Source organism: Proteus sp. CA142267, assembly GCF_003336825.1.
Lineage (GTDB): Bacteria > Pseudomonadota > Gammaproteobacteria > Enterobacterales > Enterobacteriaceae > Proteus > Proteus terrae.
Genome location: NZ_QPMG01000007.1, coordinates 115,343 through 173,013, shown reverse-complemented (window position 1 = coordinate 173,013; position 57,671 = coordinate 115,343). Strand labels below are relative to the sequence as shown.

Genomic DNA, 57,671 nt, shown 5'->3' with positions numbered 1-57,671 from the left:
TGAACGCTTTAAATTAAACACAGAACAAGCGGTTGCAGTAGGTGCAATCACAGCGCAAGCAGATCAATTCTCGCCTTTTTTATTATTGGGTATTACAGGTTCAGGCAAAACTGAAGTTTATTTGAGCGTATTAGAAAAAATTCTCGCACAAGGTAAACAAGCGCTGGTACTAGTGCCTGAAATTGGTTTAACACCTCAAACAATTCGTCGTTTTAAAGCTCGCTTTAATGCCCCAGTGGATGTACTTCATTCAGGATTAAATGATACTGAACGCTTAGCTGTTTGGTTACGAGCAAAACGAGGTGATAATGCCATTATTATTGGCACACGTTCGGCACTTCTAACCCCTTTTCAGCATCTTGGCATTATCATTATCGATGAAGAGCATGATGGCTCTTATAAGCAACAAGATGGTTGGCGTTACCATGCCCGTGATCTCGCCGTTTTCCGCGCAAAACAAGAAAATATACCTATCGTAATGGGAACCGCAACTCCATCAATTGAAACCAGTTTTAATGTTGAGCAAAAGAAATATCAACAACTCACGCTGACTCAACGTGCAGGTAATGCAAAACCAGCAACAGAGCATTTAATAGATTTAAAAGGGCAACCACTGACAACGGGATTATCTCCAATCCTTATTAAAGCGATAAAAGAGCACCTTAATGCAGGTAACCAAGTGATGCTCTTTTTAAATCGCCGTGGATTTTCGCCTGCATTGTTATGTCATGAATGTGGTTGGATAGCAGAATGTCCTCGCTGTGATCATTATTATACGATCCATCAAAAACATGGCATGTTACGTTGCCATCAATGTGATAGTCAGCGACGAATTCCTGCACAATGTCCACAATGTGGCTCAACTAATTTAATGCCAGTAGGATTAGGAACAGAACAACTTGAACAAGGGATTGGTGAATTATTTCCTGATACGCCAGTGACACGAATTGATAAAGATACAACAAGTCGCAAAGGCGCTTTAGAGCAACAACTTGAAGATATTTACCAAGGTGGCTCACGTATTCTTATCGGTACGCAGATGTTAGCCAAAGGGCATCACTTTCCCGATGTCACCTTAGTGGCTTTACTTGATGTGGATGGCGCTCTGTTCTCCAGTGATTTTCGTGCAGCCGAACGCTTTGCTCAGCTTTATATACAAGTATCAGGTCGTGCTGGCCGTGCAGGTAAACAAGGCGCGGTATATTTACAAACTCACCAACCCGATCACCCTCTTTTGCTGACACTATTAGAAAAAGGTTATGATGCTTTTACTAAAGAAGCTTTACAGGAGCGACAAGCAACTTTTTTACCACCTTATTCTAGCCATATCATGATCCGCTCTGAAGATCACAATAATCAACGTGCGCCTCAGTTCTTGCGACAACTCAAACAGTTTTTTGAACAACACCCAATGCGAGACGCTAGTTTGTGGGTAATGGGGCCCGTTCCTGCAATTCAAGCTAAACGAGGTGGAAATTATCGTTGGCAATTATTGCTCCAGCATCCTTCACGGGGTTATTTACAAAAATTAATGTCTATCACTTACCCTCAAATTGTCGCCTTGCCTGAGAGTAAAAAAGTGAAATGGAATATTGATGTCGACCCAACAGATTGTTAAGTGTCGTTTTCAACTAAGTTGAATGTATTTTAGCCAGACTTATGTTGAGGGTACAACTTCGCTCGAATACTCGTTGCCATCCAAGACTATTTGTCAATTTTGCGAACTACCTCATAAAAACGATTGGTATCACACTTTTTATGCAAACTAGGTAACAGAATCTATTTAAAAAGCGGGTAGAATAACAATTTAGAATATTTCTTGAATTAAAAACCGTCGATAAAATCCTTTTTTGAATATTGGCGGTTTTTTTGCAATAAAAAAGCAATCGTTTAACTAAACCATCCAAAAGGGAGGTATGGGGTTTGCAACAGAATAATAAAGATAATACGCAAGCAACAATGAAAGATGTTGCCCTTGCAGCCGGCGTGTCCACAGCAACTGTGTCACGTACTTTAATGAATCCGGAAAAAGTATCCTCACAAACCCGTCAGAAAGTTGAACAGGCTGTTCTTGATGTGGGCTATTACCCACATAACCTGTCAAAGAACCTTAAGCGTAACGAGTCAAAAACGATCCTTGTGATCGTACCTAACATCAGCGATCCATTTTTTACTGATGTTGTGTGTGGCATCGAAGAAACCGCTGCACAACATGGTTATCTTGTGTTAATTGGTGATTGTAAACATCAGCAAAAACATGAAAATGCCTTTATTAATCTTATTATTACCAAACAAATTGACGGTATGTTACTTCTTGGCTCACACATCCCTTTTGATGTTTCCAAAGAAGAACAGAAAAATTTACCACCGATGATCATGGCAAATGAATTTGCACCTGAACTCGAATTACCTACCGTCCATATTGATAATCTCACTGCATCTTTTAGAGCAACACACTATTTACAGCAAATGGGGCATAAGCGTATTGCCTGTATTACAGGCCCTGAAGATATGCCTTTATGCCGTTATCGCTTACAAGGCTATATTCAAGCCATGCGTAGAACAGGCGTACCTTTGCGCGAAGATTATATTATTCGTGGTGATTTTACCCATGAAAGCGGTGCAGAAAGTCTGAAAAAGCTGATTTCTTTACCTGAGCCACCGACAGCAGTCTTCTGTCATAGTGATATTATGGCAATTGGCGTTATGTGGCAGGCAAAAAAATTAGGGTTAGAGCTTCCTAAAGATCTCTCTGTGATTGGTTTTGATAATCTTGATATTACACGTTATAGCGAGCCTGCTCTGACAACGATGGAACAACCTCGTTATCAAATTGGTCGTGAATCTATGTTGTTATTACTTGACCAATTACAAGGTAGACCTGTCGCACCCGGATCTCGCTTATTAGATTGCGAGCTAATTATAAGAGATAGTGTCTGTCGGCTTAAAAGCTAGGCAAAACACACTATGTTAAGTAACATATCGTTTGTGATACCTATTCCTTTAATTATCAGCGAATCGAACTGTGGCACAACGAGACTATGTGGGACGAGGGCAGACATCTGCTCGTCGTAAAAAGACAACGAAAAGTAAAAGCAAAAAGGCTGCTAAAGGGCTGCCTTTAACAACGCTTATCGCGGCAATCGCTATTGTGGCGCTGTTTATCGGCGGCCTCTATTTTATTACACATAATAAAAAAGAAGCCGTAGAAACAACGCCGACTGTCACTGGACAACATCCAGCGAATAGCCTACCGCCAAAACCTCAAGAGCGTTGGCAATATATTAAAGAATTGGAAAATCGTCAGGTAGGTACGCCTTTACAACCTGAATATCCTTCATCGGGTAGCCAGATTAATCCGAAAGCAACACTTTCACCTGAGCAGTTGCGTTTTTTACAACAAATTGAAGCGGATAAGCGCCAACCTGCCGTTCAACTGCCAGAAGTGCCTTACAATGGTGAAGTACCTCGCTCACAAGTGGTTGTAACACCACCTGCAATAACAACACCTTCTGTTGCACAACAGCCTGTACAAACTCAACAACCGCAAGCGCCTGCACCTGCGATTGTTACACCGACTAAACCTGCTGTCACTGAAGCAAACTTTTTAGTGCAATGCGGTTCATTTAAAAATACCGAACAAGCTGAATCAGTAAGAGCAACACTGGCTTTTTCTGGTGTTGAAAGCCGAGTAACAAAAGGCAATGATGGTTGGATCCGCGTTTTATCAGGCCCTTACAATAAAGAACAAGCCAACTCTGTGAGTAGACAAGCAGCTGGAGCTGGCGTATCAGGTTGTATTCTTCGCTCTTCTGGGGGTTGAAAAATAAATTTTCTCCCCCACCTATAATTCTAATTCACACAACGGGCCGTGCTTTATCTTAAATAAAGGCACTTCCCGTCTCACTTTTTTATTGATTAAACCAGGGGCTGACTCATGACTACAATCGTAAGTGTTCGCCGTAAGGGCCAAGTTGTAATCGGTGGTGATGGACAGGCGACGATGGGTAATACCGTCATGAAGGGCAATGTTCGCAAAGTACGCCGTCTTTATAACGACAAAGTCATTGCGGGATTTGCTGGCGGCACTGCTGATGCTTTTACTCTTTTTGAACTGTTTGAGCGCAAATTAGAACTTCACCAAGGGCATTTAACAAAAGCTGCGGTAGAACTTGCTAAAGATTGGCGCACAGACAGAATGCTACGCAAATTAGAAGCGTTGCTTGCTGTTGCAGATGAAAATACATCTCTTATCATCACGGGTAATGGTGATGTGGTTCAACCAGAAAACGATTTAATTGCTATCGGTTCTGGTGGCCCTTATGCACAAGCAGCGGCTAGAGCTATGCTAGAAAATACCGAACTCTCTGCACGAGAAATTGCTGAAAAAGCACTTAGCATCGCTGGAGATATCTGTATTTACACTAACCATAATGTCAACTTTGAAGAACTCTCTTCAAAAGAGTAAGGATTAGAGAGCATGTCTGAAATGACTCCTCGCGAGATTGCCAGCGAACTCGATAGATTTATTATTGGTCAAGATAAAGCGAAACGTGCTGTGGCGATTGCCCTACGTAACCGCTGGCGTCGTATGCAGCTTGATGAAGCGCTGCGTCATGAAGTAACACCTAAAAATATTCTGATGATTGGACCTACTGGTGTAGGTAAAACTGAAATTGCACGCCGTTTAGCAAAATTGGCGAACGCACCTTTCATCAAAGTTGAAGCGACTAAATTCACCGAAGTGGGTTATGTGGGTAAAGAAGTTGATTCTATTATCCGTGATTTAACCGACTCTGCGGTTAAAATGGTACGTAGCCAAGCTATCGATAAAAATCGTTTCCGTGCTGAGGAAATGGCTGAAGAGCGTATCCTTGATGTACTTATTCCACCAGCAAAAAATAACTGGGGTGTAGCAGAGCAAGCATCAGAACCCTCAGCTGCACGTCAATCTTTCCGTAAAAAATTACGTGAAGGCCAATTAGACGATAAAGAGATTGAAATTGAGTTATCTGCAACACCAATGGGTGTTGAAATTATGGCTCCTCCAGGAATGGAAGAGATGACTAACCAATTACAATCTATGTTCCAAAATTTAGCAGGTCAAAAACAAAAAGCGCGCAAGATGAAAATCAAGGATGCGTTTAAGCTTATTGTTGAAGAAGAAGCCGCTAAATTAGTTAACCCTGAAGAGCTTAAACAGCAAGCTATTGATGCGGTAGAACAACACGGTATCGTCTTTATTGATGAAGTAGACAAAATCTGTAAACGTGGCGGACAAAGTTCTGGCCCTGACGTTTCTCGTGAAGGTGTACAACGTGACCTCTTACCACTGGTTGAAGGTTGTACAGTTTCAACAAAACACGGTATGGTAAAAACAGACCATATTCTGTTTATTGCATCAGGCGCTTTCCAAGTTTCAAGTCCTTCTGATTTAATTCCTGAATTACAAGGACGTCTGCCAATTCGCGTTGAACTTCAAGCGCTGACAGCAGAAGATTTTGAGCGTATTCTAACTGAACCTAATGCATCATTAACAAAACAGTATGAAGCATTAATGGCTACCGAAGGTGTGTCCATTAGCTTCACTGAAGACGGTATTCGCAAAATTGCTGAATCAGCATGGCGCGTAAACGAAACCACTGAAAATATTGGTGCTCGTCGTTTACATACTGTTTTAGAGCGTTTGATGGAAGAAATTTCCTATGATGCAAGTGAACGTCAAGGTCAATCAGTATTGATTGATGCAGAATATGTGAAACAGCATCTGGATGAGCTTGTAGCAGATGAAGATCTGAGTCGATTTATTTTATAATCAACTTGTGCGATCCTTATCAGCAATATTTACGTGGGAGGCTTGCCTCCCATTCTTATTTTTATAATAACAACGAACATGAGTATCGAATTTCAGCATGAGCTCTCTAAATTCCACTAGCCGGACTCAAGCCTGGCTTGAAAGTTTACGACCCAAAACACTCCCTTTGGGATTAATTGCCATTGTGACGGGTTCAGCATTAGCGTATTGGATGGGTCATTTTGAGCTACCTATTGCACTGCTTGCTATATTGACGGCGGGAACGTTACAAATCCTATCAAACCTTGCCAATGACTATGGTGACGCCGTAAAAGGAACGGATACTGAAGAGCGTTTAGGGCCACTTCGTGGAATGCAAAAAGGCATGATAACAGCAGCCCAAATGAAAAAAGCGCTGATCCTAAATGTTATTATTTCTTGTATTTGTGGTATTGCACTGATTATTGTCGCCTGTAAAAAGCCAGAAGACGCTATTGGCTTCTTAGTGATGGGTTTACTCGCTATTGTTGCCGCAATTACTTATACCGTGGGTAAACGGCCTTATGGATATATGGGACTGGGTGATATTTCTGTTTTAATTTTCTTTGGCTGGTTAAGCGTCATCGGAACTTATTACTTGCAATCCAATACCTTTGATATTGTTACTCTACTTCCAGCCACAGCCTGTGGTTTACTTTCTGTCGCTGTTCTAAATATTAATAATATGCGCGATTTAGAAAGTGATATTCAGGCAGGTAAAAATACATTAGCTGTTCGCTTAGGCCCTGCTGGCTCACGCACTTACCATACGTGTGTTATTTTTCTCTCTATTGCTTGCTTAATTATCTTTACCCTACTTTATATGCACCGCTGGACAGCGTGGTTATTTTTACTCGCTACCCCAATGCTTTTACTGCATATCAAGCGTGTGAATGCCGATCACTCCGGTGAGGCGATGCGTCCTCTACTCGAACACATGGTAAAAGTAGCACTACTAACTAACGTTCTTTTCTCTTTAGGTTTAGTTTTAGAATAATTTCACTCGATTGTTGATTTGACTCACTGAATTTTCAGTGAGTCTTTTGCCAACCGCCCCTGTTAAGGGATATACTGAGATTTCCTGTGGCAACCTGACGTAATCTCCTATGAAATATGATACTTCTGAACTCTGTGATATCTATCAAGAAGATATCAATGTCGTAGAACCGCTTTTCTCAAACTTTGGTGGTCAAAGTGCCTTTAACGGGCAAATTATCACCGTTAAATGTTTTGAAGATAATGGCCTGCTTTATGACTTACTCGAAGAAAATGGCAAAGGCCGTATTCTTTTGGTCGATGGCGGTGGCTCTGTTCGTAAAGCCTTAGTTGATGCTGAACTAGCGCAACTCGCTGTTTCTAATGAATGGGAAGGCATTGTCGTTTACGGTGCAGTACGTCAAGTTGATGCATTATCAGAGCTTGATTTAGGTATTCAAGCGATGGCAGCTATCCCAGCAGGTTGCCCAAGTGAAGGCATTGGTGAAAGTGATATCCGTGTTAACTTCGGGGGCGTTACCTTCTTCTCTGGTGATTATCTTTATGCTGATAACACAGGGATCATCTTATCTGAAGAGCCATTAGGCTTAGATGAAGATTTGATTGAAGAGTAATTGTTACTTTTTATCTGCATTCTTACGATTTCAATACTCAAAAGCCACCTAAAGGTGGCTTTTGTTTTCTTAGGCTTTAAGCAAACAAAGACAATTATTGCACGTCTTCCATTTTGCCTAACAGCGCGCGTAAACGCTCTTGCCAGCTTGATTGCTCTTGTTTCAGCTCTTCATTTTCACGAACAAGAGCTTCGCGCGATCCTTTCGCTTCTTGAACTTCTTGGTTCAGCGCATCATTTTTTTCTTTTAGCTCTTCGATTTCCATCTGTAATAACGTGATGGTATCAATTGCTTGTTGTACTTTTGATTCTAACTTCTCGAAAACTTCAAATGACATACTGTAATCCCCCATATAATCGATACTTCCGATTGTAAGTAGCCTATCAACAACTGTCTAGCATCTTCCGAGGAATTACATTCTTTTTTCAATTTATCAAAAACACTGGTCAGATCACATTACAAATGTCGATCAAGTCACTAATTAAGAGCGTTTTCACTCATTTTCTTGATGAGACACACAAATTTCAATTTCGCTTATTCTCGTTTACGCTCATTAACGATAAATTCACAGTTATCTTTTCAATTCGAAAAGAATACTAACAATAAATAACCCTCTTTCAGGATAGAATATATGAGCCAGACGAAAACCTCTCTTATGGGTCAATGCATTTCTGAATTTATCGGAACTGCGTTGCTAGTCTTCTTTGGTCTTGGTTGTGTTGCTGCAGTACGTATTGCAGGTGCTCAACTGGGATTATGGGAGATAAGTATTATCTGGGGGCTGGGTGTTGCCTTAGCCGTTTATCTTACCGCCGGCACCTCTGGTGCACACCTGAACCCTGCTGTTACCGTTGCGTTTTGGCTATTTGCTTGCTTTGAACGCAGAAAAGTTGTTCCTTATATTATTGCACAAATGTTAGGTGGCTTCTTTGCCGCAGCCATTGTGTACTTTATGTACTACAATGTTTTTATCGACTATGAACAAGTTAATGGCATTGTCAGGGGCTCACAAGAAAGTCTCTTCACTGCCGGTGTATTCTCTACTTATCCCGCAGCTCAAATTTCCGTTGCACATGCCTTTGTTGTCGAAGTTATCATTGCCGTTATCCTTGTTGGCTTAATTTTAGCCTTAACTGATGATGGTAACGGTGTACCTAAAGGCCCATTAGCACCTTTATTAATTGGTATCTTAATTGCCGTAATCGGTGGTGCATTTGGTCCACTAACCGGATTCGCCTTAAACCCAGCTCGTGACTTTGGTCCAAAACTGGTTGCGTACTTTGCTGGCTGGGGTGATATTGCGCTGACTGGTGGACGTGATATCCCTTATTTCTTAGTTCCAATGATTGCTCCATTTATCGGTGGTATCTTAGGTGCATTGGCTTACCGTAAATTAATTGGCCGTCACTTACCTTGCGATACCTGCAAAATCGAAGACGATAAATAAAATTAAGGGCAATATTGTTGATTATCAGAACAGGTTACTAACATGACAACAGAAACAAATACATCGAATACCGAGAAAAAATACATTGTTGCGCTGGATCAGGGTACAACCAGTTCACGCGCCGTAGTCATCGACCACGATGCAAATATCGTCAGTATCTCACAGCGTGAATTCACCCAAATCTATCCTAAGCCAGGCTGGGTTGAACACGATCCAATGGAAATTTGGGCAACACAAAGTGCAACCTTAGTTGAAGTATTAGCAAAAGCAGATATTCCATCCGACCACGTTGCTGGTATTGGTATCACAAACCAACGTGAAACCACTATTGTATGGGATAAAGAAACTGGTAAACCTGTTTATAACGCGATTGTATGGCAATGCCGTCGTACTGCGGATTTCTGTACTCGCTTAAAAGATAAAGAAGGTGTTGAAGAATATATTCGTCAAAATACGGGTTTGATGGTTGACCCTTATTTCTCTGGTACAAAATTAAAATGGATCCTCGACAACGTCGAAGGCGCTCGTGAAAAAGCCGAAAAAGGTGAATTGTTATTCGGTACTGTCGATACTTGGTTAGTTTGGAAAATGACACAAGGCCGCGTTCACGTTACTGACTTTACTAATGCCTCACGTACCATGTTATTTAATATCCACTCTTTAGATTGGGATCAAAAAATCCTCGATCTGCTGGATATTCCTCGCAATATGCTACCAAAAGTGGTGGCATCTTCTGAAGTTTATGGCCAAACAAACATTGGTGGTAAAGGTGGTACACGTATTCCTATCGCAGGTATGGCAGGTGACCAACAAGCTGCACTCTATGGCCAACTTTGCGTACAAAGCGGTATGGCGAAAAATACCTATGGTACAGGTTGCTTCTTACTGATGAACACAGGTAAAGAAGCCGTTCGCTCTAATCATGGCTTGTTAACAACAATCTGTTGTGGCCCTCGTGGTGAAGTAAACTATGCTCTAGAAGGTGCGGTATTCGTTGGTGGTGCTTCTATTCAATGGCTACGTGATGAGCTAAAACTGATTGATGAGGCCACTGACTCTGAATACTTCGCAACGAAAGTTAACGATACTAATGGCGTCTATGTTGTTCCTGCATTTACAGGTTTAGGCGCACCATATTGGGACCCGTATGCGCGTGGTGCTATTTTTGGTTTAACCCGTGGTGCTAACCGTAATCACATTATTCGTGCAACTTTAGAATCTATTGCTTATCAAACACGCGATGTGCTTGATGCAATGCAAGCCGATTCAGGTGCGCGTTTACAATCACTGCGAGTTGATGGTGGCGCTGTTGCTAACAACTTCTTAATGCAGTTCCAATCCGATATTTTAGGTACTCGTGTAGAGCGCCCTGTTGTCCGCGAAAGTACCGCATTAGGTGCAGCATTCCTTGCGGGTCTTGCTATCGGTTTCTGGAATGATTTAGAAGAAGTGAAAAACAAAGCGGCGATTGATAAAGAATTCCGCCCTGGCATCGAAACTACTGAGCGTAACTATCGCTATAACGGCTGGAAAAAAGCAGTTGCTCGCGCTCAAGAGTGGGAAGATCGCGCTTAATTGCAGTAAAACAGTTTGAGAGAGAAGTAGCCTAGGCTACAAAACCAAAATGCCGAGATTTTTTATCTCGGCATTTTTTATTTAACTTACTGTATCAGTCAATTAAATCGTATGCTCTTCATGGCTAAAACGATGAGCCAAAGGAAGCCAACAAAGTATAATAGCTACCGACATACCAAACATAATCATGCCTAAGCTAAATTGGTTATGTTGTGGCAATAAAGCTGAAAACCATGTTGCTACACCTGAACCCACATTTTGTAAACCACCCACCAGCGCACCTGCAGAGCCCGCTAAATAAGGGAATGGCTCCATCGCACCGGTTGTTGCTAATGGGAATAACATACCTGCACCAAAGAAAAACAGCGCCGCTGGCACCAGTAATGTCCAGATATTAATAATATTTAGCCAACCAGGTATCCACATTAAAATACCCGCAGATAAACAACAAAAAACAGAGTGCCACATCAGTTGTACAAAGGTTTTACCTTCACGACCAGCATACCAAGCCCCAAAAAATGCCGCAGGGATCGGTAAAATAAATAATATACTGATAGTAATACTATTTAATCCTAATACTCCCCCCATTAATACACCGCTTGATGCCTCAAAAACAGCAATACCAGATAATGCGCAAATCAACATAATCAAAAATGCACTGAAGGTACTATTTGAAAGCAGTAAGTAAAATGATGACAGCATCTTACGTTTTTCAACTTGTACTGGGCGCGTTTCTGGCATCCAACGATACATACAGAAAAGAACACTACTTCCCAATAATAATAAGAAGATATAACACGCATGCCAGCCAAAGAAGTGAGCAACAACACCACCAATCATCGGCGCTAATAGTGGGCTAACTAAGACGCCCATATTTAATAAGCTATTGGCGTAACGCAATGCAGTTCCTGTATATAAATCACGAGGTTGAGTACGTGTCATGACACCGGCAACACCTGTTCCCATCCCTTGTAAGGTACTTGCAATAACCAGTGTGGTTAAATTTTGCGAGAAAATTGCCACCAGCGTTGATAAGCAAAAGATCGTCATTCCGACTAAAATAACAGGACGGCGCCCTACTTTGTCGGAAATAGGTCCATAAATTAGCTGTGAAAAACCATAAGAAAAAAGATAGGCACCCATTACTTGCTGTACCGCCCCAGTGGGTTCACCAAAGTAAACCGCCATATCAGCAATAACAGGAACATAAATAGTTTGAGTCATTTGACCCACAGCAACCAGTGCAATTATCAATAATAATAAATTTGCATGTTCTAACTTTCTCATTTCTTTTCTTTGCTCAAGAATTTCAGATAAATAAATTAACGGACAGGCGCACACCACAGAGAATTTATAAAAATAAACTCCGCAAAATACATGCCTTTTCAGAATGAGACTAAGTTAACAAATTTGGAGAAATTTGCGAGATAGCCAGCAATTTTTGTATAAAGATTAATGTCAGAGAAATACACCATAGTTGTCAATATAAATGTACATATTGTGTCATTTATTGACAGATCCTTAGATTAATCACATCACCACACCATCTTGATAAATAAAAAGCCACTTCCTATTTAGAATAAATAAGCAACATAAGCATGTTTATCAAAAGGAGATAATCTCTATGGCTAATTGGGTGAATGGAAAAGTTACTCAAGTTCATCACTGGACTGATGCGTTAATGAGTCTCGTCGTCAATGCTCCTATTGATAAGTTTACAGCCGGGCAATTTGCAAAATTAGCGCTAGATATCGATGGCGAGCGAGTACAACGAGCCTACTCTTATGTAAACGCACCAGATGATCCCAATTTAGAGTTCTATCTAGTAACTGTTCCTGATGGAAAATTAAGCTCTAAACTAAGTGCTCTAGAAGTCGGTGATGAAGTACTGGTAACTGAGCAAGCCAGCGGTTTTTTTGTATTAGAAGAGGTTCCCACAGTAAATACGCTTTGGATGCTTTCGACGGGAACAGCCATTGGACCTTTTTTATCTATTTTGCAATTAGGACACGATCTTGAGCGATTTGAAAATATCGTTCTTGTTCATGCTGTTCGATATGCTCATGACTTAAGCTATTTATCTTTGATGGAAAAACTGGTTGAACGTTATCAAGGTAAATTACGCATTCAAACCGTTGTCAGCCGTGAAAATCATATTAGCTCATTGACAGGACGTATCCCTGCACTCATTGAAAGTGGCGCTTTAGAAAAAACGGTTGGCTTAACTATCAGCCCAGAAGAGAGCCATATTATGTTGTGTGGTAATCCTCAAATGGTCAGAGACACTCAACAATTATTAAAAGAACAACGGGAAATGCGTAAGCACTTACGACGCAAACCCGGACATATCACCAGTGAGCAATATTGGTAATAATACAAAAAATAAGGGTGAGTCTATTTATCTCACCCTTATTCATCTGATTTTAATAATATGAATTAACGCCAACGACGATAGTTCACTTGCTCTGCCTGTTTACCAAAGTAATTTTCACCGTCGTTACCAACGAATACACCGCAATCAAGCAACATGATCATCCCAATAAAAGAAGGAAGAAAGCGTCCCATTGCCCATTGCCAAAATGGCTCTAAACTACTGGTATCGGCTAATCCTAACATCACGGCAAGTAGGAGTAATAAAAGCCATATTCCTCTTTTATTTCTATCATGAAGTCTTTTTGTAAAAATTGCACATAGCGGATAAAGAATAGAAAGGAATACTATCCATATTACAGTGGTAGGTAATGGATAAATCACATCATTGATAATAAAGAGGCCTAAAAACAGCGCAAAGCAAGCACCCAAACCAGCCCAAAAGTCACGACGCCCAATTCGTCCTTTGAATGAAAATGCCCAATGTTGTAAGGTCATAAATTCTCAATAATTTACTTAATTTGTGAATTACACTGTCCATTTAGTATCAAATAATACAGACTAGCCAATAACAGCACAGACAAGCGGAGGACAGATGATAAAAGCAAACACACTTTCTACGTTATACCTGATAATCATAAGCATTGCTCTTTGTTTGCCAACTTCTGTTTTTGCAACAGAGATGTCTGTCGCACAAAAACAGCCTGCAAAGGATGATATTGCTTATCTTAAACAAGATGCACCTGTTTTTGAGATAACTATTCCGGAGCTAAGAGCAAAATTTAATCAACAAAATCCGTTGTTATCGCTTAATGAATATAAGATTATCACCAATCACGATATTGCGATCCCTCTTGTCAGAGCAGCAACACGGATCACGCCTTATCTCTATTCATCTGCAATACTAGAGCGCGGTAGCGAAAAAATAAAAAGTTTACAACTAACGCTGCTCCACACCCCTGATTCACCTGAGCTAGAAAAGATAAATCGTGAGATCACGACACAATACATTATTACTTTAGTCACTCAATTTGACTCATCAATAACCTCAGAGCAAATTCAAGAGGCTCTCAATTTATTTGCATTTAAAAATCAAACTTCTGATTACATTAGCCATGATGTGGGTGCAATTCGCTATATTATTGTCCATGAAAATGACCAATTAACAACCTTCGCCATTGAACCGATTAAGCTTTCTTTAAACAGCAAGATCGTTTCAGCTATTCCGTGATAAAAAACAAAGCTATTCTATTCATTGTTCTCTATACTGTTGTGCATCAACAGAATTCGTGTTTATTAGCAAACTAAATTTAAACCACTCGGTTGGAGGAAAAGTTATGCGCCATCCATTAGTCATGGGTAACTGGAAACTCAACGGCAGCATTCATATGGTTCATGAATTAATTGCTGCATTACGTAAAGAAGTTAGCGGTGTTGCAGGTTGTGATGTTGCTATCGCACCACCAGCAGTTTACCTATGCCAAGCACGCCATGAAATTGGTGGAAGCCGTATTGCATTAGGTGCTCAAGATACAGGTGTTAACTTATCAGGTGCTTTCACTGGTGAAACTTCAGCAGAGATGCTGAAAAACGTTGATGTTAAATACGTTATCATTGGTCACTCTGAACGTCGCACTTATCATAAAGAATCTGACGAGTTTATCGCTCAAAAATTCGGCGTGTTAAAAGAGTTAGGTTTAACACCAGTATTATGTATTGGTGAAACTGAAGCAGAAAACGAAGCTGGCAAAACTCAAGAAGTATGTGCTCGCCAAATCGATGCTGTGTTAAATGCACACGGTGCAGCAGCATTTAAAGATGCCGTTATCGCTTATGAGCCAATCTGGGCTATCGGTACAGGTAAATCAGCAACTCCAGCACAAGCTCAAGCTGTTCATAAATTTATTCGTGATCATATCGCGAAGAAAGATGCCGCTATCGCTGAACAAGTTATCATTCAATATGGTGGCTCTGTTAACGATAAAAATGCAGCAGAACTGTTTGGTCAACCAGACATCGATGGCGCATTAGTAGGTGGCGCTTCACTGAAAGCTGACGCATTTGCCGTTATCGTTAAAGCAGCAGCACAAGCTAAAGCGAAAAAATAATTTTTATCTTTCTGGCTGATGCCGTTAATTGATAAAAAATAGAGAAAATCACCTTACTGGATATAAAACAGAAGGTGATTTTTTTGTTTCTCTCACCTTTGATTATCAACGACGACTGATCTCATCAAATATGCCCCCTGTCGCAAAATGTATTTTCTGCGCGGATTGCCAATCACCAAAAACTTCATTAAGTGTAAATAGTTCTAGTTTTGGAAAACTGTCTTGGTATTTCTCTGCGATTACTTTATCTCTAGGACGATAATAATTTTTTGCCGCGATCTCTTGTCCTTCTGGTGAATAAAGATATTCTAAATACGCTGTGGCAATTTCTCGTGTTCCTCGTTTATCAACAACTTTATCGACTACCGACACAGTAGGCTCTGCAAGAATAGATATTGATGGTGTGACTATCTCAAACTTATCTGTGCCTAATTCATTAATCGCTAATAACGCCTCGTTTTCCCATGCAATTAATACATCACCAATACCTCGCTCAACAAATGTATTTGTTGCTCCTCTCGCACCTGAATCTAATACTTCAACTTGCTGATAAAGTGCTTTAACGAAGGCTTTGGCTTTTTCACTATCTTGATGATTGGCTTTTAATCCATAACCCCACGCTGCAAGGTAATTCCATCTTGCACCTCCTGAAGTTTTGGGATTAGGCGTAATAATTGAAACGCCCGGCTTAATTAATGAATCCCAATCAACTATTTGCTTAGGATTTCCTTTTCTCACCAGAAAAACAATTGTTGAAGTATAAGGTGCGGAGTTATCGGGTAATCGAGTGATCCATTGTTTATCGATACTTCCTCTTTGGGCGATCGCATCGATATCATAGGCAAGGGCTAATGTAACAACATCTGCCTCAATACCATTGATAACTGATGTCGCCTGCTTTCCTGATCCTCCATGTGATTGGCGGATAGTGACTTTATCTCCCGTTTTCTGCTCCCAATACTGACTAAATACTGGGTTATACTGCTGATAAAGTTCTCTTGTCGGATCGTAAGAGACATTCAATAATTGAATATCTTTAGCCCATAAAATATTAGAAAAAAGTAATGCTACTAAAGCTGCCGATAATAAACCCCATTGTTTAAACATATCTATCCATCCCCTATCGTTAAATATTTAACTAGGCTGACAGAAAGTTTTATAACGATGAAATAACAAAAAACCGATGGATATACATAACAGGAATATGACTATCAATATAAGGGGGATAAGAAGAAATAAAGAAGGATAGAGATCGTTAAGTGAAATGTTTTCACTCGAGAAGCTACTCTGACACAAGGAGAATGTATCAGAGCAGTTCACGAATAAGGATAGAACTCAGAAAGGCTCTGGTATTGCGGAAAATCTATTAATTAGTACAGTTTTTTCGCGGTTTCATACCAGTCAGCTTTAAAGACACGTTTCATATTCATAACCGCGTCAATAATATCATGGTGAACCAGTTTTTCGTTTTGAATACCAACACAACGACCGCCATAGCCTTCTAATAGCAGTTGTACAGAGTAAGCACCCATACGAGAAGCAAGAATACGATCGTAAGCAACTGGAGAACCACCACGTTGAATATGACCTAATACTGTTGCACGCGTTTCATGTTTAGTTTCAGCTTCAATAAAACGTGCTAATTCATGCACATCACAAACGTGTTCGGTAATTGCGACGATTGCATGACGTTTACCACGTTCAATACCTGCTTTGATTTCTGCCAGCAGTTCATCACGATTAAATGGTAATTCGGATTCAGGCAGAACAACAAATTCACAGCCCCCAGCGATTGCAGCAGACAGTGTTAAGTCACCACAGTAACGACCCATCACTTCTACGATAGAGATACGTTTGTGAGACGTTGAGGTATCACGTAAACGGTCAATGGCTTCAACGGCAGTTTCTAATGCAGTGAAATAACCGATGGTGTAGTCAGTACCAGCAACGTCATTATCGATTGTGCCCGGTAAGCCGATGCATGGAAAACCTGCTTCCGTTAATTTTTTTGCACCTAGATAAGAACCATCACCACCAATAACCACTAAGGCATCCAGCTCATTTTGTTTCATGTTTTCGATGGCAACAGCACGTACATTGTCTTCGCGGAATTCAGGGAAACGAGCAGAGCCAAGGAATGTACCACCACGGTTGATCATGTCTGACACGCTAAAACGGTCGAGTTTTTTCATGCGATTTTCGTATAGCCCCATATAGCCATCCATAATCCCATAAACCTCTAAACCTTCACTTAGTGCGGCACGAACAACACCACGGATCGCGGCATTCATACCTGGTGCATCACCACCACTTGTTAAAACCCCAATTCTTTTGATCCCATTGACCATGATTACCTCTGATTCTTATTCGATGTAATTATTGCAAAATTGTTGGAATAACTTTTTATCTCAATACCGGCTTGTCTGGTGTTATTTACCGATATCGCAAATGCTGAATTGATTCAACAATACCATTGTACGCATATTTTTTACCAGTTCATCATTATCGTACATTTTTTTTCATAAACTTGATGCGCATTAAACTAATCAAATAGCCTGTATAAAGATTATACTAGCCTATCCCAAATATGTTTCACTAATAAGTTAACACTTTTTATACAGACACTTTACTGCCTTTTTGCATTCATCTCAAAAAAACACTATTTATGCTAAAAAATAGCATCGGCATATTTTGATAAATATTCAGTTTTTCTCTTAAACGATGTTTTATCTGCCGTTTACCTTCCTATGTTGATGAGTCATCCTTTTAAAGAAAAAAATCGTCTGAGGTACATTTGTGACTTATGGCAAAGTTCTTTGGCTCATTCTTCTCTTTTTAGCCTAGACTGATACAGTAGAACTCTCACTTAATAGGAGGCTTTATGTTTGATTTAACGGGTAAAATCGCTTTAGTTTCAGGTGGTGCAAAGGGTATTGGCAAAGGTATCGTTATCGCACTAAAAAACAGTGGTGCAAAAGTAATTATTGCTGATATTGATGATGTAGCTGGTAATAAAACAAAAGATGAATTGGGTGTTGGTTTTATGCATCTTGATGTCACCCAGCAATCCGCCTGTGAAAAAGTCGTTGATGATGTCGTAAAAGAGTATGGCAAGCTCGATATTCTCTGTTCCAATACTGGTATTTTCCCTCAAGCAACAATTAAAGAGATGACAGAAGCTGACTGGGATAAAATGCATACCGTAAACTTAAAAGGCATGTTCTTTTTAGTAAAAGCCGCACTTCGTGTAATGGAGAAACAAAAACAAGGTCGAGTGATCATTACCTCTTCCATTACTGGTGCTATTACTGGCTATCCAGGCTGGAGCCATTATGGTGCGAGCAAAGCAGGACAATTAGGCTTTATGCGTAGCGCAGCTCTTGAATACGCACGCCACGGTATTACCATCAATGCCGTGATGCCAGGAAATATCCTTACTGAGGGTTTACAGGCTCAAGGTGAAGCCTATTTAAACCAGATGAAGGCATCAATCCCAACTCACACATTAGGTGAGCCAGAAGATATCGGCTACGCCGCCGCCTTCTTTGCGTCGAATGAAGCAAAATATATTACAGGCCAAACAATTATCGTCGATGGCGGACAGATTTTACCTGAATCGCCAGAGGCATTGTTGTAGATTTTGGGCAAAAAAAAGCCCCTCTCCAGAGGGGCTGCAAAAGACAGGGATGGTGTCTATGGCAAGGAAAAAACTTCGTTGTTGCTACTTACTCTCTAACTAGGTACATCTTTACTACACTCTTACTCAACTACTTACTAAATTAATTACGTGCGTCAAAGTCTGACATTTGCTGCTGGTAATTCTTTTCCAACTGCGCTTTCTGTTCTGGGGTTAACAATTGATACATCTGATTATGGACTTTTGCCATTTCTACATGGCGTTCAATCGCTTGTTTGTCCATATCTTGCATTTGTGCTCTTACAGCTGCCTCATCAAATTGAGGTGCTGTCACTAATTTGTGCATATTCTCGTGGCGTTGACGGTATACACCGTTATATCTGTCTTGATGATGCTGGCGCATTAAATCGCGCATTTGAGTACGTTGTTGCTCAGTTAATGTGATACCGTTAAACATACGTGATTCGGCATAACCGCGATCCATCATATGTCCACCGTTGTTCATCATATGGCCGCGTTGTCCGCGATGACCTCGATAATCACGGTCACCATGCATACCATAGCCATAATCACAGTGATAATTGCCATTATATTGTTGCTCAGTAGGCGGATTGGTGTTGGCGGTTTCAGCTAACACTACCGTCGGAGCTGCCAAAAACATTGATGCTAATGCAACTACTGCTACTTTACGCATTGCTTTCACTCCTAATTCGGTAATTTCATACCGACCTAATTAATGCTACCTAAATATGTGTAATTCTTTGCTATGTGGATTACTATACCGTTGCGGCTGCAAACTAGCGTCAGAGCGTGTAAAAGAACGTAAAGTCATAGATTCGCGCTATTTATTATCGTATTTTTCTCTTGGAGGAATTGACGAATGCATAAAATCTTATTAGTGGATGACGATCGCGAATTAACATCGCTATTGAAAGAACTGCTTGAAATGGAAGGCTTTAATGTTGTAATCGCCTCTGATGGCGAACAAGCACTTAAACTTTTGGATGCTTCTATCGACCTGTTATTACTGGATATTATGATGCCACGTAAAAACGGGATTGAGACACTCAAAGAGTTACGCCAAAATTTCCAGACCCCTGTCATTATGTTAACGGCAAGAGGTAGTGATCTTGACCGAGTGCTCGGCTTAGAGCTAGGTGCTGATGACTATTTACCAAAACCTTTTAATGATAGAGAACTGGTTGCTCGTATCAGAGCTATTTTGCGCCGTTCTAACTGGAGCGAACAAAAACAGACTGACAGCAATACATCTCCAACATTGCAGGTCGATAAATTACAACTTAATCCTGGTCGACAAGAAGCAAGTTTTGATAATGAACCACTAGAGTTAACAGGAACGGAGTTTACTTTGCTTTATTTACTTGCTCAGCATTTAGGGCAAGTCGTATCACGCGAACATCTAAGCCAAGAAGTTCTTGGTAAACGCTTAACACCGTTTGATAGAGCGATTGATATGCATATTTCTAATTTACGCCGTAAATTACCAGAAAGAACAGATGGACAACCTTGGTTTAAAACTTTACGTGGCCGCGGTTATCTGATGGTTTCAATAACTTGATAAATATTCTTTATGATAAATAGTCTGTCAGCGCGCATTTTCGCAATATTCTGGCTGACGCTAGCATTAGTTCTCGTGCTAGTTATGATGGTTCCAAAGCTGGACTCGCGCCAGCTTACCCCTCTTTTAGAGAGTGAGTACCGTCAAGGCGTTATGCTAGAACAACATATCGAAGCTGAATTAGCTCAAGATCCCGCTAACGATCTCCTTTGGTGGCGTCGATTAATTCGTGCCATTGATAAATGGGCTCCCCCTGGTCAGCGCTTAATTATTGTTACGAGTGAAGGCCGTATCATTGGTGCTCAACGTAATGAGATGCAGGTTGTCAGAAACTTTATTGGTCAATCTGATAACGCAGATCACCCTAAAAAGAAAAAATATGGTCGTTCTGAGATGTTAGGGCCATTCTCTGTCAGAGATGGTGAAGATCATTACCAACTTTACCTCGTACGTCCTTCAAGTAGCCCTCAATCTGACTTTATCAACTTATTATTTGATAAGCCGTTATTGCTACTGATATTCACCATGCTTATCAGCACGCCATTATTAGTATGGCTTTCTTGGAGCTTAGCGAAACCTGCAAGACAGCTTAAAAATGCAGCTGATGATGTCGCTAAAGGTAACCTACGCCCTCACCCTGAACTAGAGACTGGCCCGCAAGAGTTTTTAGCCGCAGGTACTAGCTTTAATCAGATGATAAGCGCACTCGAACGTATGGTTGAAGCACAACAACGCTTAATTTCTGATATTTCTCACGAGTTACGAACACCATTAACACGCTTACAATTAGCGAGCGCACTGTTACGTCGTCGTAGTGGAGAAAGTAAAGAACTAGAACGCATTGAAACTGAAACTCAACGCCTTGATGGCATGATTAATGATTTACTAGTTCTTTCACGCAACCAACATAAAAACGAGTTATTGCGCGAAACAGTAAAAGCCAACGAGCTGTGGGATGACATTTTAGATAATGCGAAATTTGAGGCTGAACAGAGTAATAAAACGCTACAAGTGACAACACCTCCAGGAGCATGGCCTATCTACTGCAATCCATATTCACTTGCTAGTGCATTTGAAAATATTGTTCGTAATGCCTTACGTTATTCAAATTCTCGCATTGAGGTTGCCTTTACTGAACAAAACCAAGGTATCACGATTATTGTTGATGATGATGGCCCAGGTGTTAGCCCAGAAGATAGAGAACATATCTTCCGACCTTTCTATCGTACTGACGAAGCAAGAGATCGCGAATCAGGAGGCACTGGCTTAGGATTAGCCATTGTTGAAACAGCAGTAAGCCAACATAGAGGCCATGTTAAAGCCGATGACAGCCCATTAGGTGGGTTAAGGGTTGAGATTTGGTTGCCAAGGGCTGGCGCTGGTAATAAATCACCAACAGCTTAATAGAGTAATTAAACTGTTGTATCAAAATATACTGCCATCTATTGAAGAATAGGTGGCATATTCTTTTTGTTAGCGTTTGCTGATGTAATTCAGAATGATCTGGCTGAATCGACGGTTATTCCAGTATTTATATATCTTCAATCAATGCTAAAATACCCAGCTATCACTTGACCGTCTGGTTTGAAGAGTCTACTCTCAGTGCGGTTTTTAGCATATTGATAAAGTATGCTTATATAACAAAACTCTTATATTACAAAAAGATAAGAGTTTTTCGAGATAAATTTTGGCGCTCTGGGGGCCGTAAACCCAGTGCGGTAGCTTTATATTCAATGCTATAAATATAGTATATTAATATTAGGGTAATTAAAGAACTAAATAATGAAAATTATCTTATTTGGAAAGAATGGACAAGTAGGTTGGGAATTACAGCGTTCTTTAGCTCCATTAGGAACTGTAATTGCTTTAGATTCTAAATCAACAGAATACGACGCTGACTTTTTATTTCCTTCAAAACTCGAAAAAACTATTCTATCTATCAAACCCGATGTTATTGTCAATGCTGCCGCTTATACAAATGTAGATAAAGCTGAAACGGATGATATCAGTGCATTTAAAGTAAATTCTGAAAGTGTTGAAGTCATTGCAAAAACAGCTGAAAAAATTGGTGCTTTATTAATACATTATTCAACAGATTATGTTTTTGATGGAACCAATGATATTCCTTGGTTAGAAACAGATGCTCCAGCACCTTTAAATATTTACGGAAAAAGTAAACTAGCAGGTGAACAAGCTATTATTAATAACTGTAAAAAATATATAATTTTTAGAACTAGTTGGGTTTACGCAAGTAGAGGCAATAACTTTGCAAAAACAATGCTCAAACTAGGAAAAAAATATGACTCACTCTCAGTAATTAATGATCAGTATGGAGCTCCCACTAGTGCTGAATTATTAGCTGATTGTACCGCTCATGCAATTAAAAGTACGTTAGATAATGGGAAGCCACTTTATGGGTTGTATCATTTAACTGCAAAAGGAACAACAACTTGGTTTGAGTATGCATCATTAATATTTAAATATGCACGCGAATATTCATTACCTTTAGTAGTTAAAAATTTAACTCCAATTCCTGCCACAGAATACCCTTTACCAGCATCTAGACCATATAACTCTCGTTTAAACACCCAAAAATTCGAAAAAAACTTCAGATTAGAATTACCTAACTGGAAATTTGGCATATATAGAATGCTAAACGAAATTTTAGATAACAAATAAATATCAATACTTATAGTTTACAGAAAATGAAAAAATATAAAGGAATTATTCTTGCTGGTGGTTCAGGAACTCGGCTTTATCCTGTCACAATGGCAGTAAGTAAGCAGTTGTTACCAATTTATGATAAACCAATGATTTATTATCCTCTTAGTACCCTTATGTTAGCAGGAATAAGAGATATATTAATTATTAGTACACCTCAAGATACACCTCGATTTCAACAGCTATTAGGTGACGGTAGCCAATGGGGTATCCATCTTCAATATAAAGTTCAACCTAGTCCTGACGGTCTAGCGCAAGCATTTATTCTTGGTGAAGATTTTATTGGTTCAGATAATTGCGCTCTTGTTTTAGGTGATAATATTTTTTATGGTCATGACCTCCCTAAACAATTAGAACAAGCAATTCAAAAAGATCAAGGTGCGACAGTTTTTGCTTATCATGTTAATGATCCTGAGCGCTATGGAGTTGTCGAATTCGATCAAAATAAAGTAGCTATTTCATTAGAAGAAAAACCATTAAAACCCAAAAGTAATTATGCAGTCACTGGTTTATATTTCTATGATAATGATGTCATTAATATTGCTAAGAATTTACAACCCTCCCCACGAGGTGAATTAGAAATCACGGATGTAAATAAAGTATATCTAGAACAGCATAAGCTCTCAGTTGCCATGATGGGGCGTGGATATGCCTGGTTAGATACAGGAACACATAAAAGTCTTATTGATGCAAGCAACTTCATTCAAACTATAGAGGAAAGACAAGGATTAAAAGTTTCTTGTCCAGAAGAAATTGCTTATAGAAAAGGTTTTATTAATAAAGAACAAGTAAAAAAACTTGCTAAACCTTTGTCTAAAAATGACTATGGTAAATATTTATTAAGAATGATTCAGAGCAAATAATTATGAATATTATTAAAACAGAAATTCCTGATGTATTAATTTTAGAGCCTAAAGTATTTGGTGATCATAGAGGCTTTTTTTATGAAAGCTTTAATCAAAAAATCTTTGAAGAGGTAGTTGGTTATCCAGTAAGTTTTGTTCAAGATAATCATTCAAAATCAAATAAAAATATATTAAGAGGCCTACATTATCAAACAAAAAATACTCAAGGGAAACTGGTAAGAGTTATATCTGGTGAAGTTTTTGATGTTGCAGTTGACATTAGAAAAAACTCACAAACATTTGGAAAATATATAGGGGTATATCTTTCTGCAGAAAATAAAAAACAACTTTGGATACCAGAAGGTTTTGCACATGGTTTTTTTGTTACAAGTGAAGAAGCTGAATTTGTTTATAAATGTACAGATTACTATAATCCTACAGCAGAATTATCCATAGCCTGGAATGATCCTGACTTGTCAATTAACTGGCCAATTTCAATGGATACCAAAATTATATTATCAAAGAAAGATCAAAATGCGGTTTCGCTTAATCAATTAAATTTTTAAACTAAGATATAGTTTATTTCATACTTATATCTCTAAACTTATAATTTCATAGCTAAACTGTATTTAATAATGATTAAATTAAAATTTAAGAATTTCTAATAATGTATAATAAAGTTGATAATGCGAAAGAAAAAGTTGCATTCAATACTTGTATTATGTATGGAAAAATGGCCTTATTAATTGGTATTTCTTTATATACAGTACGAGTTCTTTTAAATAATTTAGGCATATCTAATTATGGGATATTCACACTAAGTGCTGGTTTAATAACTGTATTTTCATTTTTAAATTCAGCCATGTCTATATCAACTCAACGCTATTTATCTTATTATCAAGGTACAGGAAATACTAAGATGCAAAATAGCGTTTTTTATTCAAGTATAATATTACATATTATTGTCGCATTGATATCAATATTGATATTACTCATTATAATGCCATACTTATTTAATGGATTTCTAAACATCGATGATAAATCTATACCAATAGCTCGTATGTTATACATATATATGCTAATATCTTTGTTTTTTACAATAATTTCAGTTCCATTTGTAGCAACACTTTTTTCCCGAGAAAATATATTACTTGATTCTATAATTCTTATAATACAAGCTATAATGAAACTTATAGCAGCTCATTTAATTATTTACTATCCTGAGTCAGAAAAGCTTTCCTTTTATGGCCTATCTTTATCCATGATTAGTGGTATAATATTTTTATTTTATGTAATATATTGTTGTAAATCCTATAAAGAATGTAGAATAAATAAGAATACTAATTCTGATGGTTTGTTAAAAGAAATGGCTTCTTTTGCAGGATGGAATTTATATACTAATTTATGCTACGTATTAAATACCCAAGGACTAAATATTGTTTTAAATATTTTCTTAGGAACAACAATTAATGCTGCTTATGGAATTGCATCCCAAATAAACGGACAAGTAAGAGAATTATCATTATCTTTATTACGAGCACTCAATCCTCAAATAATGAAAAGTGAAGGCATGGAGAGGAGGGAAAGAACAATAAGATTATCAATGCTCGCTAGTAAACTCGGTTTTTTTCTTGTATCAATAGTAGGTATACCTGCTATATTTACAATGTCAGAAATACTAAAACTCTGGCTTAATATCGTACCTAGCTACACTGATAATATTTGTATATATCTTTTAATTGCTAGCATATTAAATCAATTAACCGTAGGTATAACATCTGCAATTCAAGCTATTGGGGATATAAAGAAATTTCAATTATTGATAGGTTCTATTGCACTTATAACATTACCTTTTAGTTATCTATTATTAAAATTAGGTAACTCTATTTATAGTGTCTTAACATTAATAATACTAATAGAAATTATTACAAGTTTTATAAAAATATACTTTTTTTCTAAAATTTCCAAATTTAGTGCTCTAAATTATTTTCGTAATTGCTTTATGCATTCATTACTACCATTAGCATTAACTACTAGCTCTTTATATTTATTAAATATCTCAATCACTACTAGTTTCAATTGGATTATATGTTTTATATTAATGTTTTTATTCTATCCTCCATTATTTTATCTAATTGGTTTTGATAAAAATGAGAAATCTAATTTTAAATCCTTATTGAAAAAAATTAAATTTAAAAATTAAGAAAAATATTATGCTTTTAAAAGAAAACTTAAATCCTCTTGTTTCTATAATTGTACCAATATATAATGTTGAAAAATATCTTTTACAGTGCATAGAATCAATTATAAATCAAGATCATAAAAATATTGAAATAATTCTAATAGATGACGGTTCACCAGATCAATCAGGACAAATCATTGATAAATTCGCGTTAAGTGATCCTAGAATAAAAGCACTACATATTAATAATGGTGGTGTCAGTGCAGCTAGAAATCTAGGTTTATCTATCGCTAGCGGTACATATATCGTTTTTGTTGATGCTGATGATTATCTAAGTGTTGACTATATATCTTATATGCTAAATATTAGTTATAAAACGAATTGTGATTTTGTAATGTCAGAAAACTGCTTTAAAGTTCCAGGTGATAACCAACAAATAAAAAATGATAATATTAATATATTATCTTCTGTTGAGGCTATATCTTTATTACTTTATCCTGGTAAAGTAGATGTTGGTTGTTGGAATAAAATGTATAAAAAAAATTTTTTATTAGCAAATAATATAATTTTTCCCGAAAATTTTTATATGGGAGAAGGTTTAAACTTTATTATTATGGCAGCACAATATTCAAATAATATTGGCGTAGGGAAAAGGAAAGTATATCATTATCGTAAAGATAATGTAACAAGTGCAACAACTTTATTAAATGTTGATAAATATATTAATGCATTAAATGCGATTGATAATATTGAAAATAATTTAACTTATAACTCTAAATCATTAGATAATTCTCTTAAAATTCATAAATATTTAACTATCTTTGCTACCATTAGAGCTATCTTATGCATGGATGAAATTAATAAATATAAAAAACAATATAGATTTTATATGAGTTTTTTAAGAAAAAATATATTTTCTTTACTTACAGCATCAATTCCACTTAGAGCTAAAATAATAATATCACTATATTGCTTAAACCCATATATGGGTTCAACTATAACTAGATATATAGCAAAACTAAAAAAATAACATTCTAAATACTTAATTATTTTAATACATAATTTTGGAAAATTTATGAAAAAAAATACAGATAGAACTGTTGGAATATTAACGATGCATCGGGTAATAAACTATGGTTCTTTTTTGCAGGCGTATGCTACACAAGAAGTTGTTAAATCTTTAGGTTTTAATTGTGAAATTATAGACTATGTATTTCCAAATAAATGGCATTATGCGAACGGGTTGCACAATTACAAAAGTATTAAATCAATTATATCTGATTATATATTTAGATTAGGAGTAATAAAAAGCCATAGAAAAAGAAAAAATATTAATAATGCAATAAACAAATATCTCAACCTTTCCTCTAATTATAAAACACCAGATGAAATTACTAATCAACCTCCAATATATGATATATACATAACAGGTAGTGATCAAACATGGAATACAAAACATACTAGGGGAGATACAACTTTTTTATTATCATTTGCACCAAACGGTGTTAAAAAAATTTCATTTTCTGCTAGCATAGCTGGAAACTGTTTAGATGATAAATATAAAAAAGATTTTAAAAAATATTTTGCACAATATGATAAGATTGCCATTCGTGATTCAAATGGTAATAAAGTAATTAAAGAAATAACTAATAGTTATGCTGAAGTAACTTTAGATCCAACTTTAGTTTTCAATCGTGACCAATGGAGTAAATTTTCTAAGAATAAAAAACAAATTTTTACAAATTCAAATTATATAGTCTTTTACTTAATTACTCATTCATTTGATCCTAGACCTTATATATATGAATTATTATACTTATTACAACAAAAAACAGGATTAAAAGTATATTCTTTTACAAAAATTCCTCAAGAATTTAATATACATTATGAAGATTGTTCAGACCTAAGTGTAGAACATTTCATTCAATTATTTGAAAATTCATCATATGTCGTAACTTCGTCATTTCATGGAACAGCTTTTGCTACTAATTTTGGAATTCCACTTTATTCAGTAATTGATGATATAAACAATCAAGATGATAGACAAGCATCTTTACTTTCAAAATTAGAAATTAATAATTGTTTAGTTTCTGTAGGAACTAAATTTGAAGAAATAGATCCTACATATAATATAGAAAAAGAACAAAAAAAATTAAACGAGCTAAGAATTCACTCAATAAATTTTCTGAAAGAAAACTTAACATTATAATATATAACTCATTCGCCTTAATTATATCTAAAGATGATCTTATATATTAATATTATATTTTCCCCAAAAAGTGATTATAATGATAATTTTTTATATTATTTTCTTTTTCTTAGCTACTGGGTACTTACTGCAACTTTTTAATATAATAGGAAATGGTCTATGTGAAAAATTCATTTTAACGATTATTGCATTATTGTTAATAACAATCGCAGGTTTCAATATAACTAGCAATGATTATGATGCTTATGTACAAATGTTTCAGCAAGCAGCCATATTACCATTTCATTCATATCAAAAAATACATGGTGAATTTGTTTTTTTAACTATCTCTGGATTTATTTATGAAATTTTCAATTCACCAACATATGTTTTTTTATTTTTTTCAACTATCAGTATATTTATAACGTTCAAAATTATATTTAAAGATAGTAGATTAGCTTTTTTCTCTGTAATAATATATTTGTCACACGCTTTCTTAAATAAAGAAATGATTCAAATAAGAGCAGGGATAGCTAGTGCCATAGTATTGTTTGCTATTTCTATGCAAGCAAGAGGAGAAAATAAAAGAGCTTTAGTCTTAATCATTATATCTAGTCTATTTCATACTTCAGCTCTCGTAGCATTACTGCCATATACTTTATGCTTACTATTTAAAAATGAAAAACATGTTCGTATAGCTTATATCTTATTATCTTTATCCATTATTTTTTATTTATTGGGCGGAGTTGAATTATTAATATCTACACTTCAATCATTAGGACTTCTATCAGAAAAAGTATCAACTTATCTAGGTTGGAAAGAATATAATTACGATTTAGGGATTTTAAATCCAAATACTATAAAACAATTATTATTATTAATTATTTCTATTTATTTCTTTGATAAAAGTAAATTTTATACTACATATTTTTGTTATTTTTATAGTGGCATTTGTTGGCTTATTGGTTTTTCTTCTATAGCAATTATTGCGGCAAGAGTTTCCTCCATACTTAGTGTATCTGAGTTAATATTAATCCCTACTATCCTTATTAATACAAAGAAAAATAGAGTATTTCTAGGGATTTTATTTTTAACTTTGTATACCTCAATGTTCATTATTAACATCGAGTATAAAACAATTATTAAAAGCCTTGATTTTGGAGTTATTTAGTGACAAATAAAAAATTCAGTCTTATTTTAGCAACATATAATCCCGATCTTAAATTACTATCTCGTCTGCTCGAAAGTTTATCAAAACAAACTATTAAAAATTTTGAATTGATAATAGTAGAGCAAACTACTCCTCCAATAGCTAAAAATATAATTGAAAATTTTCATCAAGATTTTGATATACTATTTCTTACAAGTAAAAAAGGCCTTTCTCGATCTAGAAACTTAGGAAGTACTCATGCTAATGGGCAATTCCTTTTATTTCCCGATGATGATTGTTGGTATGATGATAACTTTTTCTACACACTAACCAAACATATTGATGTAGAGAAAAATGAAATTTTAACATTTAGAGCCGCCAATAATACGGATATAAATATTGCAAAATTTGATACAACTGCTGGCTTTTGTAATAAATTCAATATCTGGAGGCGAGTTTCTTCGATAAGTTTATGTATAGAAAAGGCTACATTTGATTTGCTGTCAGGTTTTGATGAAAATTTAGGCTTAGGCTCAGGTACATTGACCAGTGCATGTGAAGACATAGAGTTACCACTGAGAGCAATATTTAATAAAATTAACGTCAAATATGATCCAACTATTGTTGCTAGACATGATATTCCAATAAAAAGAGAGCCAAAATTAGTTATAGATCGAGCAAAAAACCATATGTTTAGTGTTGGATACTTATATAAAAAATATAACTACCCAATTGCGTTCGTTATTTTTTCAATATTAAAAAATATAACCGCATTATTTTTATACTCTATAAGACTAAATATTACTATGGTGAAATACCATTATTATACTGCTATAGGTAAGATAAAAGGTTATCTTGCAAAGACTAAATTAAATAAAAATTAATATTATGAATATTGCTTTTGTTGTTACATCCCTTTCAAATAAGGGTCCTATTATAGTTGTTAAAGATATAATCGAGCATTTACCTATAGATTGGGATATTACTATTTATTTTTTTGATGAAATTATAGAAATAAATTTTCCTAAAAGAGTACAACTAATAAAAATTACTAATTTCTATTCAAAAGTCGATTTATCAAAACATGACATCATACATTCGCATTTATTACGGCCTGACATTTTTTGCTTAATCAATCGGAAAACTATAAATAAACATGTATCTACTATGCATGCAGATATAATAAGAGATCTTCAAATATCTCATGGATTTTTATTAGGAGGAATTGTAGGGTTGATTTGGAGTTCTATATTAAAATATTCAGACCACGTGGTTTTTTTAACTGATTTACAGAAGAAAAAGTATAGCCATATTAAAAAACGTTCAACTATATATAATGGTAGACCTATTATTAAAAGTGATATTAATGTAGATGATTACCTTTCCAACATAAAATCTAAAAATAGTAATTATATATTACTTGGAGCATGTGCAAATATAGTCAAAAGAAAAGGATTTGACCAAATCATGACTCTAATGAGTAGGGATGATGGTCAACAATACTTATTTACATTAGTTGGCAATGGCCCTGAATTAGATAAACTAAAGCAATATGCTATTGATTTAGGAATACAGTCACGATGTATATTTATTGATAAATCATTAAATGTACAAAAATATTTAATGTTATTTGATATTTTTATTATGACATCTCATTCAGAAGGTATGCCTTTAGCATTATTAGAAGCAGCTGCATGTGGATTGCCAATTGTATGTACTTCACTACCTGTAATACAAGAAATATTTACTTCTGATGAAGTTTCTTTTTATGAATGTAACAATATAGATTCTCTATCTAAATCTATAAATTATGCTGTAAATAATTCATTATCATTATCAACAAATGTTAAAAGAAAATTTTTAAAAGAATATACAGATAAGAATATGTCCCAAAAATATCAAAATTTATATATTTCTCTATTTAGAGATAATTAACATTATAAATATTTTTATTCTAACGTACTGACATATATTAACTTTTAATAAATCGACGAATCCATATATAGGTATTTAAAAAATGTCTATTTACATTTCAGTTATTTCTCATGGACATTCTGATTTAATTAATCAGCTAGAATGTCTAGAAAAGTTAAGTGAACATTATAAAGTAATAGTAAAAAGCAATAAATTAGGTGATAACTTTTCAAAGTTGAAGGAGAAGATAAATATTTATTGGATTAATGAGAAATATAATTGTGGATTCGGAGAAAACAATAACATTGTTTATTCATATTGTCTAAAAAACTTAAAAATGGCAGAAGATGATTATTTCATTATTTTAAATCCTGATGTGATCATTAATTATAATGCTATAGATAAATTGATAAAAAATATGATAAAAAACAATGACCTAATAGCCACAATTAATCTATTTAGAGATATAAAAAACAGTGTTTATGACTGCTCCATAAGGAAATTTCCATCATTAAAACATTTTATTAAATCCTTTTTAGGTCTTGGTAATTCTTCTATTATTGATAAAAGTAAAATAATTAAACCTTGCAATATTGATTGGGCAGCAGGCTCATTTCTTGCAATCAAAGCTTTTCATTATATTAAACTAGGTGGCTTTGATGAGAAATATTTTATGTACTGTGAAGATATTGATATTTGCTATAGAAGCTCTCAACTTAATGCTCCTGTAAAATATTATCCCGATATTCATGCAATACATTTGGCTAAACATGCCAATAGAAAAATTTTTTCAAAACATTTCTATTGGCATGTTTCTAGCGTTATACGATTTTTATTAACAAAAAAAAATCTAACAAGAATGAAATCAAGTATTTAATATTACCAGATAAAAATTATTTACATAGCTCTATTATAGTAATGCTATTTCAATAAAAACTTTGATAGATAATTATTTAAAATAAATTTCATTGATACTTTAGATAAGAGAAACCATGAAAATCACAATCTCAGGTACCGGCTATGTCGGTCTATCTAACGGAATACTTCTTTCTCAAAACAACAAAGTCGTTGCGTTAGATATCAATAAAGAAAAAGTTGAATTACTGAACAAAAAAATCTCTCCAATTACAGATAAAGAAATTGAAGAATTTTTAGCAACCAAAGAGCTCGATTTTACTGCAACTTTAGATAAAGAATTCGCTTATAAAGGTGCCGATTTTGTTATCATTGCCACACCTACCGATTACGATCCTAAAACAAACTACTTTAACACCTCATCAGTAGAGTCTGTTATCCGTGATGTTTTAGAATATAATCCAAGCACAACAATGATTATAAAATCAACCATTCCTGTTGGTTTTACCAAAGAAATGAGAGAGAAATATAATACTGATAATATTATTTTCTCTCCTGAATTCTTACGCGAAGGTCGTGCACTTTACGATAACTTATATCCATCTCGTATTGTTATTGGTGAACAGTCAGAAAGAGCACAAAAGTTTGCAGACCTTTTACAACAAGGTGCACTGAAAAAAGATATTGATGTTCTGTTCACTGATTCTACAGAAGCAGAAGCGATTAAATTATTTGCTAATACTTATTTAGCACTGCGAGTTGCTTACTTTAATGAACTTGATAGCTATGCAGAATCTTACGGTTTGAACTCAAAACAGATCATTGAAGGCGTCTGTTTAGATCCGCGTATTGGTAACCATTATAATAATCCATCGTTTGGTTATGGTGGTTACTGCTTACCAAAAGATACTAAACAGTTATTAGCAAACTACGATTCTGTCCCTAATAATATTATTAGTGCCATCGTTGAAGCTAACCGCACACGTAAAGACTTTATTGCAGACTCAATTATCGCTAAATCACCCAAAATCGTGGGTGTTTATCGTTTAATTATGAAGTCTGGTTCTGATAATTTCCGTTCTTCTTCTATCCAAGGCATTATGAAACGCATTAAAGCCAAAGGGATTGAAGTGGTGATTTATGAACCAGAGATGAAAGAAGAAACCTTCTTTAACTCAAGATTAGTTCGTGATTTAAATGAGTTTAAATCAATCTCTGATGTCATTATTACCAATAGAATGTCATCAGTGCTAAACGACGTTGAAGAAAAAGTTTATACTCGTGACCTCTTTGGTAACGACTAAATCTATTTCATATGCTCAATATCGTCTTATTTGAACCCGAAATTCCACCCAATACGGGTAATATTATCCGCCTGTGTGCTAACACAGGCTTTCATCTTCATCTAATCCAACCATTGGGTTTTACTTGGGATGATAAACGTCTGCGTCGTGCAGGGCTTGATTACCGTGAATTTGCTGATATTAAACAGCATCACGATTACTATGCTTTTTTAGAAAGTGAAGGTCTAAACCCTGATAATGCACAATCACCAACAGGTGCACGTGTATTTGCGTTAACGACAAAAGGCACACCAACACATAGCAATGTCAGCTATCAAGATGGAGATTATCTCCTTTTTGGACCTGAAACTCGTGGTTTACCGCCTTACGTGTTGGATAATATGCCAACTCAGCAGAAAATCAGAGTTCCAATGCTTGCTGATAGCCGTAGTATGAACCTGTCAAATACTGTGGCTGTTGTGGTTTTTGAAGCATGGCGTCAACTTGGTTATCCTGGTGCATTACTAAGAGACTGAAATGTAAAAAAGCGCTGATCATAAATAATGACTAGCGCTTTTTTTAATTTCAAACGACTAAAAATTTAGTTTATTACTCTGACAATTGTCTGATCTCAGCAACAACTTTAGTAATATACCTACACCCTTCCCCCACATCCTTTAATACCAATGCGTGAGCACCAATCACTGCATTATCACCAATCTCTATCTCTCCGCCGATAATCGAAGAATTACAACCAATATAAACATGGTTGCCAACTCGAATATCTGCTTTACCATCTTTTTCTTTTACACCGATGGTGACACCTTGCATTAACGTCACATTCTCACCTAACTGGCAGTAATTGGTCAGTACGATCCCTATGGGATGAGGTAATGAAAGGCCTTTACCTATACGAGTTCTTAGTGAGATATCGTTGCAGTATTTACGATTATTTTTAGCACCAATACGAATGCCAAGTTTTTTGAGGAAACGACTTTTAGAGAAATAAAAGAATTGGGCGACACGCCACCAAAATAGATAACGTGAACGTTGGCAGAAAAAAACGCGATGAAAAAGTCTTATCCAACTAAAAGGCTTGTTATCACCGATATATTCAGCATGTAAACAAGCCTTCAGCTCAGAGAGTGTAACTTCAATTAATGCCATTAAATGCCATCACCACATTCAAAACCGGGCACCACACCATTAAAGTGTTGATCCATATCGAGTGAAGGCTTGTCACTCGTTGGCTTACCGACAATGCGGGCAGGAACCCCTGCAACAGTGGTATGAGCAGGAACTTCATGTAAAACAACTGATCCTGCACCAATTTTGGCACCGCGGCCAATCTCAATATTGCCGAGTATTTTAGCACCCGCGCCAATCATTACACCTTCGCGTACTTTAGGGTGGCGATCGCCACAGGTTTTACCTGTACCACCTAAAGTGACGGATTGTAGAATAGAAACGTCATTCTCAACAATGGCGGTTTCACCAATCACAATACCTGTTGCGTGATCAAGCATAATGCCATGACCAATGCGAGCGGCAGGATGAATATCAACCCCAAAAGTCACAGAAATCTGGTTTTGTAGGTAAATAGCGAGTGCTTTACGATCTTGCCCCCATAGCCAATGCGCTATGCGATAAGCTTGTAAGGCATGAAAACCTTTTAGATAAAGCAGAGGTGTAGAGTATTTATCGACTGCGGGATCGCGTAGACGAACGGCTGAAATATCATAAGCTGCTGATTCAATCATAGAATTATCACTACGATATGCTTCTTCAACAATCTCACGAACAGCAATCGCTGGCATAGTTTGGGTTGCTAGCTTGTTCGCCAGCATATAGCTTAAGGCACTGCCTAAGTTTTCATGCTTGAGTAATGTCGCATGGAAGAAACTCGCCAAAATTGGCTCGCAATCTGCCAAACATCTTGCTTCATCTTTAATATGATCCCAGACTCTTTTTAGTTCTTCTAGCGACATACTCACTCTCATTCTTTTTACATTGAAGCCTAAGTAAAAACTTAGGCTTCTTATGTTTAAAACAGAAATAAATAACTATCTAAAATAGACTTAGAAAAGATTGCTGTCTATCTCATCTTTCGTTGCACGGCCTAATAAAGATAATGCCGCTTCTTTGGCGTCTTTATGCTGATATAAAATTTGGTAGATCTGCTCTGTGATAGGCATTTCAACACCAACTTGCTCAGCTAATGCGCGAACTTCTTTAGTATTGCGATAGCCTTCAACTACTTGCCCAATTTTTTCTTGGGCAGTATCAACATCAAAACCTTGGCCTAGCATCATACCAAATCGACGATTACGAGATTGGTTATCGGTACAGGTTAAAACTAAATCACCTAAACCCGCCATTCCCATAAACGTTGCCGCATCTGCACCTAATGCTTTACCTAAACGGCTCATTTCGGCAAGTCCACGGGTGATCAGCGCTGTACGCGCATTCGCACCAAAACCCATACCATCAGACATACCCGCACCAATCGCAATCACGTTTTTTACCGCACCACCTAATTGCACTCCGATAAAATCAGGGTTTTTATATACTCGGAAACTTTTGCCACAATGGAAAAGCTGTTGAAGCTCTTCAGAGAACGTATTATCCGTTGATGCCACAGAAATCGCAGTGGGTAAACCAGCGGCAAGCTCTTTAGCAAAAGTAGGGCCTGATAAAACTGCTAGCGGGATTTCATTACCTAATACTTCACGCGCTACATCTTGCAACAAGCGACCAGTATGAGCCTCAAGTCCTTTTGTCGCCCAAACAACACGTGCATCCTGACGTAAAAAGGGTTTGATCTGTTGTAATACATCACCAAAAACATGGCTTGGGATCACAACAAGAATATTACGGCTAGCTTCAATGGCTTTTTGCAAAGAAGCTTCCATGTATAAACTATCAGGAAAGGAAACATCGGGCAGAAATGCCTGATTACAGCGTGCTTGTTCTAACGCAACAACATGCTCAGGATCATGACCCCAAAGTACGACGTCATGACCATTGCGCGCTAAAGTAATCGCTAAAGCGGTGCCGTATGAACCGGCACCGATAACTGTCATAGAAGCGTTCATTAAGCTTCTTCAGCCCCTTCATTAGCAGCATCAGTTTGTTGCTGTTGTAAATAGTTCATAAACAGCGCATCAAAGTTAACAGGTGCTAAGTTCAGTTGTGGGAAAGTACCACGGCTAACTAAGTTAGTGATACATTCACGAGCGTAAGGGAACAGAACGTTAGGGCAATATGCGCCTAAGCAATGTGCCAGTTGAGTGCCTTCGATACCTTCAACGGTAAAGATACCTGCTTGTTGAACTTCACACAGGAATGCAGTTTCATTATCCATTGTTGCGGTTACAGTAACGCGCAGAATAACTTCATATACGTTTTCAGCTAAAGTATTAGAAGAAGTATCCAGATCTAATTTAACTTCTGGCTGCCACTCTTTTTGGAAAACTTGTGGGGCATTAGGCGCTTCAAAAGAGATATCTTTTGTATAGATACGTTGAATTTGAAAAGTCATCTCTTGGTTTTGCTGTTCTGACATAATAATCTTACCTTTTTATATCCTTATTAATTGAATAGCAGTAAGTATAGAACTCAATCTGCCCGCTCGTTACTTTTTACCTTTAGCCAGTGGTAAATTCTCACCACTCCAGCCTGAAAGACCATCTTTTAAGATAAAGACTTTTTCAAAACCGAGTTTAATTAGGCTTTCTGCAGGTTTTGCACCTTCAATACCTGATGGTGACACAACAATAACTGGCTGTGATTTATATTTCTCCAGCTCAGCAATATTATTATTTTTGATTTCAGAAGGCGTTAAATTGATAGAATCAATGATGTGTCCTTTACGGAATTCATCACGGCTACGGATATCAACACACACCGCATTCTCTTTGTTTATCAAAGAAATCGCTTCTGTACGGGAAATATTTTTCGTCTTAGAAAAAAGCCCTTTAAAGGTCAATACAATGACCGCCACCAGCAACGCTACCCAAACAAAGCTTAACAGGGTGTGCCGATTGAAAAATTGCATTACTTCTTGCAGCATAGGATGCAATCACTCTCGTTGGTTAAAAATAGTATCAAAGAGCCAAAGTATACCTTTGTCATGGCGCAATTACAGCCTATTCCTGCTTTTCTCTTTCTATTTTTGCGGAAAGTTTCTCAACAATCATTTTTTTTATTGACGGATTTATGTACCATTAGCGCCGGTTCCGTGAAAAATGATGAATTGAAAAGGCCTTACCTTTTTACTCTACAGGAACTCTCTTCAGGCAAGCTATTAATAAATCAGCATCCCTAATAGTGGCTACTTATGTATAAAATCACCCATATTACGTAAGATTTATACCTGTCTGAGATACAACAACTATCTGTTATTTATTTAAAAGTATTGAGAACACGAGCATGTCGCAAACAAATCAAGTGCCTAAAATTGGATTCGTTTCATTAGGTTGTCCTAAAAATTTAGTGGACTCTGAACGTATCCTAACCGAACTGCGCACAGAAGGTTATCAAGTTGTTCCTACCTATAATGATGCTGATTTAGTCATCGTCAACACCTGTGGGTTTATTGACAGCGCAGTACAAGAATCGTTAGAAGCGATTGGTGAAGCACTCGATGAAAATGGTAAAGTCATTGTTACTGGCTGTTTAGGTGCAAAAGAGAACCAAATTCGTGAAGTGCACCCTAAAGTACTCGAAATCACGGGACCTCATAGTTATGAACAAGTTTTATCTCATATTCACCACTATGTGCCAAAACCTGATCATAACCCTTTTCTCAGCCTTGTTCCTGAACAGGGCGTAAAATTAACGCCTCGTCATTACGCGTATTTAAAAATCTCTGAAGGTTGTAATCACCGTTGTACTTTCTGCATCATCCCATCAATGCGAGGTGATTTAGACAGTCGTCCAATTGGTGAAGTCTTAGGTGAAGCTAAAAGATTAGTTAATGCAGGCGTAAAAGAGTTACTTGTTATCTCTCAAGATACTTCTGCTTATGGTGCTGATACTAAACATCAAATGGGTTTTTGGGATGGAATGCCGGTGAAAACCAGTATGGTCAGTTTATGTGAACAACTGGCAAAACTAGGTATTTGGGTTCGCTTACATTATGTTTATCCATATCCACATGTTGATGATGTCATTCCTTTAATGGCAGAAGGTAAAATTCTGCCTTATTTAGATATTCCGCTTCAGCATGCCAGCCCTAAGATTTTAAAACTGATGAAACGCCCAGGTGCTGTTGAGCGTACATTAGAGCGAGTAAAACGCTGGCGTGAAATTTGCCCTGAATTAACCTTACGTTCTACCTTTATTGTTGGTTTCCCGGGTGAAACAGAAGAAGATTTCCAAATGCTATTGGATTTCCTCAGCGAAGCTCGCCTTGATCGCGTAGGTTGCTTTAAATACAGCCCTGTTGATGGTGCGAAAGCAAATGAATTAGCCGATCAAGTACCTGAAGAAGTGAAAGAAGAGCGTTATCATCGCTTTATGCAATTACAGCAGCAAATTTCGACTGAACGTCTGCAAGAGAAAATCGGCAAAGTGTTGCTTGTTATGATTGATGAAGTGGATGAGGAAGGTGCAATTGGTCGTAGTATGGCTGATGCACCTGAGATTGATGGTGCAGTTTACCTCAATGAGCAATTTGATGTAGAACCGGGACAAATCGTTCGTGTTCTTATTGAACATGCAGACGAATATGATCTTTGGGGTACTATCGTCGAATAATCTCTCTCGTGGACAGCGTGATATTCTATTGCGCTGTCACACAGGATCCCTCTTTTTTCCTCTCTCCTATTATTATTGCTTTATAATCTCTTATTAATTGAATAGATTACCTGTTAGGTATTATCTGAAATTTCGGCTTTATTTCGTGTTAACTGGTCAGTTGTTTGGTGACATGGAATAATCTTATAAACTGTTATGAAAGGTACGTTGGTCAGATGGCAAAGAAAATGGATCTTCAAAAAAAAACACATCCGTCTTATCGTGTATTTTCTTTACCGTTAATCACGTTGCTTATTAGCACCTCTCTTTTTTCTGCCCTTCCTGTTTTTGCTAACACATTAACGGACAACCGCAATCAGCTAAAAGATCTACAAACCACGATTGCAGAAAAAGAAAAACAAGTTCAAGAACAACAAAAACAACGCACAGCCCTTCTTGGTCAATTAAAAACACAAGAAACTCAAATTTCTAGTGCAGGTCGCGCTGTGCATGAAACCCAAAATCGCTTACAAACATTGGGTAAAGAGATAAAAACCATTACCGCAAATATTGCTCGCTTACAAAAACAGTATCAGTCACAACAAGAGTTATTAGCGCGTCAAATGGATGCTGCGTATCGTCAAGGTAAACACCAAGGTATTGAGCTCTTATTTCGTGGTGAAGAAGGCCAGCGTGAAGAGCGTATTTTAGCGTATTACAGCTATATTAATGATGCTCGCAAAGAAACAATGGCAGAGCTTGCTCAAACATCAAAAGAGCTTGAGGCAGAAAAAACAGCGCAGCAAGCAAAACAGAACGAGCAAAAGCAGGTTCTCACCAAACAACAACAAGAAAAACAAAAACTCGATAATGCATTAGCTGCTCGACAAAAAACGCTGACCCAACTTGAATCAACCTTAAAAACAGATCAGAAAAACTTGGCTACCATGCGAGCTAATGAAGCTCAATTAAGAAATAAAATTGCTCAAGCTGAGCGTGAAGCTAAAGCACGAGCAGAGCGTGAAGCCCGAGAAGCAGCACGCATTGCAGCCAAACAACGAGAAGCCCAACAACGTGGTTCAACCTATAAACCAACAGCTGAAGAGCAGTCATTAATGTCACGTACTGGTGGTTTAGGTAAACCAGCAGGACAAGCTATTTGGCCTATCAGGGGCTCTTTATTACACCGTTTTGGTGAGTCTATTTCTGGCTCTGGCGAATTACGCTGGAAAGGAATTGTAATACCTGCAGCACAAGGTACGGAAGTAAAAGCCATTGCTGATGGCCGTGTATTATTAGCAGATTGGCTTCAAGGTTATGGTTTGGTCGTCGTGGTTGAACATGGTAAAGGTGATATGAGCCTTTATGGTTATAACCAAAGCGCTTTAGTGAATGTTGGTCAACAGGTTAAAGCAGGCCAATCTATTGCTTTAGTTGGTAACAGTGGTGGACAAGAGCGTTCAGCACTCTATTTTGAAATTAGACGTCAAGGAAAAGCAGTGAACCCTGTTCCTTGGCTTGGGAGGTAGGTTTGAAATTACTTGGCACATTACAACGCAAGCGCTCTTTTTTACTTAGTTTAATGTTGCTAAGTCTGGTTGTAAGCACACCTGCATTTGCAGCCAAATTAGCCATTGTGATTGATGATTTTGGTTATCGTAAAAAAGAGGATAACCAAATTTTACAACTTCCTACTGCGGTTTCTATCGCTATTTTGCCTGATTCGCCTCATGGTAAAGAAGTGGCGACTAAAGCCCATGCACAAGGGCGTGAAATTCTGATCCATATGCCAATGGCGCCAATTAGTAAACAACCTCTAGAGCGCGATACCCTAAAGCCGTCAATGGATCAGAATGAAATTAATCGTATTATTCAACATGCTATTAGTAATGTTCCTTACGCTGTCGGTATGAATAACCATATGGGCAGTGCGATGACATCGGATAGACAAGCAATGGATAGGGTTATTAAAGCGCTTAATCACTCTAATCTCTATTTTTTAGATAGCGTGACCATCGGTAATACACAAGCTGCTATTGCCGCTAAAGCCGCAGGAGTTCCTTCTTTGCGTCGCCATGTTTTTCTCGATAACGTACAAACAGAAGCAGAAACTCGCCAACAACTTGCCCGCGCTATTGCTTTAGCACGAAAAAATGGCTCCGCCATTGCTATCGGACATCCTCATCCCTCAACGGTTAGAGCATTGCAACAACAACTACCTTTACTACCTGCTGATATTCAACTAGTCGCACCAAGTGCGCTACTAAAACCACAGATAGAAAAACCAATACAACCAGAGCCACCAAAAGTTGTCCCACCAACAGAACAACCGAAAGAGCCAAAACCTGCGTCTTGGTTAAAGCCAGCGCAAGAAGCTATTATTTCGATGAAAAAAAGTACGCTAATTAATACATTATCCAGCGGATTTAGCTCATCAGAAAAAAAGAAATTACCTGACACACCTGATCCTAATGAAATTGATAAAGTTGAAAAATAATGCAATAAAAAAGAGCCTTTTAAGGCTCTTTTTTTGCTTAATGATCACTCATTACTGCCAATCTAAAATAACTTTACCTGATTGACCTGAACGCATGATATCAAAACCTTTTTGGAATTCATCGATTGGGAATTGATGAGTAATAATTGGAGAGAGATCAAGGCCAGACTGAATAAGTGCTGCCATCTTATACCATGTTTCAAACATCTCACGTCCATAGATACCTTTAATAAACAAACCTTTAAAGATAACTTGTCCCCAATCAATTGCCATATCAGAAGGAGGAATACCCAACAGCGCAATACGACCGCCATGATTCATGGTATTAAGCATGGTACGAAACGCAGGCGGCGCACCTGACATTTCTAATCCCACATCAAAACCTTCTGTCATCCCTAACTCTTTCATAACATCCATTAGATTTTCTTTGCTGACATTCACGGCTCTGGTAACACCCATTTTTTTCGCGAGATCAAGGCGATATTCATTAACATCAGTGATCACGACATGACGTGCCCCAACATGTTTACAAATTGCAGCCGCCATAATCCCAATAGGGCCAGCACCTGAAACCAGAACATCTTCACCCACTAAATCAAAAGATAACGCGGTATGCACGGCATTACCAAAGGGATCAAAAATAGCCGCTAATTCATCAGGAATATTGTCAGGGATTTTAAACGCATTAAAGGCAGGGATAACCAAATATTCAGCAAAACAGCCTGGGCGATTTACACCTACACCAATGGTATTGCGACATAAATGAGTACGACCACCACGACAATTACGGCAATGACCGCAAGTGATATGCCCTTCACCAGAAACACGATCACCAATATTAAAACCTTTAACTTCCTGCCCTATCGCAACAATTTCGCCGATATATTCATGGCCTACAACCATAGGAACAGGAATTGTTTTTTGTGACCATTCATCCCAGTTATAAATATGAACATCAGTGCCACAAATTGCTGTTTTACGAATTTTGATCATCACATCGTTATGACCAAGTTCAGGTACTGGAACATCGGTCATCCAGATACCTTCTTGTGCTTTTAATTTTGACAATGCTTTCATAGAGTAACCTTATGCAATCACATTAAGTTCTTTGCCAATTTTGATAAATGCCGCCACTGCACGCTCAATTTGCTCAGTAGTGTGTGCTGCCGACATTTGCGTACGAATACGTGCTTGCCCTTGAGGTACAACAGGATAGAAGAATCCTGTGACATAAATTCCCTCACCAAGTAAGCGTGTTGCAAATTCTTGAGCTAATTTGGCCTCTCCTAACATAACGGGGATAATGGCATGATCTGCGCCAGCCAATGTAAAACCAGCGGCACTCATTTTTTCACGGAAAAGTGAGGCGTTACGCCATAAACGGGCACGAATTTCATCCCCTGATTTCAACATATCTAAAACAGCAATAGAGGCCGAAACAATCGCAGGAGCTAATGAATTAGAGAATAAATAAGGGCGAGAACGCTGGCGCAACCACTCAACCACTTCTTTACGCGCTGCGGTATACCCACCAGAAGCACCACCTAACGCCTTACCTAAAGTCCCTGTAATAATGTCGACTCTGCCCATCACATCACAATACTCATGAGTTCCGCGGCCTTGTGCACCTACAAAGCCCACAGCATGAGAATCATCGACCATAACGAGAGCACCAAATTCATCGGCTAAATCACAGATAGATTTTAGATCTGCAATCACGCCATCCATTGAAAATACACCATCTGTCGCGATCATAATGTGGCGAGCATTATCTGCTTTGGCTTTTTCAAGTTGAACGCGCAGCTCTGCCATATCGTTATTAGCATAGCGATAACGTTTTGCTTTACATAAACGCACACCATCAATAATAGACGCATGATTTAAAGCATCAGAAATAATGGCATCTTCAGGACCCATTAGTGTTTCAAATAATCCACCATTTGCATCAAAGCAAGATGAATACAGAATGGCATCTTCCATTCCTAAAAATTCAGCGATTTTATTTTCTAATGTTTTATGTGAATCTTGTGTACCACAAATAAAACGAACAGAAGCCATACCAAATCCATGGCTGTCCATACCTGCTTTTGCGGCTTCAATTAATTTTTGATGATTAGCGAGACCTAAATAGTTATTAGCACAGAAGTTAATAACATGGCTTCCATCAGCAACTGCGATATCTGCGCTTTGTGAAGAAGTGATGATGCGCTCATTTTTAAAGAGGCCATCTTGACGAGTTTGTTCTAGTTGTTGATTAATTTGTTGGTAAAACGCGGGAGTAGACATACTTTCTCCTAAGACAGCAATTCGAAAAGAGACAACTTAAATAGTTTGACTACAATATAGTCAGTATTGTTTCTTATTTTATGCCTTTGTTCTATTAAAAACGACAAATGTAAATAAATAATGTTATTTGTGTAATTAAGATCACTAATACGTTCTGCTTTTTTCGAGAATTTCAGTCTGTTGTTCCATGATGAATGCTACCGTTAAAGCTGTTCAGTGTTATTATAGACCTAGAGCTAATTTTTAGATTTTATATGAAGGGGTAGCCACATGATTATCGTCACTGGCGGTGCAGGTTTTATTGGCAGCAATATTGTTAAAGCATTAAATGATGAAGGTTATACTGATATCTTAGTTGTTGATAACCTTAAAGATGGCACCAAATTTGTGAATTTGGTTGATCTAAATATCACTGATTACATGGATAAAGAAGATTTTATTGCAAGCGTTGTTGCTGGTGATGATTTCGGTGATATTGACGCGGTTTTCCATGAAGGTGCTTGCTCTTCCACGACTGAGTGGAATGGCAAATATATGATGGATAACAACTATCAATATTCTAAAGAACTACTTCATTTTTGTCTTGAGCGCCAAATTCCTTTCTTATATGCCTCTTCTGCTGCAACTTATGGTGGTCGTACAGATAACTTTATCGAAGATAGAAAATATGAAGCGCCTTTAAATGTCTACGGCTATTCAAAATTCTTATTCGATGAATATGTGCGCCAGATTTTACCTGAAGCAGATTCAATGATTTGTGGCTTCCGTTATTTTAATGTTTATGGCCCTCGTGAAGGACATAAAGGTGGCATGGCGAGTGTTGCATTCCATTTAAATAACCAAGTAAATGCGGGTCAAAATCCAAAATTATTTGAAGGTAGCGAAACCTTCCAGCGCGACTTTATTTATGTTGGAGATGTGGCTGCGGTTAATTTATGGTTCTGGCGCAACAATGTATCGGGTATTTTTAACTGTGGTACAGGTCGTGCTGAATCATTCCAAGCTGTTGCAGATGCCGTTATTGCTCATCATAAAGATAAAGATCTCTCTATCGAACATATTGAGTTTCCTGAGAAATTGAAAGGTCGTTACCAAGCATTTACTCAAGCTGATCTAACAAATTTACGTAAAGCGGGTTATACCGCACCTTTTAAAACAGTTGCTGAAGGCGTAGAGCTTTATATGCAATGGTTAAATCAAGGTAAGTAATCGCTGTTTATGAAAATCTTTGTGGTAGGGCCTTCATGGGTCGGGGACATGATGATGTCCCAAAGTCTTTATCGTACATTGAAAGCATTACATCCTGCGGCAACGATTGATGTGATGGCACCTGCTTGGTGCCGTCCATTACTCGAAAAAATGCCAGAAGTTGATAATGCAATCCCGATGCCATTAGGTCATGGGGCTTTAGCCATTGGTGAACGTCGCCGTTTAGGAAAACAATTAAAAGAGAATGGTTACACACACGCTTACGTATTACCTAACTCGTTAAAATCTGCCTTAGTCCCTTTCTTTGCAGATATTCCTAAGCGCACTGGTTGGCGTGGAGAGATGCGTTATGGTCTATTAAATGATTTGCGACCTTTAAATAAAGATGCATTTCCTTTGATGGTTGAACGCTATGTTGCGCTCGCTTATGACAAGCAAAAAGTCCAAAAAGCGACTGATTTACCGCAACCTTTGTTATGGCCTAAGTTATCAGTTACCGAAAATGATATTGCTACCACATTAAGTCAATTTTCATTATCGACTCAACGCCCTGCTATTGGTTTTTGCCCTGGAGCTGAATTTGGCCCCGCAAAACGTTGGCCTCATTATCATTACGCCGCTTTAGCACAGAAACTAATTGAGCAAGGTTATCAAATCTTCTTATTTGGTTCTCAAAAAGATAAAGAAGCGGGTGAAGAGATAAAACAAGCCTTAACGCTAGAAGCACGTGAAGTCTGTTTTAATCTTGCTGGCGAAACCAGTCTTGAGCAGGCAGTTAATTTGATTGCATCTTGTAAAGCTGTTGTCAGTAATGACTCTGGTTTAATGCATGTTGCTGCCGCGTTAGAGCGCCCGTTAGTGGCACTTTATGGCCCAAGTAGCCCTGACTTTACGCCGCCTTTATCACATAAAGCACGCGTGATCCGTTTAATTACGGGTTATCACAAAGTGCGTAAAGGGGATGCTGAACAAGGCTATCACCAAAGCTTAATTGATATTCAGCCAGAGAAGGTTTTTGCTGAATTAGCAAATTTACTATCAACGGAGCCATCAGCGTGAAGCGGGTATTAATCGTTAAAACCTCTTCCATGGGCGATGTCTTGCATACGTTGCCAGCATTAACTGATGCAATAAATGTTTATCCTGATATTCGTTTTGATTGGGTCGTCGAAGAAGGTTTTGCACAGATCCCAAGCTGGCATCAAGCCGTTGATAGAGTTATTCCTGTGGCAATACGCCGTTGGCGAAAGAACTGGTTTAGTGCCCCTATTCGTGCTGAACGTGCACAATTTCGCCACGCTATTCAAGCTCATCATTATGATGCTGTTATTGATGCACAAGGGTTACTAAAAAGTGCATTCTTAGTGACTCGATACGCCAAAGGCACTAAACATGGTTATTCTCGTCAATGTGCCCGAGAGCCTTTAGCGAGTTTCTTTTACGATATTCGCCACAATGTCAGTAAAGAGATGCACGCCGTTGAGCGAATTCGTCAACTGTTTGCTTTAAGCTTAAATTATCCGATCCCACAATCTCGGGGTGATTATGGAATTGCACAGCATTTTCTCTCACTTCCTGCCTTTGATGAGCGCCCTTATTTAGTCTTTTTGCACGCAACAACGCGTGATGAGAAACATTGGCCTGAATCTCATTGGCGAGAGTTAATTGCACTGCTTGCTGATTCTGGAGTACGCATTAAATTACCTTGGGGTGCCGAGCATGAACATCAGCGAGCCATTCGCCTAGCAAAAGATTTTGACTACGTTGATGTATTACCTAAGATGTCATTAGCCCAAGTGGCTCAAGTTATTGCTGGTGCTAAAAGCGTCGTTTCTGTGGATACGGGATTAAGCCATTTAACGGCAGCATTAGATAAACCCAATATCACCTTATTTGGCCCTACCGATCCCGGCTTAATTGGCGGTTACGGTAAAGCCCAAACGGCTGTAAAAGCAGAAGGTGGAGATATTGGGGAGATAAGCGCGCAAAAAATACTCAACATTCTCGATATTTAGCCTTATTAAACCCTAAAAGTTATTAGTCTTTTAGGGTTTGATTAACCGCACTAAAGACTTCATCAACCGAAATAAGATCCATTGATGCTTGTATTCCCTCATCTGGGTTAGGTCTCTTATTGATAATGGTATGCAAATGAAGATCTTGATAAGGCCCTGTCCATTTAGGGTTTGCTGTCGCAAATAAACTTACTGTCGGGCGTTGTAGTGTGATCGCTAAATGTAGAGGCCCTGTATCCCCTGTGACTAATACATCCATTATCTTTATTTGACTTAACAAATCAGGCAATGAAGTTTTACCCACTAGATTTTCAATATTGTTATGATATTTTTTTGGCAACAATACAAAAAACTCTTCTGGTAATTCTAATTCTCTGGGTGAACCAATTAACTTAATCTGTATTGATGGTTTACTCTCAATAAGCTTTTGCGCTAATTCAACAAAATATTTTACTGGCCATCTACGTTCTTGCGTTGATGCTCCCATCTGAAATCCAACAATATGATAATTTCCTTTATCTAATTGTTCTATTTTACAAGGAATTTCCATTCTTGTATCAGAGCTATCTATTCCTAAATAACGAATAATATTAAGTTTACTTTGGATAACATGTCCAGATGCTGGTTTATGATCAGCAATAATCCATTTTCTAAACCACTCAGGAATGACGTCTGATGTATTGCGCAAAATATATTGGGAGCCAGACATAATAGCAAATAACACATCGTAAGGAAGATGCGAATGTAATATGACCGCTAATTCGGGTTTATATTTTTTTGCCTGTAGTGCGATAGGAAGTAGGTTTCTAATTTTATTATCCCAATAGACCACACTATCTATTTGATCATAGTTTTCAACTAATAATCTATTTTTTTCGCTAGAAACCAATGTAATATGTGCATCAGGGTAATATGCACGAATAGCTCTTATCGCGGGAGTATTAAACATAAAATCCCCCAGCGCTGTCGTGGAGAAAATAAGAATACTGTTAAATTGAATATCAGATGAAAACGTATCTGTTTTTTTCATCTTGCCCAAAAGTGGGTTGTAAATATTTAGAAAGTTATGTACCCATTTAAGCTTTTTTAATTTCATAAAATATTTCTTTAAATTAAAAGTGTTTTATTTCAATGCATTACGTATGAAAAATCAATCTAACTATATTGATATTACTCTTTGTAGAGAAGAACGGTTACACCATCTTTCTTTGTAATCAAATGTTGGTCTACCAAAACAATATCTTAATTCTAAATTTCTTTTATTTGTATATTCAATTGCATCACGGACATTTACCCAGGCAGCTATTGTTCCTAGAGATAAATCAGGATAATTCATATCCATTCCGCTATTAATATAATCAAAACAAACCCAGCTTGGTGATTCTTTCTTTATAACATATTGCATAGCAACTGGATTATTCTCTAACCATAATATATTACCAAAGACTAAATCAGGAAATGTATTTAATATTTCTTGTATCTCTTTTTTATTCGAATGTTCATTTCGTCTTTTGAAATAAAGCTCATCATAAATATCCGCAAACTCCTCTACTGAATATTTAGATACATTAACAACACTCCCACCTTTTTTAATAAATTTATTTAATTCTCTATTTCGAGTGCTAATTGTCTTTTTAGAGAATGATTTCACTAAACATATCTCGCGATGAGCATTAATTTTCTCAAATGCATTTATTACTTGCTCTTTATGTTTTTCAGATAAAAATTTACTGTTTGCGGGTAAAAATACTTTTTGCCCTGCCGACAATGGTAATATAATTTCATCGAAATTTAGCATATAACGATAAAGTTCTAATTTATGTGCTATTTTCTGTTCTCCTGCTAAATACTCATCATACCAAGTACAGAAAGCACCTATAATTTGATTATTTTTATCTTTTCTTATATAAAACTTCTCATCCAAATTAAAGCGTTGATGAATAAAATTAAGCAAGTCAGGGGAAGTAATAACACTCCCTCCAAATTTAGTATATGCTTCTCGGTATTCCGATTCTGAACCTTGTTGCCAACCCATCTTAAAAAACATTATAATTATGCCTTATTTTTTATTTTATAATACTCAGCTAACGTCATTCCCTGCACTTTATCCGATAAGAAACTAAATAACGTTTCTAAATCATCATAAAGCCCTTCAATTTCCTGTTCAGTTCGGAATGTTGGGCTACCACCCGGCATAAATTCAGATGAATGCAACATAAATTCAATATGAGAGTGGCCTTGAGCCAAAGATTTTTCAGCAACATCAATCATCTGTTGAGCATTGCCACCTTTAGGGCGAAGCCAATTCACTGAAGGGGCTCTTTGCTTACCTCTTAATTTATCGTAACTCTGCTTAATTTTATTCATAAAAGGTGAGTGCTTATATTGAATACTCATTGGCACTTCTAGCAATGAAGAATTTCCCGCTTTAGTGATATCCTGTAAGTCCATAAAATAAGCATGGCTTGGAAAATCAGTATAATTTGTACCCCCTGATTGTGCGGGATCACCTTTGGTAAATCGCCAATCCACTTTAGGTGTCACAGAACAATCGACTTGGTAACCAAACTCAACCAAAAGTTGTGCATAAATCTCATTAAAGGCCCAACGACCCGCACGATGACTTAACATTTTAGTTTGCAGTTTATCTTCAAGTAAGTCGGTCATTAATGCGATTTTTTCTCGCATTTGATCTTTAGGATATTCAATTAAATAAGGCTGATAACGTAAATCGTTGTCCGTTAATGGTGTGATTGGTGGGCTATTCCATGCATGTAAGTGCATACCAATTTCACCCGTATTACGTGCAATAACATCTCGAGCAAACTCTATATAGGCATCATCCATTACCATTTCATAGTTTGTTAGCCAAACAGGTTTAAAATGGAAACGCTCGCAAAGTTGCTGAAAACGGGGAAGAAAGTGCGTATTTTGAGTAGTGATCTCACCCTCATTTTCCCAAAGATTATCGCCTTCGGTATCTAATGTGATAATAAATACTGGTTTAGTCATTATATTTTCTTACCCTTTATTTCAAAAAAATCCATCATATTTTTTATATATATATCACCATAAAATGGTTCAATAGATTTTTTTATTTCACAATGCTCAGGCAAATTTAATCTTTTATTGATAACATTGTCTAATATCTTTAAGAATGATGATTCATCATCAACAGGGAATAATTGCCCATTTTTTCCATTAATAATATCAGAAGGCCCAGTTAAACAATCAGAGCTAATACAGTAAATTCCATAAGATTGAGCTTCAATTAAAACCATAGGAAGCCCTTCATGAGTTGATGTTAATAAACAGGCGGTAACTTCTTTAATATTATTTAATACATAATCCCAAGCATTATTTTGCCAACCATGAAAAATTACTTTTTTATCAATGTTTAAATTTTTTGCAAGCAACAGTAAATTAGCCCTATCTTTACCATCTCCAATTAGGTGTAATTCCCAGTTTCCTTCTAACTTACTTAATGAACGAAACATAAATTCAAGATTTTTACTTTCTTTAGATAATAATCGCCCAATATAGAGAAATTTTGCTTTATCTTGAGGGCGTAGGATCGTTTTATCAGTTCTATCCACAGGATTGTAAACTACATTAATACAAGACTCAGGTACATTCTTACTCAGTAAATATTTTTTGTTGCCTGAACTAATTGGTATATGATATTGCGCATTTAATGTATAAATTGCTTTATATGCTGTCCACAGTGATGTATGTATCCAAGAAAAAACTGGAATATTTCTTAGTGAGAACTTAGATGCCAAATTAGCAATATAACACCCTATAACATCTGAACCAATGATAATATCTGGGTTCTTTTTTCTTAAAATTTTCGATAATTTATATGAAAATATAAACCTTCTTACTTTATGGTTTTTAATTTTACAATTAATAAATTTTACATTTAAATTTTCATACCAACTTTCATTAATGCAAATATCTCGTTCCTTCAAAAGGATAATAGATAATTCCACTTGAGGATAAAAATCTTTTAATAAATTATTTAATTTATTAAAAACAACCTCCATACCACCTAAACCTTGTAACTCGATACCAACTATTGTTATCTTTTTTATTGACATAAATATTTACCTACAAGAATATCTAGTTTAGATTTAATTACATCTGTTGATATCTCACTGACTTTACTGTCTACTTTATCTTGTGTTACTTGAATTGCCTTTTTATTATTCGGCGACCACTGATAATTATTTACATATAAACCATGATAATCATTGCCATATAATGCAAGTGTCGGTTTATCAAAAGTTGTTGCAACATGAACAATGGATGTATCTGGCGTTATCACTAAATCAGCATATTTTATAATTGCTGATGCACTAATAAAGCTCCCAATGGGATTACTTACAATATTTTCAAATTGCAGACTTTTTAAATCATTCTGCTTCCCAATAAAGATAATATTTACTTTATATTCCTTGAAATAAGAAATTATAAATAATAATTGTTCTCTTGATATATCTCTTTTTTCAGATGCAGAAAATGGATTGATTACTACCGTTTTTTTATACGGCAGATTATTAATAAAACTTTTTATCTTATCATCAACTACATAAGGGATCGTAATCTCATATTTAAGTTCATCAAAAGGCACATTAAGAATATTAAGCATTTTCTTATATCTTTCAATAATATGAGATTTGTATTCATTATAGTCTATATTTAAATTATAAACTTTAATACCTTTTTTATTAAAACCTACAGCATTCTTAGCATCAATTATTCTTATAAATAACAAATAAGATATTGGGAGTAACTCTCCCATATCAATAATTAAATCGTATCTTTCTTTTCTTAACCTGAGTGCTAATTTTATGATAGAAAAAAATTTTTCTTCATATGTGTAATTTTTATTATATAAATCAGAGTACTCAATAACACAGAAATTATTATTTCCAGAAACGATATCTACAGAATACCCATTATTCTTTAGTTGCCTTAAAATTGATGTTGAAACAACCATGTCACCAATTTTATTATCATCCCTTAAAAAAAGTACTTTAGGATCTTTTTTTAAAGAAAAACTCTTACGATAAATAGAATCAATAAAAAACTTGGCAATCGCAAATTTAACTCGCTTAAAAAAGTAATTTTTTTGTCTATTTAATCGCCTAAGCGTACTGAATTTTTTACTTCCCATTACTGGTGCGCCCTAATAACTATAAGTTCAATATACTGATCAATCACTTCATCAATATCAAATTTTTGGTACATCTCTGGTGTAATTTCAGGTGGCGTAAAATAAACCAATCGCATCTTTTCTGCTAACGATGCGGCATTTAACTCTGCTTTATAATTAGCAAGCTCACCTTCCATAATTTCACCAATACCACCAGGACAGTTGGTACTCACAATCGGTGTATTACAAATCAAAGACTCAACCAACACATTGCCTAAACCTTCGCTGTCAGAACTTAAAACGACCGCTTTTGCGTCATTAATAACAGCAAATGGGTTTGCTAAAAAACCGATTAAACTCACTTTATTTTCTAAATTAAGCTCTGCTATTTTATTTTTAATTTTAGTTGTCACTTCAGAAGAGCCTTGACCTGCAATAAATAATTTACAAGGTAAATCCGCTAATGCAAATGCCTCTAACAACCTGTCATGTCGTTTAACTTCATGAAAACGACCGATATGCAGTAAATAATCTTGCCCCTGATAAGAATTACTTTCTAAAGCTAGATTTCTAATTTCTTGAATATCAAATGGATTATAAATTGTTTTTAATTGTTGTGGTGAGATCCCCACATTTTGGATCAAATCCTGTCCAGCCGCATTGGAAACCGTAATAATATTTTTCCCTTGGTATACTTTTTGGATCTTCTTTTGTTTTAACCAACGAGAAAAACCGGTTTTATTACCTAAATAAGATTGGGAAAATATGCCATGAATGCAATACCACGTATTTTTATCCATCAACTCTTTAGATAAAGCAACAATCCTATCAGTCTTATGCAAATTTGAAACAACAAGCGATGGAATACCTTTACGTGCAAATAGTGATTTCAACGTGTTATCCATCGATTTTGCTCGACGTTTCAGTTCAGTTTGTCGATGAAATAACCCTCGATAACTATCTGCATCAATCAATAACTCAATATTAGCAGGAATAGAATAATCACATTTTTCGGCTAAAGAGAGTAGTGTAACGGCATAACCACGCTGGCTTAAGCCATGACATAACCTGATAGTGACATTTTCAGCGCCACCACCTGGTAATCCATCAATAATAAAAAGGATATGTTCCTTCATAAACTAAGAACCTTTTGGTAAAGCCCAATCAGTTGTTGAGATAAATGCTCTGGCGTATAAGGCAGTATCTTATTTCGGGCTGCTTTAGACATTCTATTATCAAGATTATCGGCAGAAATTGTTTCTATTGCACTTATCATTGCCGAAATATCTAAAGCATCAGTGACAAAACCATTAATGCCTTGTTCAATAAATTCAGAACCACCACAAGTATAACTGGTGATCACAGGTAAACCACATGCCATGGCTTCTAAAATAACATTAGGAAAAGGATCATATAAGGTTGGCAACAGTAAACCATCAGCCATTTGATATAAAGGTAGAGTATCCTTTTGCATACCTAAAAAATGAACTCGCCCATGGCTTTTTAATTGATAAGCGAGTTGTTGATACTTTTTCTGCTCTTTATCTTGTCCAACCACAATCAAATGTGCACTTGTACAACTAATTGCTTCTATGGCCGCTTTTAAGCCTTTACGTTCAAACCCTGAACCCACATAAATAAAGCATTTGGCATCAATTGGGATCTGGTATTGTTGACGTAACTGTTCACGATAAAGTGCTGTTGCTGGAAAAAATCGCTGATTATCTATCGCATTATAAATTACGCTAATACGCTCACTTTCAACACCAAAGTCTTCCATAACCTCACGTTTTACCATTTCTGAATTACAGATAACCCGTTTCAGCTCTGGTGAATGATACATCTCTTTTTCAGCTTTCATTACATAGCGGTGATAACAGCTGTTAAGCAGTAGTTGACTACGTAGTGGGCTTAATACTCGTGAACGCTGTAATAACCAACGGCGATGAACACCATCTCCTGCACGATAAATATCGCATCCAGCAATACGCTCATGGCTTTGTACTAAATCGAACTGTTCTTTTTGCCAGCATTGCCTTGCACCTTCAGCAAAACCTTTCTCACGGCTAATCCGCCCCCATTTCATTGGATTAACAATATGGATATACCATTGAGGTTGCACCGCACCAATCCATGAACGCGTGATCACATTAAGTTCTACCGATTGATTATCCAATGCTTCAAGCGCTCGAGAAACGAATCGCTCAGCGCCTCCATCAGGTCGGTATTTTTGACGCACTATAGCCAGTCGGAATGAATTCATTTTAGTTGTCCTCTTACGGCATTCAGTACATCTTCGACAGGTATTAAGCTGAGATAACGCGTTTGTGTGTTGGTATTGACATCATCAGGATCAGGGAGTTCACCATAATTTCCAGCCCATAACACTTCACCAATATGTTCCCATGGTAACCAATGAAATAATTTTGATGGTCCAAAGAGAGCAACAAGTGGCGTTTTAAGCGCCGCAGCCATATGCATAGGAACAGAATCAACCCCAATAAATAAACGTGCATCATCAATTAATGCCGCAAGTTGAGGTAAAGAGAGTTGCCCCGATAATGAGACTAGATTTTTTGAAGTACTCTTTTCAATTATAGTATTGACCATCTCTTGCTCTTTTGGATCAGGGCCTGATGTTAAAATAACTTGGTTTCCTTCCTGTTCCAAAGTATCAATTAATTCTGACCATTTACCTTCATCCCAACATTTAAAAAACCACCGAGACGTCGGTTGAATAACAATATAAGAACTCAACACGTTATGTTCTTTTAATTTTGCGATAACAGTTTGTTTATCTTGATGGCTATACGCCATTGATACTTGAGTATCCGTTTTAGGCAATTGTAATGGCTGCAAGAGTGCTAAATTTTGCTCAACAATATGTTGAGTATAAACGGAGTCTAATGGGATCAAATGGGTAAAACATTTTTTCCAAAAAGGACTTTGACGTTTATAAATATCATATCCAACACGAATTTTGGCTCCCGTAAAACGGGTTATTATCGCACTATTCCACTGATCTGCTAAGTTTATAACAACATCATATTGTTGATTTCTTAAGTTTGTTAGTAATTTCCTCTCATGACGTAATCTTGCCAGCTTTCCCTCTTTTTTCCATGCTTTATCTAGTACAAAGATATGATGAATAGAAGAGAAATGCTCAATCATTGGCATTGTTTCTTTATTGATTAGGACATCAACTTTCGCATTTGGAAAATTAGCTTTTAATGTATTAATAACAGGGGTAATCAATAAAGTATCACCATGATGTCGTAACTTAATAACAAGAACCCTTTGTATTAACTTCATTTTTTCACTCATAACATTCCAAATGGACTTGAATAATTAGTAATGTGATTTGATTATAAAAAAAATTCTATCAAGTTTCCTGAATAAAGCCTGTCAAAATTAATAAAAAAGCATTATACCGTGTTGTTTGTCGCCACAACGTTTGTTTTTACACACTTTCTACCACACAGTGTGATACTATAAGCGTTCGTCCAGATAAGTGAATTTGATAGCATGTTGTTGCGTTTATATCAGGTACTTCTTTACCTTATTCAACCTCTGATTTGGTTGCGTCTTTTATTGCGCAGCCGCAAAGCACCCGCCTACCGTAAACGGTGGGGAGAGCGCTATGGCTTTTGCAAAGGCAAAGTCGTGCCTCAAGGGATATTATTACATTCGGTTTCTGTCGGTGAAACGCTCGCCGCCGTGCCACTTGTTCGCGCCCTTCGTCATCACTATCCCGATTTGCCTATAACGGTCACAACCATGACACCAACAGGCTCAGAACGTGTGCGTTCTGCATTTGGTGATGATGTTTACCATGTCTATCTTCCTTATGATTTACCAGGTTCAGTTAATCGTTTTCTTAAAACAGTTGATCCGAAATTGGTGATCATTATGGAAACCGAACTATGGCCTAACCTAATTTCAAAACTACATCAACGAAAAATCCCGTTGATTATCGCCAATGCACGTTTATCAGAACGCTCTGCGGCGGGTTATCAAAAATTAGGTAGTTTCGTCAAAACGATGCTCCAAAAAATCACCCTAATTGCGGCTCAAAACCAAGAAGATGGTGAGCGTTTTATTGAATTAGGGCTCAAACGTTCACATTTACATGTAACGGGTAGCCTAAAATTTGATATTTCTGTCACCCCTGAGTTAGCAGCAAGAGCCGTTGCTTTGCGTCGCCAATGGGCTGCTCATCGCCCAGTTTGGATTGCAACCAGTACCCATGAAGGTGAAGAAGCCATTATCTTAGAGACACATAAAAAGCTACTGACACAATTTCCACAGCTTTTATTAATCTTAGTTCCTCGACACCCTGAACGTTTTCCTAAAGCGGAACAATTAACACGCGAAGCAGGGTTAAAGTATACGTTACGCAGTACTGATGCTGTTCCTGATGCACAGACCCAAGTCGTGATAGGCGACACCATGGGCGAACTGATGTTGCTCTATGGTATTGCTGATCTGGCTTTTGTAGGGGGAAGTTTAGTCGAACGTGGTGGTCATAATCCTTTAGAGGCCGCCGCTCATGCTATTCCCGTAATTATGGGGCCTCATACTTTTAATTTTAAAAATATCTGTGCCAAGCTCGATCAAGCTGAAGGGTTAATTACTGTTACAGACAGTGAATCGATGGCAACTGCTATTGCCTCACTGCTTAATGATGAAGATTATCGCCGTTATTATGGTCGTCATGCTGTTGAAGTGCTTCATGAAAACCAAGGTGCATTATTGCGTTTACTCACCCTACTTTCACCTTATCTTCCCCCTCGGAGTCACTGATGAGCCAAAGCAAGCGCCTTTCTGTCGTGATGATCAGTAAAAATGCTGCTGATATCATTGGTGAATGCTTAGACTCCGTGCTGTGGGCTGATGAAATCATTGTATTGGATTCAGGTAGCCAAGATAGCACCTGTCGTATCGCGACAGAGAAAGGGGCAAAAGTCTTTGTAAACAGTGAGTGGCCAGGTTTTGGCAGACAGCGCCAATTGGCGCAGCAATATGCCACGGGTGATTATATTTTTATGATCGATAGTGATGAACGTATCACACCTGAACTCAAAACCAGTATCCTCGAGATATTGCAACAACCTGAAGAAAATGTGGTTTATAACTGTGCTCGTCGTAACTTATTTATGGGACGATTTATGAAACACAGTGGTTGGTATCCCGATAAAGTGACACGTTTATACGCGCGAGAACGTTATCAATATAACAATAAATTGGTTCATGAATCGTTAGAAACTCAAGGCGCAACCATCAAAACGCTACAAGGAGATCTCTTGCATCTTACCTGTCGTGATTTAATGGAATTTCAGCAAAAACAGCTAAAATATGCCACCGAGTGGGCTAAAGAGCGCCATCAACAAGGTAAAAAAACCAGTTATGGCTCCATCTTAAGTCATACGTTAGGTGCCTTTTTTAAAACTTGGTTGTTAAGAATGGGTTT

56 protein-coding genes (2 of these 56 running past the window's edge) are annotated in these 57,671 nt (G+C 37.0%); 35 read left to right on the top strand and 21 right to left on the bottom strand.

The window, feature by feature from the left end; all coding sequences use genetic code 11:
* The 7 genes from priA to rraA all read left to right on the top strand — a co-directional run.
* A protein-coding gene (gene priA, locus C0T34_RS12990; RefSeq protein WP_109850281.1) for a primosomal protein N' crosses the window boundary here: on the top strand, nt 1-1,618 show its 3' portion. Its footprint begins 584 nt before the window's first position; only the last 1,618 of its 2,202 coding nucleotides appear in the window; its start codon lies beyond the left edge, outside the window; the stop codon is at nt 1,616-1,618.
* Nucleotides 1,619-1,923: 305 nt separating this feature from the next.
* A complete protein-coding gene (gene cytR, locus C0T34_RS12985; RefSeq protein WP_072064648.1) occupies nt 1,924-2,955 on the top strand; it encodes a DNA-binding transcriptional regulator CytR in 1,032 nt (343 codons plus the stop codon).
* Between the two features lie 70 nt (nt 2,956-3,025).
* Nucleotides 3,026-3,823 (top strand): cell division protein FtsN, encoded by a 798-nt coding sequence (ftsN, locus tag C0T34_RS12980; RefSeq protein WP_109850280.1) that lies wholly within the window; start codon nt 3,026-3,028, stop codon nt 3,821-3,823.
* 114 nt (nt 3,824-3,937) lie between these two features.
* Entirely contained in the window at nt 3,938-4,468 is a 531-nt protein-coding gene (gene hslV / locus C0T34_RS12975; RefSeq protein WP_006534149.1) for an ATP-dependent protease subunit HslV, read from the top strand.
* Between the two features lie 12 nt (nt 4,469-4,480).
* Nucleotides 4,481-5,815: an HslU--HslV peptidase ATPase subunit gene (gene hslU / locus C0T34_RS12970; protein WP_075672990.1), complete on the top strand. Its 1,335-nt coding sequence runs from the start codon at nt 4,481-4,483 to the stop codon at nt 5,813-5,815.
* 97 nt (nt 5,816-5,912) lie between these two features.
* Entirely contained in the window at nt 5,913-6,830 is a 918-nt protein-coding gene (locus tag C0T34_RS12965; protein WP_098941445.1) for a 1,4-dihydroxy-2-naphthoate polyprenyltransferase, read from the top strand.
* A 109-nt stretch (nt 6,831-6,939) separates the two neighbouring features.
* Nucleotides 6,940-7,443, top strand: coding sequence for a ribonuclease E activity regulator RraA (gene rraA / locus C0T34_RS12960; protein WP_098941446.1), 504 nt, complete (start codon nt 6,940-6,942; stop codon nt 7,441-7,443).
* A 94-nt stretch (nt 7,444-7,537) separates the two neighbouring features.
* Here the strand turns inward: rraA and zapB are convergent, their stop codons facing one another.
* Nucleotides 7,538-7,780 (bottom strand): cell division protein ZapB, encoded by a 243-nt coding sequence (gene zapB / locus C0T34_RS12955; RefSeq protein WP_036933299.1) that lies wholly within the window; start codon nt 7,778-7,780, stop codon nt 7,538-7,540.
* A gap of 294 nt (nt 7,781-8,074) precedes the next feature.
* Here zapB and C0T34_RS12950 point away from each other — a divergent pair, with 294 nt between their 5' ends.
* A complete protein-coding gene (locus C0T34_RS12950; RefSeq protein ID WP_075672993.1) occupies nt 8,075-8,890 on the top strand; it encodes an MIP/aquaporin family protein in 816 nt (271 codons plus the stop codon).
* A 42-nt stretch (nt 8,891-8,932) separates the two neighbouring features.
* A complete protein-coding gene (gene glpK / locus C0T34_RS12945; protein WP_098941447.1) occupies nt 8,933-10,465 on the top strand; it encodes a glycerol kinase GlpK in 1,533 nt (510 codons plus the stop codon).
* 102 nt (nt 10,466-10,567) lie between these two features.
* Here glpK and emrD read toward each other — a convergent pair whose 3' ends face one another.
* A complete protein-coding gene (emrD, locus tag C0T34_RS12940) occupies nt 10,568-11,752 on the bottom strand; it encodes a multidrug efflux MFS transporter EmrD (protein ID WP_098941448.1) in 1,185 nt (394 codons plus the stop codon).
* 337 nt (nt 11,753-12,089) lie between these two features.
* Between emrD and fpr the strand changes: the two genes are divergently transcribed.
* Nucleotides 12,090-12,836: a ferredoxin--NADP(+) reductase gene (fpr, locus tag C0T34_RS12935; RefSeq protein WP_098941449.1), complete on the top strand. Its 747-nt coding sequence runs from the start codon at nt 12,090-12,092 to the stop codon at nt 12,834-12,836.
* 65 nt (nt 12,837-12,901) lie between these two features.
* Here fpr and C0T34_RS12930 read toward each other — a convergent pair whose 3' ends face one another.
* On the bottom strand, nt 12,902-13,333 hold the full coding sequence (locus tag C0T34_RS12930; protein WP_098941450.1) for a DUF805 domain-containing protein: 432 nt from the start codon (nt 13,331-13,333) through the stop codon (nt 12,902-12,904).
* 97 nt (nt 13,334-13,430) lie between these two features.
* Here C0T34_RS12930 and C0T34_RS12925 point away from each other — a divergent pair, with 97 nt between their 5' ends.
* Nucleotides 13,431-14,066, top strand: coding sequence for a DUF1454 family protein (locus tag C0T34_RS12925; RefSeq protein WP_109850279.1), 636 nt, complete (start codon nt 13,431-13,433; stop codon nt 14,064-14,066).
* Between the two features lie 106 nt (nt 14,067-14,172).
* Nucleotides 14,173-14,943 carry a triose-phosphate isomerase gene (gene tpiA, locus C0T34_RS12920; protein ID WP_069366847.1) on the top strand — a complete coding sequence of 257 codons (771 nt, stop codon included), beginning with the start codon at nt 14,173-14,175 and terminating at the stop codon, nt 14,941-14,943.
* 105 nt (nt 14,944-15,048) lie between these two features.
* Here the strand turns inward: tpiA and C0T34_RS12915 are convergent, their stop codons facing one another.
* Entirely contained in the window at nt 15,049-16,050 is a 1,002-nt protein-coding gene (locus tag C0T34_RS12915; protein WP_109850278.1) for a sulfate ABC transporter substrate-binding protein, read from the bottom strand.
* 263 nt (nt 16,051-16,313) lie between these two features.
* Nucleotides 16,314-17,291 carry a 6-phosphofructokinase gene (gene pfkA, locus C0T34_RS12910; RefSeq protein WP_075673000.1) on the bottom strand — a complete coding sequence of 326 codons (978 nt, stop codon included), beginning with the start codon at nt 17,289-17,291 and terminating at the stop codon, nt 16,314-16,316.
* A gap of 533 nt (nt 17,292-17,824) precedes the next feature.
* On the opposite strand from pfkA, the gene fabG reads away from it, so the two are divergent.
* Nucleotides 17,825-18,580 carry a 3-oxoacyl-ACP reductase FabG gene (gene fabG, locus C0T34_RS12905; protein WP_098941453.1) on the top strand — a complete coding sequence of 252 codons (756 nt, stop codon included), beginning with the start codon at nt 17,825-17,827 and terminating at the stop codon, nt 18,578-18,580.
* Between the two features lie 142 nt (nt 18,581-18,722).
* On the opposite strand, the gene cpxP is transcribed toward fabG, so the two are convergent.
* A complete protein-coding gene (gene cpxP, locus C0T34_RS12900) occupies nt 18,723-19,274 on the bottom strand; it encodes a cell-envelope stress modulator CpxP (RefSeq protein ID WP_098941454.1) in 552 nt (183 codons plus the stop codon).
* A gap of 186 nt (nt 19,275-19,460) precedes the next feature.
* On the opposite strand from cpxP, the gene cpxR reads away from it, so the two are divergent.
* From cpxR to trmL, 14 genes are all read left to right on the top strand, one after another.
* Complete coding sequence (cpxR, locus tag C0T34_RS12895) at nt 19,461-20,159, top strand: envelope stress response regulator transcription factor CpxR (protein WP_023583423.1); 699 nt, start codon at nt 19,461-19,463, stop codon at nt 20,157-20,159.
* Nucleotides 20,160-20,171: 12 nt separating this feature from the next.
* Nucleotides 20,172-21,563: an envelope stress sensor histidine kinase CpxA gene (cpxA, locus tag C0T34_RS12890; RefSeq protein WP_088494095.1), complete on the top strand. Its 1,392-nt coding sequence runs from the start codon at nt 20,172-20,174 to the stop codon at nt 21,561-21,563.
* Between the two features lie 378 nt (nt 21,564-21,941).
* Nucleotides 21,942-22,838: a dTDP-4-dehydrorhamnose reductase gene (gene rfbD, locus C0T34_RS12885; protein ID WP_109850277.1), complete on the top strand. Its 897-nt coding sequence runs from the start codon at nt 21,942-21,944 to the stop codon at nt 22,836-22,838.
* Between the two features lie 26 nt (nt 22,839-22,864).
* Nucleotides 22,865-23,743 carry a glucose-1-phosphate thymidylyltransferase RfbA gene (gene rfbA, locus C0T34_RS12880; RefSeq protein ID WP_109850276.1) on the top strand — a complete coding sequence of 293 codons (879 nt, stop codon included), beginning with the start codon at nt 22,865-22,867 and terminating at the stop codon, nt 23,741-23,743.
* Nucleotides 23,744-23,745: 2 nt separating this feature from the next.
* A complete protein-coding gene (rfbC, locus tag C0T34_RS12875; protein ID WP_162556830.1) occupies nt 23,746-24,291 on the top strand; it encodes a dTDP-4-dehydrorhamnose 3,5-epimerase in 546 nt (181 codons plus the stop codon).
* Between the two features lie 101 nt (nt 24,292-24,392).
* Nucleotides 24,393-25,928 (top strand): MATE family efflux transporter, encoded by a 1,536-nt coding sequence (locus C0T34_RS12870; RefSeq protein ID WP_109850274.1) that lies wholly within the window; start codon nt 24,393-24,395, stop codon nt 25,926-25,928.
* A gap of 10 nt (nt 25,929-25,938) precedes the next feature.
* Entirely contained in the window at nt 25,939-26,937 is a 999-nt protein-coding gene (locus tag C0T34_RS12865) for a glycosyltransferase family 2 protein (RefSeq protein WP_109850273.1), read from the top strand.
* Between the two features lie 45 nt (nt 26,938-26,982).
* Nucleotides 26,983-28,116: a polysaccharide pyruvyl transferase family protein gene (locus tag C0T34_RS12860; protein ID WP_109850272.1), complete on the top strand. Its 1,134-nt coding sequence runs from the start codon at nt 26,983-26,985 to the stop codon at nt 28,114-28,116.
* Between the two features lie 79 nt (nt 28,117-28,195).
* A complete protein-coding gene (locus tag C0T34_RS12855) occupies nt 28,196-29,266 on the top strand; it encodes an EpsG family protein (protein WP_109850271.1) in 1,071 nt (356 codons plus the stop codon).
* Nucleotides 29,266-30,129, top strand: a complete 864-nt coding sequence (locus C0T34_RS12850; RefSeq protein WP_109850270.1) for a glycosyltransferase — start codon at nt 29,266-29,268, stop codon at nt 30,127-30,129. The genes C0T34_RS12855 and C0T34_RS12850 overlap by 1 nt, the downstream gene beginning before the upstream one ends.
* Before the next feature lie 4 nt (nt 30,130-30,133).
* Nucleotides 30,134-31,180 (top strand): glycosyltransferase, encoded by a 1,047-nt coding sequence (locus C0T34_RS12845; RefSeq protein WP_109850269.1) that lies wholly within the window; start codon nt 30,134-30,136, stop codon nt 31,178-31,180.
* Between the two features lie 82 nt (nt 31,181-31,262).
* A complete protein-coding gene (locus tag C0T34_RS12840) occupies nt 31,263-32,036 on the top strand; it encodes a glycosyltransferase family 2 protein (protein WP_109850268.1) in 774 nt (257 codons plus the stop codon).
* Nucleotides 32,037-32,151: 115 nt separating this feature from the next.
* On the top strand, nt 32,152-33,318 hold the full coding sequence (locus tag C0T34_RS12835) for a nucleotide sugar dehydrogenase (RefSeq protein ID WP_109850267.1): 1,167 nt from the start codon (nt 32,152-32,154) through the stop codon (nt 33,316-33,318).
* Nucleotides 33,319-33,329: 11 nt separating this feature from the next.
* Nucleotides 33,330-33,833: a tRNA (uridine(34)/cytosine(34)/5-carboxymethylaminomethyluridine(34)-2'-O)-methyltransferase TrmL gene (gene trmL, locus C0T34_RS12830; protein ID WP_109409881.1), complete on the top strand. Its 504-nt coding sequence runs from the start codon at nt 33,330-33,332 to the stop codon at nt 33,831-33,833.
* Nucleotides 33,834-33,906: 73 nt separating this feature from the next.
* On the opposite strand, the gene C0T34_RS12825 is transcribed toward trmL, so the two are convergent.
* From C0T34_RS12825 to C0T34_RS12805, 5 genes are all read right to left on the bottom strand, one after another.
* Nucleotides 33,907-34,464, bottom strand: a complete 558-nt coding sequence (locus C0T34_RS12825) for a serine acetyltransferase (protein ID WP_109850266.1) — start codon at nt 34,462-34,464, stop codon at nt 33,907-33,909.
* Nucleotides 34,464-35,285, bottom strand: a complete 822-nt coding sequence (gene cysE, locus C0T34_RS12820; protein ID WP_088494105.1) for a serine O-acetyltransferase — start codon at nt 35,283-35,285, stop codon at nt 34,464-34,466. Before cysE ends, C0T34_RS12825 begins: the two co-directional genes overlap by 1 nt.
* A gap of 90 nt (nt 35,286-35,375) precedes the next feature.
* Nucleotides 35,376-36,392 carry an NAD(P)H-dependent glycerol-3-phosphate dehydrogenase gene (gene gpsA, locus C0T34_RS12815; RefSeq protein WP_098941468.1) on the bottom strand — a complete coding sequence of 339 codons (1,017 nt, stop codon included), beginning with the start codon at nt 36,390-36,392 and terminating at the stop codon, nt 35,376-35,378.
* Nucleotides 36,392-36,862 carry a protein-export chaperone SecB gene (gene secB / locus C0T34_RS12810; RefSeq protein ID WP_006534205.1) on the bottom strand — a complete coding sequence of 157 codons (471 nt, stop codon included), beginning with the start codon at nt 36,860-36,862 and terminating at the stop codon, nt 36,392-36,394. The genes gpsA and secB overlap by 1 nt, the downstream gene beginning before the upstream one ends.
* A gap of 69 nt (nt 36,863-36,931) precedes the next feature.
* Nucleotides 36,932-37,369 (bottom strand): rhodanese-like domain-containing protein, encoded by a 438-nt coding sequence (locus tag C0T34_RS12805; RefSeq protein ID WP_023583406.1) that lies wholly within the window; start codon nt 37,367-37,369, stop codon nt 36,932-36,934.
* A 359-nt stretch (nt 37,370-37,728) separates the two neighbouring features.
* Here C0T34_RS12805 and rimO point away from each other — a divergent pair, with 359 nt between their 5' ends.
* The 3 genes from rimO to C0T34_RS12785 all read left to right on the top strand — a co-directional run bounded on the left by rimO (nt 37,729) and on the right by C0T34_RS12785 (nt 41,533).
* Nucleotides 37,729-39,057: a 30S ribosomal protein S12 methylthiotransferase RimO gene (gene rimO, locus C0T34_RS12795; RefSeq protein ID WP_098941469.1), complete on the top strand. Its 1,329-nt coding sequence runs from the start codon at nt 37,729-37,731 to the stop codon at nt 39,055-39,057.
* 215 nt (nt 39,058-39,272) lie between these two features.
* On the top strand, nt 39,273-40,565 hold the full coding sequence (gene envC, locus C0T34_RS12790) for a murein hydrolase activator EnvC (protein WP_109850265.1): 1,293 nt from the start codon (nt 39,273-39,275) through the stop codon (nt 40,563-40,565).
* Nucleotides 40,566-40,618: 53 nt separating this feature from the next.
* Nucleotides 40,619-41,533 (top strand): divergent polysaccharide deacetylase family protein, encoded by a 915-nt coding sequence (locus C0T34_RS12785; protein ID WP_226892364.1) that lies wholly within the window; start codon nt 40,619-40,621, stop codon nt 41,531-41,533.
* 51 nt (nt 41,534-41,584) lie between these two features.
* Here C0T34_RS12785 and tdh read toward each other — a convergent pair whose 3' ends face one another.
* A complete protein-coding gene (tdh, locus tag C0T34_RS12780; RefSeq protein WP_075674078.1) occupies nt 41,585-42,610 on the bottom strand; it encodes an L-threonine 3-dehydrogenase in 1,026 nt (341 codons plus the stop codon).
* A 9-nt stretch (nt 42,611-42,619) separates the two neighbouring features.
* The gene (locus C0T34_RS12775; protein WP_109850264.1) at nt 42,620-43,819 is read right to left on the bottom strand and encodes a glycine C-acetyltransferase; all 1,200 of its coding nucleotides are present in this window, start codon (nt 43,817-43,819) and stop codon (nt 42,620-42,622) included.
* A gap of 270 nt (nt 43,820-44,089) precedes the next feature.
* Here C0T34_RS12775 and rfaD point away from each other — a divergent pair, with 270 nt between their 5' ends.
* Genes rfaD through rfaC form a run of 3 tightly spaced genes read left to right on the top strand, consistent with a single transcriptional unit; the run spans nt 44,090 to nt 47,043 of the window.
* Nucleotides 44,090-45,028 carry an ADP-glyceromanno-heptose 6-epimerase gene (gene rfaD / locus C0T34_RS12770; protein WP_109850263.1) on the top strand — a complete coding sequence of 313 codons (939 nt, stop codon included), beginning with the start codon at nt 44,090-44,092 and terminating at the stop codon, nt 45,026-45,028.
* Nucleotides 45,029-45,037: 9 nt separating this feature from the next.
* A complete protein-coding gene (gene rfaF, locus C0T34_RS12765; protein WP_109850262.1) occupies nt 45,038-46,087 on the top strand; it encodes an ADP-heptose--LPS heptosyltransferase RfaF in 1,050 nt (349 codons plus the stop codon).
* The gene (gene rfaC, locus C0T34_RS12760) at nt 46,084-47,043 is read left to right on the top strand and encodes a lipopolysaccharide heptosyltransferase RfaC (RefSeq protein WP_109850261.1); all 960 of its coding nucleotides are present in this window, start codon (nt 46,084-46,086) and stop codon (nt 47,041-47,043) included. Before rfaF ends, rfaC begins: the two co-directional genes overlap by 4 nt.
* A gap of 22 nt (nt 47,044-47,065) precedes the next feature.
* Here rfaC and C0T34_RS12755 read toward each other — a convergent pair whose 3' ends face one another.
* The 8 genes from C0T34_RS12755 to rfaQ all read right to left on the bottom strand — a co-directional run bounded on the left by C0T34_RS12755 (nt 47,066) and on the right by rfaQ (nt 55,525).
* Nucleotides 47,066-47,992 carry a glycosyltransferase family 9 protein gene (locus C0T34_RS12755; protein WP_231039416.1) on the bottom strand — a complete coding sequence of 309 codons (927 nt, stop codon included), beginning with the start codon at nt 47,990-47,992 and terminating at the stop codon, nt 47,066-47,068.
* 210 nt (nt 47,993-48,202) lie between these two features.
* Nucleotides 48,203-49,078: an antimicrobial resistance protein Mig-14 gene (locus C0T34_RS12750; RefSeq protein WP_231039417.1), complete on the bottom strand. Its 876-nt coding sequence runs from the start codon at nt 49,076-49,078 to the stop codon at nt 48,203-48,205.
* A gap of 17 nt (nt 49,079-49,095) precedes the next feature.
* The gene (locus tag C0T34_RS12745; RefSeq protein WP_109850258.1) at nt 49,096-50,055 is read right to left on the bottom strand and encodes a polysaccharide deacetylase family protein; all 960 of its coding nucleotides are present in this window, start codon (nt 50,053-50,055) and stop codon (nt 49,096-49,098) included.
* Entirely contained in the window at nt 50,055-51,143 is a 1,089-nt protein-coding gene (locus C0T34_RS12740; RefSeq protein WP_109850257.1) for a glycosyltransferase, read from the bottom strand. The genes C0T34_RS12745 and C0T34_RS12740 overlap by 1 nt, the downstream gene beginning before the upstream one ends.
* Nucleotides 51,134-52,222, bottom strand: a complete 1,089-nt coding sequence (locus C0T34_RS12735) for a glycosyltransferase family 9 protein (protein ID WP_109850256.1) — start codon at nt 52,220-52,222, stop codon at nt 51,134-51,136. Before C0T34_RS12735 ends, C0T34_RS12740 begins: the two co-directional genes overlap by 10 nt.
* Entirely contained in the window at nt 52,222-53,337 is a 1,116-nt protein-coding gene (locus C0T34_RS12730) for a glycosyltransferase (RefSeq protein WP_109850255.1), read from the bottom strand. Before C0T34_RS12730 ends, C0T34_RS12735 begins: the two co-directional genes overlap by 1 nt.
* Nucleotides 53,334-54,464 (bottom strand): glycosyltransferase family 4 protein, encoded by a 1,131-nt coding sequence (locus C0T34_RS12725; RefSeq protein WP_109850254.1) that lies wholly within the window; start codon nt 54,462-54,464, stop codon nt 53,334-53,336. Before C0T34_RS12725 ends, C0T34_RS12730 begins: the two co-directional genes overlap by 4 nt.
* Nucleotides 54,461-55,525, bottom strand: coding sequence for a putative lipopolysaccharide heptosyltransferase III (gene rfaQ, locus C0T34_RS12720; protein WP_109850253.1), 1,065 nt, complete (start codon nt 55,523-55,525; stop codon nt 54,461-54,463). Before rfaQ ends, C0T34_RS12725 begins: the two co-directional genes overlap by 4 nt.
* A 201-nt stretch (nt 55,526-55,726) precedes the next feature.
* Between rfaQ and waaA the strand changes: the two genes are divergently transcribed.
* Nucleotides 55,727-57,004, top strand: a complete 1,278-nt coding sequence (gene waaA / locus C0T34_RS12715; protein WP_098941484.1) for a lipid IV(A) 3-deoxy-D-manno-octulosonic acid transferase — start codon at nt 55,727-55,729, stop codon at nt 57,002-57,004.
* Nucleotides 57,004-57,671 carry the 5' portion of a glycosyltransferase family 2 protein gene (locus tag C0T34_RS12710; RefSeq protein ID WP_098941485.1) on the top strand. 112 nt of this gene lie beyond the right edge of the window, so only the first 668 of its 780 coding nucleotides appear in the window; the start codon lies at nt 57,004-57,006; the stop codon falls past the right edge of the window. Before waaA ends, C0T34_RS12710 begins: the two co-directional genes overlap by 1 nt.

Excerpts from the sequence above, each read along its gene's own strand:
- fabG (WP_098941453.1), top strand. The coding sequence starts at position 17,825 with ATGTTTGATTTAACGGGTAAAATCGCTTTAGTTTCAGGTGGTGCAAAG.
- cysE (WP_088494105.1), bottom strand. The coding sequence starts at position 35,285 with ATGTCGCTAGAAGAACTAAAAAGAGTCTGGGATCATATTAAAGATGAA.
- cpxA (WP_088494095.1), top strand. The coding sequence starts at position 20,172 with ATGATAAATAGTCTGTCAGCGCGCATTTTCGCAATATTCTGGCTGACG.
- C0T34_RS12775 (WP_109850264.1), bottom strand. The coding sequence starts at position 43,819 with ATGTCTACTCCCGCGTTTTACCAACAAATTAATCAACAACTAGAACAA.
- C0T34_RS12965 (WP_098941445.1), top strand. The coding sequence starts at position 5,913 with ATGAGCTCTCTAAATTCCACTAGCCGGACTCAAGCCTGGCTTGAAAGT.
- rraA (WP_098941446.1), top strand. The coding sequence starts at position 6,940 with ATGAAATATGATACTTCTGAACTCTGTGATATCTATCAAGAAGATATC.
- rfbD (WP_109850277.1), top strand. The coding sequence starts at position 21,942 with ATGAAAATTATCTTATTTGGAAAGAATGGACAAGTAGGTTGGGAATTA.
- gpsA (WP_098941468.1), bottom strand. The coding sequence starts at position 36,392 with ATGAACGCTTCTATGACAGTTATCGGTGCCGGTTCATACGGCACCGCT.
- C0T34_RS12930 (WP_098941450.1), bottom strand. The coding sequence starts at position 13,333 with ATGACCTTACAACATTGGGCATTTTCATTCAAAGGACGAATTGGGCGT.
- C0T34_RS12745 (WP_109850258.1), bottom strand. The coding sequence starts at position 50,055 with ATGACTAAACCAGTATTTATTATCACATTAGATACCGAAGGCGATAAT.
- pfkA (WP_075673000.1), bottom strand. The coding sequence starts at position 17,291 with ATGGTCAATGGGATCAAAAGAATTGGGGTTTTAACAAGTGGTGGTGAT.
- C0T34_RS12870 (WP_109850274.1), top strand. The coding sequence starts at position 24,393 with ATGTATAATAAAGTTGATAATGCGAAAGAAAAAGTTGCATTCAATACT.
- C0T34_RS12735 (WP_109850256.1), bottom strand. The coding sequence starts at position 52,222 with ATGGGAAGTAAAAAATTCAGTACGCTTAGGCGATTAAATAGACAAAAA.
- glpK (WP_098941447.1), top strand. The coding sequence starts at position 8,933 with ATGACAACAGAAACAAATACATCGAATACCGAGAAAAAATACATTGTT.
- emrD (WP_098941448.1), bottom strand. The coding sequence starts at position 11,752 with ATGAGAAAGTTAGAACATGCAAATTTATTATTATTGATAATTGCACTG.
- C0T34_RS12835 (WP_109850267.1), top strand. The coding sequence starts at position 32,152 with ATGAAAATCACAATCTCAGGTACCGGCTATGTCGGTCTATCTAACGGA.
- C0T34_RS12845 (WP_109850269.1), top strand. The coding sequence starts at position 30,134 with ATGAATATTGCTTTTGTTGTTACATCCCTTTCAAATAAGGGTCCTATT.
- C0T34_RS12825 (WP_109850266.1), bottom strand. The coding sequence starts at position 34,464 with ATGGCATTAATTGAAGTTACACTCTCTGAGCTGAAGGCTTGTTTACAT.
- rfaD (WP_109850263.1), top strand. The coding sequence starts at position 44,090 with ATGATTATCGTCACTGGCGGTGCAGGTTTTATTGGCAGCAATATTGTT.
- C0T34_RS12740 (WP_109850257.1), bottom strand. The coding sequence starts at position 51,143 with ATGTCAATAAAAAAGATAACAATAGTTGGTATCGAGTTACAAGGTTTA.
- waaA (WP_098941484.1), top strand. The coding sequence starts at position 55,727 with ATGTTGTTGCGTTTATATCAGGTACTTCTTTACCTTATTCAACCTCTG.
- C0T34_RS12755 (WP_231039416.1), bottom strand. The coding sequence starts at position 47,992 with ATGTTTAATACTCCCGCGATAAGAGCTATTCGTGCATATTACCCTGAT.
- C0T34_RS12925 (WP_109850279.1), top strand. The coding sequence starts at position 13,431 with ATGATAAAAGCAAACACACTTTCTACGTTATACCTGATAATCATAAGC.
- C0T34_RS12855 (WP_109850271.1), top strand. The coding sequence starts at position 28,196 with ATGATAATTTTTTATATTATTTTCTTTTTCTTAGCTACTGGGTACTTA.
- rimO (WP_098941469.1), top strand. The coding sequence starts at position 37,729 with ATGTCGCAAACAAATCAAGTGCCTAAAATTGGATTCGTTTCATTAGGT.
- rfaQ (WP_109850253.1), bottom strand. The coding sequence starts at position 55,525 with ATGAGTGAAAAAATGAAGTTAATACAAAGGGTTCTTGTTATTAAGTTA.
- hslU (WP_075672990.1), top strand. The coding sequence starts at position 4,481 with ATGTCTGAAATGACTCCTCGCGAGATTGCCAGCGAACTCGATAGATTT.
- C0T34_RS12950 (WP_075672993.1), top strand. The coding sequence starts at position 8,075 with ATGAGCCAGACGAAAACCTCTCTTATGGGTCAATGCATTTCTGAATTT.
- cpxR (WP_023583423.1), top strand. The coding sequence starts at position 19,461 with ATGCATAAAATCTTATTAGTGGATGACGATCGCGAATTAACATCGCTA.
- rfaF (WP_109850262.1), top strand. The coding sequence starts at position 45,038 with ATGAAAATCTTTGTGGTAGGGCCTTCATGGGTCGGGGACATGATGATG.
- C0T34_RS12840 (WP_109850268.1), top strand. The coding sequence starts at position 31,263 with ATGTCTATTTACATTTCAGTTATTTCTCATGGACATTCTGATTTAATT.
- tpiA (WP_069366847.1), top strand. The coding sequence starts at position 14,173 with ATGCGCCATCCATTAGTCATGGGTAACTGGAAACTCAACGGCAGCATT.
- C0T34_RS12805 (WP_023583406.1), bottom strand. The coding sequence starts at position 37,369 with ATGCTGCAAGAAGTAATGCAATTTTTCAATCGGCACACCCTGTTAAGC.
- rfbA (WP_109850276.1), top strand. The coding sequence starts at position 22,865 with ATGAAAAAATATAAAGGAATTATTCTTGCTGGTGGTTCAGGAACTCGG.
- fpr (WP_098941449.1), top strand. The coding sequence starts at position 12,090 with ATGGCTAATTGGGTGAATGGAAAAGTTACTCAAGTTCATCACTGGACT.
- secB (WP_006534205.1), bottom strand. The coding sequence starts at position 36,862 with ATGTCAGAACAGCAAAACCAAGAGATGACTTTTCAAATTCAACGTATC.
- envC (WP_109850265.1), top strand. The coding sequence starts at position 39,273 with ATGGCAAAGAAAATGGATCTTCAAAAAAAAACACATCCGTCTTATCGT.
- C0T34_RS12730 (WP_109850255.1), bottom strand. The coding sequence starts at position 53,337 with ATGAAGGAACATATCCTTTTTATTATTGATGGATTACCAGGTGGTGGC.
- hslV (WP_006534149.1), top strand. The coding sequence starts at position 3,938 with ATGACTACAATCGTAAGTGTTCGCCGTAAGGGCCAAGTTGTAATCGGT.
- C0T34_RS12785 (WP_226892364.1), top strand. The coding sequence starts at position 40,619 with ATGTTGCTAAGTCTGGTTGTAAGCACACCTGCATTTGCAGCCAAATTA.
- C0T34_RS12725 (WP_109850254.1), bottom strand. The coding sequence starts at position 54,464 with ATGAATTCATTCCGACTGGCTATAGTGCGTCAAAAATACCGACCTGAT.
- C0T34_RS12915 (WP_109850278.1), bottom strand. The coding sequence starts at position 16,050 with ATGTTTAAACAATGGGGTTTATTATCGGCAGCTTTAGTAGCATTACTT.
- cpxP (WP_098941454.1), bottom strand. The coding sequence starts at position 19,274 with ATGCGTAAAGTAGCAGTAGTTGCATTAGCATCAATGTTTTTGGCAGCT.
- zapB (WP_036933299.1), bottom strand. The coding sequence starts at position 7,780 with ATGTCATTTGAAGTTTTCGAGAAGTTAGAATCAAAAGTACAACAAGCA.
- C0T34_RS12750 (WP_231039417.1), bottom strand. The coding sequence starts at position 49,078 with ATGGGTTGGCAACAAGGTTCAGAATCGGAATACCGAGAAGCATATACT.
- trmL (WP_109409881.1), top strand. The coding sequence starts at position 33,330 with ATGCTCAATATCGTCTTATTTGAACCCGAAATTCCACCCAATACGGGT.
- tdh (WP_075674078.1), bottom strand. The coding sequence starts at position 42,610 with ATGAAAGCATTGTCAAAATTAAAAGCACAAGAAGGTATCTGGATGACC.
- C0T34_RS12860 (WP_109850272.1), top strand. The coding sequence starts at position 26,983 with ATGAAAAAAAATACAGATAGAACTGTTGGAATATTAACGATGCATCGG.
- C0T34_RS12865 (WP_109850273.1), top strand. The coding sequence starts at position 25,939 with ATGCTTTTAAAAGAAAACTTAAATCCTCTTGTTTCTATAATTGTACCA.
- rfbC (WP_162556830.1), top strand. The coding sequence starts at position 23,746 with ATGAATATTATTAAAACAGAAATTCCTGATGTATTAATTTTAGAGCCT.